The 57,671-nt window shown below is 50.0% G+C and carries 54 protein-coding genes and 1 tRNA gene (1 of these 55 running past the window's edge); 44 read left to right on the top strand and 11 right to left on the bottom strand.

The window, feature by feature from the left end; translation table 11 throughout:
* The 4 genes from gntK to gnd all read right to left on the bottom strand — a co-directional run.
* Positions 1 to 739, bottom strand: partial view of a gluconokinase gene (gene gntK / locus GYMC10_RS31495; RefSeq protein WP_041622082.1) — the beginning only. 791 nt of this gene lie to the left of the window's left edge; 739 of the gene's 1,530 nt are visible here — the first part of the coding sequence; its start codon is at positions 737 to 739; the stop codon falls past the left edge of the window.
* 104 nt (positions 740 to 843) lie between these two features.
* On the bottom strand, positions 844 to 2,205 hold the full coding sequence (locus GYMC10_RS31490; protein ID WP_015738131.1) for a GntP family permease: 1,362 nt from the start codon (positions 2,203 to 2,205) through the stop codon (positions 844 to 846).
* A 164-nt stretch (positions 2,206 to 2,369) separates the two neighbouring features.
* The gene (locus GYMC10_RS31485; protein ID WP_009591472.1) at positions 2,370 to 3,047 is read right to left on the bottom strand and encodes a GntR family transcriptional regulator; all 678 of its coding nucleotides are present in this window, start codon (positions 3,045 to 3,047) and stop codon (positions 2,370 to 2,372) included.
* A 152-nt stretch (positions 3,048 to 3,199) separates the two neighbouring features.
* On the bottom strand, positions 3,200 to 4,099 hold the full coding sequence (gene gnd, locus GYMC10_RS31480) for a phosphogluconate dehydrogenase (NAD(+)-dependent, decarboxylating) (RefSeq protein WP_015738130.1): 900 nt from the start codon (positions 4,097 to 4,099) through the stop codon (positions 3,200 to 3,202).
* Between the two features lie 455 nt (positions 4,100 to 4,554).
* Here gnd and rpmH point away from each other — a divergent pair, with 455 nt between their 5' ends.
* The 12 genes from rpmH (at position 4,555) to GYMC10_RS31415 (ending at position 17,166) form a co-directional block, all read left to right on the top strand.
* On the top strand, positions 4,555 to 4,689 hold the full coding sequence (gene rpmH, locus GYMC10_RS31475; RefSeq protein ID WP_006207379.1) for a 50S ribosomal protein L34: 135 nt from the start codon (positions 4,555 to 4,557) through the stop codon (positions 4,687 to 4,689).
* A gap of 223 nt (positions 4,690 to 4,912) precedes the next feature.
* Positions 4,913 to 5,263: a ribonuclease P protein component gene (gene rnpA, locus GYMC10_RS31470; protein ID WP_009591465.1), complete on the top strand. Its 351-nt coding sequence runs from the start codon at positions 4,913 to 4,915 to the stop codon at positions 5,261 to 5,263.
* Between the two features lie 75 nt (positions 5,264 to 5,338).
* Positions 5,339 to 6,229 carry a YidC/Oxa1 family membrane protein insertase gene (locus GYMC10_RS31465; protein WP_009591548.1) on the top strand — a complete coding sequence of 297 codons (891 nt, stop codon included), beginning with the start codon at positions 5,339 to 5,341 and terminating at the stop codon, positions 6,227 to 6,229.
* Positions 6,226 to 7,014: an RNA-binding cell elongation regulator Jag/EloR gene (gene jag / locus GYMC10_RS31460; protein ID WP_015738129.1), complete on the top strand. Its 789-nt coding sequence runs from the start codon at positions 6,226 to 6,228 to the stop codon at positions 7,012 to 7,014. The genes GYMC10_RS31465 and jag overlap by 4 nt, the downstream gene beginning before the upstream one ends.
* Before the next feature lie 189 nt (positions 7,015 to 7,203).
* On the top strand, positions 7,204 to 8,580 hold the full coding sequence (gene mnmE / locus GYMC10_RS31455; RefSeq protein WP_015738128.1) for a tRNA uridine-5-carboxymethylaminomethyl(34) synthesis GTPase MnmE: 1,377 nt from the start codon (positions 7,204 to 7,206) through the stop codon (positions 8,578 to 8,580).
* Positions 8,581 to 8,689: 109 nt separating this feature from the next.
* Positions 8,690 to 10,576 (top strand): tRNA uridine-5-carboxymethylaminomethyl(34) synthesis enzyme MnmG, encoded by a 1,887-nt coding sequence (mnmG, locus tag GYMC10_RS31450; RefSeq protein ID WP_015738127.1) that lies wholly within the window; start codon positions 8,690 to 8,692, stop codon positions 10,574 to 10,576.
* 3 nt (positions 10,577 to 10,579) lie between these two features.
* The gene (rsmG, locus tag GYMC10_RS31445) at positions 10,580 to 11,302 is read left to right on the top strand and encodes a 16S rRNA (guanine(527)-N(7))-methyltransferase RsmG (protein WP_015738126.1); all 723 of its coding nucleotides are present in this window, start codon (positions 10,580 to 10,582) and stop codon (positions 11,300 to 11,302) included.
* 1,268 nt (positions 11,303 to 12,570) lie between these two features.
* On the top strand, positions 12,571 to 13,389 hold the full coding sequence (gene noc / locus GYMC10_RS31440) for a nucleoid occlusion protein (RefSeq protein WP_009591452.1): 819 nt from the start codon (positions 12,571 to 12,573) through the stop codon (positions 13,387 to 13,389).
* A gap of 265 nt (positions 13,390 to 13,654) precedes the next feature.
* Positions 13,655 to 14,416 carry a ParA family protein gene (locus tag GYMC10_RS31430; protein WP_009591460.1) on the top strand — a complete coding sequence of 254 codons (762 nt, stop codon included), beginning with the start codon at positions 13,655 to 13,657 and terminating at the stop codon, positions 14,414 to 14,416.
* Positions 14,409 to 15,248, top strand: a complete 840-nt coding sequence (locus GYMC10_RS31425) for a ParB/RepB/Spo0J family partition protein (RefSeq protein WP_009591559.1) — start codon at positions 14,409 to 14,411, stop codon at positions 15,246 to 15,248. The genes GYMC10_RS31430 and GYMC10_RS31425 overlap by 8 nt, the downstream gene beginning before the upstream one ends.
* A 212-nt stretch (positions 15,249 to 15,460) precedes the next feature.
* On the top strand, positions 15,461 to 16,609 hold the full coding sequence (locus GYMC10_RS31420) for an aminotransferase class V-fold PLP-dependent enzyme (RefSeq protein WP_015738125.1): 1,149 nt from the start codon (positions 15,461 to 15,463) through the stop codon (positions 16,607 to 16,609).
* A 38-nt stretch (positions 16,610 to 16,647) separates the two neighbouring features.
* Positions 16,648 to 17,166: a DUF4446 family protein gene (locus GYMC10_RS31415; RefSeq protein WP_015738124.1), complete on the top strand. Its 519-nt coding sequence runs from the start codon at positions 16,648 to 16,650 to the stop codon at positions 17,164 to 17,166.
* On the opposite strand, the gene yyaC is transcribed toward GYMC10_RS31415, so the two are convergent.
* Positions 17,123 to 17,728, bottom strand: a complete 606-nt coding sequence (gene yyaC / locus GYMC10_RS31410; RefSeq protein ID WP_015738123.1) for a spore protease YyaC — start codon at positions 17,726 to 17,728, stop codon at positions 17,123 to 17,125. The two genes, GYMC10_RS31415 and yyaC, sit on opposite strands and share 44 nt — an antisense overlap.
* A 260-nt stretch (positions 17,729 to 17,988) precedes the next feature.
* On the opposite strand from yyaC, the gene GYMC10_RS31405 reads away from it, so the two are divergent.
* The 4 genes from GYMC10_RS31405 to GYMC10_RS31390 all read left to right on the top strand — a co-directional run bounded on the left by GYMC10_RS31405 (position 17,989) and on the right by GYMC10_RS31390 (position 19,671).
* Positions 17,989 to 18,243, top strand: a complete 255-nt coding sequence (locus GYMC10_RS31405; protein WP_015738122.1) for a DUF3343 domain-containing protein — start codon at positions 17,989 to 17,991, stop codon at positions 18,241 to 18,243.
* A 15-nt stretch (positions 18,244 to 18,258) separates the two neighbouring features.
* Entirely contained in the window at positions 18,259 to 19,161 is a 903-nt protein-coding gene (locus tag GYMC10_RS31400) for a mechanosensitive ion channel family protein (RefSeq protein ID WP_015738121.1), read from the top strand.
* A gap of 65 nt (positions 19,162 to 19,226) precedes the next feature.
* Positions 19,227 to 19,448, top strand: coding sequence for a DUF951 domain-containing protein (locus tag GYMC10_RS31395; protein ID WP_015738120.1), 222 nt, complete (start codon positions 19,227 to 19,229; stop codon positions 19,446 to 19,448).
* Positions 19,449 to 19,580: 132 nt separating this feature from the next.
* Positions 19,581 to 19,671: transfer RNA gene (locus GYMC10_RS31390), tRNA-Ser, on the top strand.
* 578 nt (positions 19,672 to 20,249) lie between these two features.
* Here the strand turns inward: GYMC10_RS31390 and GYMC10_RS31385 are convergent.
* A complete protein-coding gene (locus tag GYMC10_RS31385) occupies positions 20,250 to 20,444 on the bottom strand; it encodes a YjzC family protein (protein ID WP_015738119.1) in 195 nt (64 codons plus the stop codon).
* Positions 20,445 to 20,682: 238 nt separating this feature from the next.
* Between GYMC10_RS31385 and rpsF the strand changes: the two genes are divergently transcribed.
* From rpsF to GYMC10_RS31295, 18 genes are all read left to right on the top strand, one after another.
* Positions 20,683 to 20,967 (top strand): 30S ribosomal protein S6, encoded by a 285-nt coding sequence (gene rpsF / locus GYMC10_RS31380; protein ID WP_009591503.1) that lies wholly within the window; start codon positions 20,683 to 20,685, stop codon positions 20,965 to 20,967.
* A 47-nt stretch (positions 20,968 to 21,014) separates the two neighbouring features.
* Positions 21,015 to 21,509, top strand: a complete 495-nt coding sequence (gene ssb, locus GYMC10_RS31375; RefSeq protein WP_015738118.1) for a single-stranded DNA-binding protein — start codon at positions 21,015 to 21,017, stop codon at positions 21,507 to 21,509.
* Positions 21,510 to 21,530: 21 nt separating this feature from the next.
* Positions 21,531 to 21,803, top strand: coding sequence for a 30S ribosomal protein S18 (rpsR, locus tag GYMC10_RS31370; RefSeq protein WP_006207333.1), 273 nt, complete (start codon positions 21,531 to 21,533; stop codon positions 21,801 to 21,803).
* An 873-nt stretch (positions 21,804 to 22,676) separates the two neighbouring features.
* Positions 22,677 to 23,351, top strand: a complete 675-nt coding sequence (locus GYMC10_RS31365; protein WP_015738116.1) for an SOS response-associated peptidase — start codon at positions 22,677 to 22,679, stop codon at positions 23,349 to 23,351.
* Positions 23,352 to 24,078: 727 nt separating this feature from the next.
* Positions 24,079 to 25,848, top strand: coding sequence for an ABC transporter substrate-binding protein (locus tag GYMC10_RS31360; RefSeq protein WP_015738114.1), 1,770 nt, complete (start codon positions 24,079 to 24,081; stop codon positions 25,846 to 25,848).
* A gap of 66 nt (positions 25,849 to 25,914) precedes the next feature.
* Positions 25,915 to 26,877: an ABC transporter permease gene (locus GYMC10_RS31355; protein WP_015738113.1), complete on the top strand. Its 963-nt coding sequence runs from the start codon at positions 25,915 to 25,917 to the stop codon at positions 26,875 to 26,877.
* A gap of 12 nt (positions 26,878 to 26,889) precedes the next feature.
* Positions 26,890 to 27,813 carry an oligopeptide ABC transporter permease gene (opp4C, locus tag GYMC10_RS31350; RefSeq protein WP_015738112.1) on the top strand — a complete coding sequence of 308 codons (924 nt, stop codon included), beginning with the start codon at positions 26,890 to 26,892 and terminating at the stop codon, positions 27,811 to 27,813.
* Between the two features lie 11 nt (positions 27,814 to 27,824).
* On the top strand, positions 27,825 to 28,799 hold the full coding sequence (locus GYMC10_RS31345) for an ABC transporter ATP-binding protein (protein WP_009591511.1): 975 nt from the start codon (positions 27,825 to 27,827) through the stop codon (positions 28,797 to 28,799).
* Positions 28,799 to 29,764 carry an ABC transporter ATP-binding protein gene (locus GYMC10_RS31340; RefSeq protein ID WP_015738111.1) on the top strand — a complete coding sequence of 322 codons (966 nt, stop codon included), beginning with the start codon at positions 28,799 to 28,801 and terminating at the stop codon, positions 29,762 to 29,764. The genes GYMC10_RS31345 and GYMC10_RS31340 overlap by 1 nt, the downstream gene beginning before the upstream one ends.
* Before the next feature lie 220 nt (positions 29,765 to 29,984).
* A complete protein-coding gene (locus tag GYMC10_RS31335; protein WP_015738110.1) occupies positions 29,985 to 30,956 on the top strand; it encodes a D-alanyl-D-alanine carboxypeptidase family protein in 972 nt (323 codons plus the stop codon).
* A 241-nt stretch (positions 30,957 to 31,197) separates the two neighbouring features.
* A complete protein-coding gene (locus GYMC10_RS31330; protein WP_015738109.1) occupies positions 31,198 to 32,184 on the top strand; it encodes an LCP family protein in 987 nt (328 codons plus the stop codon).
* A gap of 232 nt (positions 32,185 to 32,416) precedes the next feature.
* Positions 32,417 to 32,851: a CBS domain-containing protein gene (locus GYMC10_RS31325; RefSeq protein WP_009591456.1), complete on the top strand. Its 435-nt coding sequence runs from the start codon at positions 32,417 to 32,419 to the stop codon at positions 32,849 to 32,851.
* A 261-nt stretch (positions 32,852 to 33,112) separates the two neighbouring features.
* Positions 33,113 to 33,415, top strand: coding sequence for a MazG-like family protein (locus tag GYMC10_RS31320; protein ID WP_175320760.1), 303 nt, complete (start codon positions 33,113 to 33,115; stop codon positions 33,413 to 33,415).
* Positions 33,416 to 33,420: 5 nt separating this feature from the next.
* On the top strand, positions 33,421 to 34,338 hold the full coding sequence (locus GYMC10_RS31315; RefSeq protein ID WP_009591515.1) for a DUF2232 domain-containing protein: 918 nt from the start codon (positions 33,421 to 33,423) through the stop codon (positions 34,336 to 34,338).
* A gap of 11 nt (positions 34,339 to 34,349) precedes the next feature.
* Positions 34,350 to 36,350 (top strand): DHH family phosphoesterase, encoded by a 2,001-nt coding sequence (locus GYMC10_RS31310; protein WP_015738108.1) that lies wholly within the window; start codon positions 34,350 to 34,352, stop codon positions 36,348 to 36,350.
* A complete protein-coding gene (gene rplI, locus GYMC10_RS31305; protein WP_015738107.1) occupies positions 36,347 to 36,790 on the top strand; it encodes a 50S ribosomal protein L9 in 444 nt (147 codons plus the stop codon). The genes GYMC10_RS31310 and rplI overlap by 4 nt, the downstream gene beginning before the upstream one ends.
* Before the next feature lies 1 nt (position 36,791).
* On the top strand, positions 36,792 to 38,156 hold the full coding sequence (gene dnaB / locus GYMC10_RS31300) for a replicative DNA helicase (protein ID WP_015738106.1): 1,365 nt from the start codon (positions 36,792 to 36,794) through the stop codon (positions 38,154 to 38,156).
* A gap of 464 nt (positions 38,157 to 38,620) precedes the next feature.
* Entirely contained in the window at positions 38,621 to 39,910 is a 1,290-nt protein-coding gene (locus GYMC10_RS31295; protein ID WP_009591501.1) for an adenylosuccinate synthase, read from the top strand.
* A gap of 439 nt (positions 39,911 to 40,349) precedes the next feature.
* On the opposite strand, the gene GYMC10_RS31290 is transcribed toward GYMC10_RS31295, so the two are convergent.
* The 4 genes from GYMC10_RS31290 to GYMC10_RS31275 all read right to left on the bottom strand — a co-directional run bounded on the left by GYMC10_RS31290 (position 40,350) and on the right by GYMC10_RS31275 (position 44,322).
* Positions 40,350 to 41,048: an ABC transporter ATP-binding protein gene (locus tag GYMC10_RS31290; RefSeq protein WP_015738105.1), complete on the bottom strand. Its 699-nt coding sequence runs from the start codon at positions 41,046 to 41,048 to the stop codon at positions 40,350 to 40,352.
* Entirely contained in the window at positions 41,048 to 42,148 is a 1,101-nt protein-coding gene (locus GYMC10_RS31285) for an ABC transporter permease (RefSeq protein WP_015738104.1), read from the bottom strand. The genes GYMC10_RS31290 and GYMC10_RS31285 overlap by 1 nt, the downstream gene beginning before the upstream one ends.
* Positions 42,149 to 42,268: 120 nt before the next feature.
* Complete coding sequence (locus GYMC10_RS31280; protein WP_015738103.1) at positions 42,269 to 43,648, bottom strand: sensor histidine kinase; 1,380 nt, start codon at positions 43,646 to 43,648, stop codon at positions 42,269 to 42,271.
* On the bottom strand, positions 43,645 to 44,322 hold the full coding sequence (locus GYMC10_RS31275) for a response regulator transcription factor (RefSeq protein ID WP_015738102.1): 678 nt from the start codon (positions 44,320 to 44,322) through the stop codon (positions 43,645 to 43,647). Before GYMC10_RS31275 ends, GYMC10_RS31280 begins: the two co-directional genes overlap by 4 nt.
* Before the next feature lie 252 nt (positions 44,323 to 44,574).
* Here GYMC10_RS31275 and GYMC10_RS31270 point away from each other — a divergent pair, with 252 nt between their 5' ends.
* From GYMC10_RS31270 to GYMC10_RS31240, 7 genes are all read left to right on the top strand, one after another.
* The gene (locus GYMC10_RS31270; RefSeq protein WP_015738101.1) at positions 44,575 to 45,255 is read left to right on the top strand and encodes a hypothetical protein; all 681 of its coding nucleotides are present in this window, start codon (positions 44,575 to 44,577) and stop codon (positions 45,253 to 45,255) included.
* A gap of 279 nt (positions 45,256 to 45,534) precedes the next feature.
* Positions 45,535 to 47,103, top strand: a complete 1,569-nt coding sequence (locus tag GYMC10_RS31265) for a peptidoglycan DD-metalloendopeptidase family protein (RefSeq protein WP_015738100.1) — start codon at positions 45,535 to 45,537, stop codon at positions 47,101 to 47,103.
* A gap of 388 nt (positions 47,104 to 47,491) precedes the next feature.
* Entirely contained in the window at positions 47,492 to 48,223 is a 732-nt protein-coding gene (yycF, locus tag GYMC10_RS31260) for a response regulator YycF (protein ID WP_009591483.1), read from the top strand.
* Positions 48,223 to 50,052, top strand: coding sequence for a cell wall metabolism sensor histidine kinase WalK (gene walK, locus GYMC10_RS31255; protein ID WP_015738098.1), 1,830 nt, complete (start codon positions 48,223 to 48,225; stop codon positions 50,050 to 50,052). The genes yycF and walK overlap by 1 nt, the downstream gene beginning before the upstream one ends.
* The gene (locus GYMC10_RS31250; RefSeq protein ID WP_015738097.1) at positions 50,049 to 51,323 is read left to right on the top strand and encodes a YycH family regulatory protein; all 1,275 of its coding nucleotides are present in this window, start codon (positions 50,049 to 50,051) and stop codon (positions 51,321 to 51,323) included. The genes walK and GYMC10_RS31250 overlap by 4 nt, the downstream gene beginning before the upstream one ends.
* A 37-nt stretch (positions 51,324 to 51,360) precedes the next feature.
* Positions 51,361 to 52,110, top strand: coding sequence for a two-component system regulatory protein YycI (gene yycI / locus GYMC10_RS31245; protein WP_009591504.1), 750 nt, complete (start codon positions 51,361 to 51,363; stop codon positions 52,108 to 52,110).
* A gap of 7 nt (positions 52,111 to 52,117) precedes the next feature.
* A complete protein-coding gene (locus GYMC10_RS31240) occupies positions 52,118 to 52,921 on the top strand; it encodes an MBL fold metallo-hydrolase (protein WP_009591509.1) in 804 nt (267 codons plus the stop codon).
* A gap of 144 nt (positions 52,922 to 53,065) precedes the next feature.
* On the opposite strand, the gene GYMC10_RS31235 is transcribed toward GYMC10_RS31240, so the two are convergent.
* Complete coding sequence (locus tag GYMC10_RS31235; protein WP_175495081.1) at positions 53,066 to 53,329, bottom strand: alpha/beta-type small acid-soluble spore protein; 264 nt, start codon at positions 53,327 to 53,329, stop codon at positions 53,066 to 53,068.
* 1,120 nt (positions 53,330 to 54,449) lie between these two features.
* Between GYMC10_RS31235 and GYMC10_RS31230 the strand changes: the two genes are divergently transcribed.
* The 3 genes from GYMC10_RS31230 to GYMC10_RS31220 all read left to right on the top strand — a co-directional run bounded on the left by GYMC10_RS31230 (position 54,450) and on the right by GYMC10_RS31220 (position 57,629).
* Positions 54,450 to 55,817: a S1C family serine protease gene (locus GYMC10_RS31230; RefSeq protein ID WP_015738095.1), complete on the top strand. Its 1,368-nt coding sequence runs from the start codon at positions 54,450 to 54,452 to the stop codon at positions 55,815 to 55,817.
* Positions 55,818 to 56,227: 410 nt separating this feature from the next.
* Entirely contained in the window at positions 56,228 to 56,395 is a 168-nt protein-coding gene (locus GYMC10_RS32105; protein WP_007129186.1) for a CxxH/CxxC protein, read from the top strand.
* Between the two features lie 187 nt (positions 56,396 to 56,582).
* Entirely contained in the window at positions 56,583 to 57,629 is a 1,047-nt protein-coding gene (locus tag GYMC10_RS31220; RefSeq protein ID WP_015738094.1) for a GTPase, read from the top strand.
* Positions 57,630 to 57,671 lie beyond the last annotated feature (42 nt).

Genomic DNA, 57,671 nt, shown 5'->3' with positions numbered 1-57,671 from the left:
CGTTCACGCCCAGGTTCGACAGAACTCCGTCGGCAGCGCCGAGCACGAACGGCGTGGAGACGGAGAGCCCCATGGCTGCAGCATACTCGCTTTTTAAGCCCTCCATGATATGTGTAGTAGGGACGATGGTCGACAAATGGTCCTCGGTGATGCCGGCGAGCTCCAGCGCCTGCGGATCCCATGCCAACGCCTCGAGGTTCATCATCCCGGTGCTGGAAGCAATGGAATGGTCAACGACATATTGGCCGAACAGCTTGAAATAAACGTATTCTTTGATCGAAATGAATTTAGCTGCTTGCGAAAAGAGGGAGGGCAGCTCATGCCGCATCCACATCAGTTTGGTTACGGGTGACATGGGATGTATCGGAGTTCCGGTTCTAAGGTACAGCTCCATGCCGCCAAGTTCCTTTTTGAGCTTCGCCGACCAGGCTGCACTGCGGTTATCCGCCCAGGTAATGCAGCGGGTAAGCGGGGTGCCTTGGCTGTCCACGGCAATGACGCTGTGCATGGCTGCGCTAAAGGATACGAACAGCACTTGAGCCGGATCGATCCCGCTCTGCGTCATGACGCCTTGAACCGAGGCGATGACGGTTTGAAAGATTTGTTCCGGGTCTTGTTCGGCCGTAGAGGGAGTCGGTGTAAGCAGCGGATATTCGCCGCCGGCCTTGGCAACGACCTCACCGTTCTCCTTGAAAAGGACCGCTTTGGTGCTTGTTGTTCCGATATCGACGCCCATCATATAGTTATGTGTACTCAAGAGACCTACCTTCTTTCTACGTAAGGGCACCCGGCAGCTGCTTAAAAAACAGCGCTTCGGGAGCCCTCATGTGTCTTATTGCTTCATTATACAATTACATTCAGAACCAGAGCCAACACGAGCCCGGTTACGGACAGAATCGTTTCCAGCACGGTCCAGGATTTTAGCGTCTGGGCTACGGTCATATTAAAGAATTCTTTTACCATCCAGAAGCCTGCGTCGTTCACGTGGGACAGTACGATGGAGCCTGCTCCGGTAGCGAGCACCACTAGCTCCACATTGGCGCCCGGCGTCATCGCAAGCACGGGAGCAACGATTCCAGCGGCGGTTGTCATGGCTACGGTTGCAGAACCGGTTGCGATGCGAATGAGCGCCGCGACAAGCCATGCGAACAGAATCACGTTGATATTGGCGCCGGTTGCAATTTCGGCGATGGCATTGCCGACGCCGCTGTTGATCAGAACCTGCTTGAAAGCGCCGCCTGCACCGATGATCAGAATAATCGTGGCGATCGGAGCGAGGCATTCGCTGGTGAAGCGGGAAAGATCATGTTTATTAAAGCCGCGGGCGAATCCAAGCGAGAAGAAGGAGAAGACCGCAGCAATGAGCAGGGCAATGATTTCATGACCGATAAATTTGCAGAACACGGAAATGAAGCTGGTGGACTCCGGATCGATAATGTCGGCCGCGGATCCGATAAGCATCAGAATGACCGGCAGCAGGATCGTAAACAAGGTGATGCCGAAGCCTGGCAAGCCTCGTTCCGCTTTGCTTGAAAACTGCTCGGCCAGCTCTTCGGGCGGTTCGGTTCGAATCCGTTTGCCGATAAATTTACCGAACACCGGACCGGCGAGTATCGCTGCAGGAATTCCGACCAGGAACGAATAGAGAATGGTCATGCCAAGGTCCGCATCATAAGCTTCAATGGCAATCATCGGGGCGGGATGCGGAGGCACCAGCCCGTGAACGGTAGACAATCCGGCCAGAATCGGAATGCCGATGTGCAGCAGGGACATTTTCGTTTTGCGTGCAACCGTGAACACAATAGGAATCAGCAGGATGACGCCAACCTCGAAAAATACGGGAATACCGACAATAAAGCCGACGATCATCATCGCCCAGTGGACGCGCTTCTCGCCGAAGCGGTCCACGAGGGTGGTGGCGATTTGTTCGGCACCGCCGGATTCGGCCATCATTTTTCCCAACATGGTACCGAGGGCGATAACGATCGCAATCGTTCCGAGCGTTCCGCCAAGACCGCCGGTTATCGAAGTAATCACATCCGCAGGCTGCATGCCCGTCAATAGACCGAGGATCAGTGCGGAGATCAGTAAGGTAACGAAAGGATTCCATTTATATTTGGAAATCAGCACGATCAGGAAGACGATCGTCAGCAGTGTCCAGATCATTAAGGTAGCGTTATGACTGAGACCGAATAGTGAATTCATATCTTGCTTCCTCCTATAGATTACCCATTTGAATTGGGAAATGGTTAATATCATCGGGCTGTTCTGCGGTAGTATACCCAAAACAAAAGCGAATTCTATTGTATACTTGTCGACAACTTAGAGCGTACACATGTAATGTCAGTGCGGAGGAAGGGAGGATTATATTAACCCTCCGGAAAACTAAGATGAAGCGTCTGACGGGAATCATCGAAGTAATGCTGAACCGCCGTTTGGATCCGTGCCGGATCCAGGGATTCCATCTCCGCAATAAGCTGAAGATGCTTGTCCATGACATAGCGAACCTTGGCGCCCCCGCCACCGAATACCTGCCGCGTCGTAATGAGCATCACCGTGATCACGATGGGGCGAATGCTCTTCCACAGATGAAGAATTCGTTTATGGTTCGCTTCCGTTATAATCCGTTCATGAAAAGCCAAATCCTGATAGGAGAATTCCACCGGATCCTGATGTTTGGCGGCAAGCTCCATCCGATCGACGATTTGCTTTAAATGCTGGATCAGTTCCGGCTGCGGATTCGCAAACACATGTCCTTGCACAAAGCTCTCGATAAGAAAACGGACATCGTATAATTCCTCGACTTCCTTGAGCGATAAGCCCATGACGACGGCTCCCATGCGCTCCAATTGAATCAACCCTTCGCTGGACAGCGTTTTCATCGCTTCCCGCACAGGGGATCGGCTCGTGCCGAATTCACCCGCGATCCGGTTCTCGGATAGGATTTCTCCGCGCTTGATGGTGCCGCTGATAATCTGCAATCTCAGTTCGCTGGCAATGGCCTCTCCGAGAGAGGCTCCCTGAAGCCACGTTGAGGGAAATTTCATAGCATAATTCTCCAATCCAGTACTGATTCTTGAAGTTCTCCAGTGATCATCATACCACAAGGAATGAAAGGGGGACCATGCCCAGCCTGGTAATAATGCCTGCAGGGAACATGCCCTAAAGAAACAGCAGGGTGCATGAAAGAGAATATATGTTATTCCGATTTCTCAACGGCATGGCCGCCGAATTCATTGCGAAGCGCGGCAACGACTTTGCCGTGGAACGTATCTTGATCAAGGGAGCGATAGCGCATGAACAGCGACATGGCGATGACCGGCGCGCTGGCTTGAACCTCGAGTGCCGTTTCCACCGTCCATTTGCCTTCGCCGGATGATTTCATCACGCCTTTAATGCCTTCGAGCTTCGGATCCTTGGAAAAAGCGTTTTGCGTCAGTTCCATGAGCCAGCTGCGAATGACGGAGCCCTTCGACCATACCCGCGCAACATCCTCATAGTTAAAATCAAACGCGCTCTTTTCCAACACTTCAAAACCTTCCGCAATGGACTGCATCATGCCGTATTCGATGCCGTTATGGACCATCTTCAGAAAATGGCCGCTGCCGCTTTCACCGGCATACAAGTAACCATTCTCGACAGCCATATCCTTAAACAAGGGCTCGATGCCGCTAAATACGTCGCGGTTGCCCCCAATCATGAAGCAGCCTCCATTATGCGCGCCTTCCATGCCGCCGGAAGTGCCGGCATCGAAATAATGAATGCCCTGCTCCGCCAGGCGTGCTGCACGGGCGATGGAATCTTTATAATGCGAATTGCCGCCGTCAATCAAAATATCGCCGGACTCGAGCAGGGGCGTAAGCGATTCGATGACCGAATCCACGACCTTACCGGCCGGCACCATCATCCAAACGATGCGTGGTTTATCCAGTTTGGCTACGAGCAATTCGGTGGATGCCGCAGCTTCCGCGCCGCACTCGGCGGCTTGAGCGACCAGTTCCGTATTTAAGTCGTAAGCTACGACCTGATGCTGATGGTGAATCAGATTCTGAACCAGGTTGAGACCCATTTTCCCCAGACCGATCATGCCTATTTTCATAAAACAATGCAGCTCCTTCTTAGGTGTATACTTGTATACAACTTAAATTCAATTTTTATACTACTCTTTTATGGCTCTGGTGTAAACATGGGGGATTAAGAGGGCTGGAGGGCGTGATGTTGACCTAAAAGGGACCATCCACAACGTGTTCAAATAGGTTATCCCCATGTGGATAATTCAAAACTAGCAATAATGACTACTTGTGGAAAACTTATGAGCTGATCGAAGTCAAGTTTGGTTTGACTTTTGGGCCCGAACGTGATTAAATGTATAAAGGCATTTTCTGTGAAGATGAGAACATTATCCGCTAGCCAATAGCGGTCTGTTTACAAGAGATACGTCCATAGACGTCGGTTCAACAAATCGCGGTCTATTCTTCCGTGAAAGTGCGTCGATTGACGTTTTGATCTTAAAATATGGGTAAGCGATATTCCTGTAAGGGGGTGCATTAATTCATGAGACCGACTTTCAAACCGAATGTAAGCAAACGCAAAAAGGTACACGGCTTCCGTAAAAGAATGAGCACGAAGAACGGACGCAAAGTATTGGCTAACCGCCGTCAAAAAGGCAGAAAAGTACTGAGCGCTTAATATTGTGCCACGAAGACCACCGAGGTGGTCTTTTTTTCGTAATATCTGCTGCGGTGTGAGGAGTTTCCTTTGAAACCGGCAGAATATAAGCTACATTGAGTGGTAAAGGTTCGCAATCGGGTGTTTAGCGCGGTTTTGGCATGCCTATACTATTATAATAGTAGGGATGTCACAGCAGCGCAGGATGTAATGAACTTGATTAACGGCAGGGCGGTAGAAACTTGTGCATAGAAAACTTCGTTTACGGAACCGCGCTGATTTCAGCCGGGTATATCGACACGGAAAGTCCTTCGCCAATCATCAATTTGTTGTCTATTGGTCGCGCAAAAAAGAGGTAGAGCAGTTTCGCGTCGGCGTTTCGTGCAGCAAAAAGATCGGCAATGCGGTTGTCCGCAACCGGATGAGACGGCTGGTTAAAGAGATTGTCAGGCACCATCAGCACCAGATTATCGAGCATATCGACCTGATCTTTATCGTTCGAAAGGGAGCGCTCGACAAGTCCTATCAGGAGCTGGAGAAAAGCGTGCTTCATGTATTGAGGAAATCGTCCCTTTTGAAAGCGAAGAGGGGCTGAACCATGTGTTTATTTGTCCATATAAATATGTTATGATTTACCGTGGAATGGAATGGCGAAGAGAGGGGTTTTGAAGTGTCGTTCATGAAGACAAGACGAGGAAAATGGTTCCTCCTCACCGCTGTAATACTCGCAGTGGCCGTTATATCAGGTTGTGCGCCTGGAGCTGACCAAACGCGTACCATTGAAGACTTGAAAAATGGAGGCTTTTGGCAGAGCAACGTTGTTTATTACTTTACATGGGCACTTGATACGTTTGCGACATGGTTTAACGGCGAATACGGATTGTCCGTACTCGTGATGGTGCTTATCGTCCGTACCTTGATTTTACCGCTGACTCTGAAACAGGTCAGAAGCTCGAAGGCAATGCAGGCCATCCAGCCTGAAATTCAGAAAATTCGCGAGAAATATAAAGATCAGCCTGAAAAAGTTCAAATGGAAACGATGAAGCTCTTCCAGGAGAATAAGGTTAATCCGATGGCGGGATGTTTGCCGCTGATCGTACAAATGCCGATATTTATCGCACTCTATCATTCGATTTACTATAACAATCTCCTTCGTGATCACGAATTCCTGTGGCTGCAATTGGGTCAACCGGACAAGCTGTTTATTTTGCCGGTGCTTGCGGCTGCAACCACTTATTTCCAAACGAAAATGATGATGAAGATGAACCCGTCTCCGCAAATGGGGATGATGCAGTTCATGCTGTTCGTTTATCCGATTCTGATCTTTGTAATGTCCTTCCAGTTCCCATCCGCACTTCCGTTGTACTGGTTCTACAGTAACCTCTACACGATCGTGCAGAACTACTTCTTGTACCGAAACAATGACAAGGCTGCAGTCGTGGCAAGCGTTGCCAGCGCAACCGAAGGTCATAAGAGCAACAAGAGCGGTAACAAGGGCGGGAAGAAGAGTGGCAGCAAAGGCGGGAAAAAAGGTTCGAAGGGAGCCAAGAAGTCGAGATGAGTAAAATCGTCGCAACAGGAAAAACCATTGAAGATGCTGTCGCACAAGGGCTGGCCCGCTTGGGTGTAAGTCAAGACCGTGTATCGGTTGAAGTATTGAGTCAGCCATCAAGAGGATTCCTGGGCCTGTTCGGGGTCAAGGAAGCGAAAGTCGAACTAACGCTCCTGCCTGACGGTGCCGGCGGCGAACCATCTGTGAAGGAAGTTTCTCCTTCGGGTACGCAAGCTGTTCCGGCCAAAACGGTTCAGGTCTCTCATGCCTCCGTGGCGACGCAGGCAGCGCCTGCGGGCACCGCGATTGCCGAGAGCCCCGGGACAGCTTCCCTTGAAGGCAAGGACCCTTACCAGGAAGCCATCGCCTTTCTTATCGAAACTGGACAAGCCATGGGGCTTGATATCTCCGTTGAGATGGAGAAGGGAAAAGACTTTACGACGCTTCAAATTTCCGGAGCCGGACTCGGACTGATGATCGGCCGCCGGGGCCAGACGTTGGATGCACTTCAGTATTTGGCGAATATCGTAGCGAATCGGTACTCCGATAGTTATCTGCGCATCGTACTGGATGCCGAGAACTTCCGCGACCGCCGCAAGAAGACGCTGGAGGATCTGGCCGATCGATTGGCGGGACGGGTTCTGAAGACCCGCAAAGAGATTGTGCTAGAGCCTATGCCTGCTGCGGAGCGGAAGGTGATTCACGCCAAGCTTCAGTCCCATGGAGCCGTGAAGACGTACAGCAAGGGCGAAGAGCCGAACCGGCGGGTTGTCATCACGCCCAAGTCGTCCTAAATGAGTTGAAGAGCCTATATAAACAATGACTCCTTAAGCTTCAAGAGGGAGTCATTGTTTTTTAGAGAGACCTATACGCAAGACTTCCGCAGGAGGTTTTTGTTTAAGATGATAGATCAAGCAGCGGGGGAGTACACCGTTTGAGGTGTAATCCCGAGGTTTTTTAAATAGAAAGAGGTGAAGGAAACGATGTTTAGCGATACGATTGCAGCCATTTCTACGGCAGTCGGTGAAGGCGGCATCGCGATTATTCGCGTCAGCGGGCCGGACTCCGTTCGGGAAGTGGAGCGTATATTCAAAAGTAAAAACAAGCTAACGCAGGAGGAGTCCCATACCGTTCATTATGGTCATATTGTGGATCCGAAAACGGGGGAAAACCTTGAAGAGGTGCTCGTGACCGTAATGCGTGCCCCTCGTTCGTTCACGACCGAGGATGTCGTGGAGATCAGCGCCCATGGCGGCGTCATCTCCGTGAAGCGGGTCATGGACCTGCTGCTTCAATTAAACATCCGTTTGGCAGAGCCCGGAGAATTTACGAAGCGGGCCTTCTTAAATGGCCGGATAGATTTGTCTCAGGCCGAAGCCGTTATGGACCTGATCCGTTCGAAATCGGACCGTGCCTTCTCCGTTGCCCTCAAGCAGGTCGAAGGTACGTTATCCCGCAAAATCAACGAGCTGCGCCATACCCTGGTCGAAACGCTGGCCCATATCGAAGTGAATATCGATTATCCAGAGCATGACGTGGAGTCGCTCACCTCGGAATTCATTAAAGAGAAAAGCAAACTGGTGATGGGGGAAATCGATAAACTGCTCAAGACCGCGCAAGAAGGGAAAATTCTGCGGGAAGGGATTACGACTGCCATTGTCGGACGTCCTAACGTGGGCAAATCCTCGCTTCTGAACACGCTAGCCCAGGATAATCGGGCGATTGTCACGGACATACCGGGCACGACTCGCGATGTGATCGAGGAATTTGTCACCATTAACAACATTCCGTTGAAGCTGCTGGATACCGCAGGCATTCGGGAGACGATGGATGTGGTGGAGCAGATCGGCGTGGAACGATCCAAGCATGCGGTAAACGAGGCGGATCTCATTCTGCTCGTGCTGAATGCCAGCGAGCCGCTTCATCAGGATGAATTGGAATTGATGGAACAAATACGCGGTAGACAATGCATTGTCATTATGAATAAAATGGACTTACCGTCTAATCTCGATCTGGACATTCTCCATCGGTATTATCCCGATGAATTGATCGTTCCGATGTCGGTGAAGGCGCAGGAGGGGATTGACCGGCTGGAAGAGGCCATATCGAACCTGTTCTTCAGCGGCCAGATTGAAGGCGGGGATTTGACTTATGTGAGCAACGTGCGGCATATCGCCTTGTTGAAGAAATCCAAGCAGTCCCTGCAGGATGCCTACGACGCGGCCGAACAGCTCATTCCGATCGATATGATTCAAATCGATGTGAGAATGGCCTGGGAACAGTTAAGCGAGATCCTGGGCGAAGCGGTTGGCGATTCGCTCATCGATCAAATTTTTTCACAGTTTTGCTTGGGTAAATAAGCTCCAGGGCTTACTATATAGAGTAGGAACAGCTCAACAATTTCAGGGATATCCGAGGTGGATGCCCCTTGATAACGTATATAACACAATAAGAACAGGAGGGTGAGCTATGAGTTATATGGGTGGCACTTATGACGTGATTGTAGTCGGTGCGGGCCATGCCGGTTGCGAGGCTGCACTGGCGTCCGCGCGTATGGGTGCTGAAACGTTGATGGTTACCATCAACCTGGATATGGTTGCTTTTATGCCTTGTAACCCGTCCATAGGAGGTCCTGCCAAAGGACATGTCGTACGCGAAATCGACGCGCTGGGCGGAGAAATGGGCCGCAATATCGATAAAACCTTCATTCAAATGCGCATGTTGAATACGGGTAAAGGCCCGGCCGTCCACGCGCTGCGCGCTCAAGCGGACAAGTTTTCTTATCAGCATACGATGAAAGAAACGATGGAGAAGGAAGAGAAGCTTACCCTTCGTCAGGGTATGGTGGATCAGCTCATCGTGGAGGATGGCGTGTGCGTGGGAATCGTGACGCAGACGGGTACGGAATATCGCGCGAAGGCCGTTGTGCTGACAACGGGTACGTATTTGCGCGGTAAAGTCATTATGGGCGAACTCATGTATGAGAGCGGTCCGAACAATCAACAGCCTTCGGTCAAACTTGCGCATAACCTGCGCGAGCTTGGGTTCGACCTTGTTCGCTTCAAAACAGGTACGCCGCCGCGGGTGCATAAGGATACGATTGATTTCTCCAAGACCGAAATTCAGCCTGGGGACGAGAAGCCTAAGTTCTTCTCTTACGAAACGAAATCCTCCGACAATGAGCAGCTTCCTTGCTGGTTGACGTATACGTCGGTGGATACGCATAAGATCATCAATGACAACCTTCATCGCGCGCCGATGTTCTCTGGCGTTATAGAAGGAACGGGTCCGCGTTATTGCCCGTCCATCGAGGACAAGATCGTTCGTTTTGCCGACAAGCCGAAACATCAGATTTTCCTGGAGCCTGAAGGTAAAAATACAAAAGAATACTATGTGCAAGGCCTATCCACCAGCATGCCTGAGGATGTTCAGCTTGCGGTGCTTCGTTCCATTCCCGGAATGGAGAAGGTAGAAATGATGCGTAACGGTTATGCGATTGAGTATGATGCCATGGTGCCAACGCAGCTGTGGCCTTCTCTGGAAACCAAGAAGCTGCCGGGCCTGTTCACGGCAGGTCAGATCAATGGCACCTCGGGATATGAAGAGGCGGCAGGCCAAGGTATTATGGCAGGGATCAATGCGGCTCGTAAAGTGCAGGGGAAAGAGCCAGTCATTCTGGATCGCTCCCAGGGTTATATTGGAGTGCTGATCGATGATCTGGTGACTAAAGGGACGAATGAGCCGTATCGTTTGCTCACCTCCCGTGCAGAATACCGTCTGCTGCTCCGTCATGACAATGCCGATCTGCGCCTTACCGAAATCGGTCATGACATCGGACTGATCTCGGAAGAACGTTATGCCAAATTCGTGCTGAAGAAGCAGCTCGTTGAGCAGGAGATCGAACGTCTTCGTCAAACGAAGGTGAAACCGGTTGAGGTGAATGCGATGCTGGAAGCCGCCGGGTCAGCACCGATCGTGGACGGAAGCAATATGCTGACCATTTTGCGTCGTCCGGAGATTACGTTTGCCATGGTGGAGTCACTCTCGCCGTCTCCTTACGAGCTGGATGAGGAAATGAAGGAGCAAGTCGAAATTCAAATCAAATATGCGGGTTATATTGAGAAACAGCTGGGACATGTGGAAAAGCTGCAGAAGATGGAGAAGAAACGCATTCCGGAGGATATCGTTTACGACGAGATCAACGGACTGGCCATGGAGGCTCGGCAGAAGCTGAACAAGATCCGCCCGATTTCCATCGGCCAGGCATCGCGCATTGCCGGCGTAACGCCAGCGGATATTTCGATACTTCTCGTTTACCTGGAGCATTATAACCGGGTAACCGCAGCGAAAGGATAAGGAATGGACGACATTCAGAAAGCTTTTGTTGACCGGCTCGGCGAGCACGGGATCACGATTGACGAGAAACAGCTTCATCAGTTTGAGATGTATTACGAAGTGCTGGTGGAATGGAATGAGAAAATGAATTTAACCGGGATAACCGAACGGGAGCAGGTTTATACGAAGCATTTTTATGATTCGATTACGCTTGCCTTTTATGTGGATATGAACAAGATCGGCAATCTGGCGGATATCGGATCAGGTGCCGGCTTCCCGGGAATTCCGTTAAAAATCTGCTTTCCCCATCTCAAGCTGACGATTGTAGATTCGCTGAATAAACGGATTACGTTTCTGAAGCATGTTGCGGATACCCTCGGGCTGTCCGGGATTGAGCTGATCCATGGGCGAGCGGAAGAGGTTGCCCGCAAACATGGGTACCGTGACGGGTTCGACCTGGTCACGGCAAGAGCGGTAGCTCGAATGGCTGTATTGAATGAGTTCTGCCTGCCTTTCACGAAGGTAGGGGGACAATTTGCGGCGATGAAGGGCAGTGACCCTACGGATGAGGTGAAGGAGGCGGCTCGCAGTTTGAAAGAGCTGAGAGGGGCGTTGAACAAGGTTCATTCGTTCTCTTTGCCTGTAGAGGAATCTGGCCGTCATATCGTGGTGATCGATAAAAAGGGAGCCACGCCTTCCAAGTACCCCCGTAAAGCGGGTACGGCCAGCAAAACGCCGATCGTGTAAGCAAAAGCGACTTCGGAAATGAGATACGAACGGATTTAGGGGAGAACTCTTATAAGAGTTCTCCTCTTTTTTATTTACTGTATTATTGATTAAGAGAGGGCATGTTAGTGAACTTGATGCATTCATTCATCCTTATATGGAGTATATCGTGAGGCTCTCAATTAATTCCGGGTGTTTAGTTGGCTAGCCATCGTCTTGAATGATAGGAAGTGTCATTCGTTGGATAGCGAAAGGCTGAGTTCGGAAATGTGTTGTTTCTAAAACAGTTGTAACACATTGGCTACTAAACTTTTGTCCCTTGGATATATCTGTTAAGCTTTGAATGTTTCACGTGAAACATTTCAAATGTTTGAGGTGCGCTGAATAAATGATATCTATGGTAGGATTATATTTCCTGCTAGAGTTGTGATCTGCGCCAAGATATTTCTTAAGGAATAAGTTGGATGGAACTCTCTTGAATGAAAGCTTCCCATTTTATTAATCGTTTAAGAAAGAGTCAATTGCTTTCTTTGCAGATGAGGATAGAAGCGAGTTCTTGAATTGGCAAATCCCACAATTATTATGAATGCTGTGATCATAGATAAGGCTATGGAAGGGGAGATGCGGTTCAAGAGCATCATTTTGACGGATAAACTTTGGAACTGTGCACAAATCCTGTATAAAGCAAGCGAGAAATGCAGGAAAAAAGGTGATATTGGAGAATAGAGTTATAGGACAAAAAGTGGTAGAATAGAATCGTAGTATCCATTTGAGCTGGCGGGCCCTATTGCCCGATCCTTGAAGGGATGAAAGAGTATAAATCCTGGCTTGGTGACTTTTCCATCCTTGCTTCGTGCAGTCAACAACCTTCGATTGTTGTGACTGCTGTTTTTTGGAAGTGCCAGGTTAACCCAAGTGGGTTCTTGGCCTCATACGAAGTAGAACAAAATATATACCGCTTGTGAGATATCGATTGATAGTAAACATCATGATATTGCCTCCTGATCTATCTCTCAAGAAGCAACCGCTTCATGCAGCGGGTTCGATCAGAGAAAACACGGCTATCGACACAGACGTTTTTCTCTAATCAGCATGAAATCTGTTTTTGCAGGGAAATGCCTGACATCACAATGATTACCAGCACCGTAACAACTTAAATGACTAGTTCTACATGGTGGCTGGAACGATCCGTGTATGCTCCACATTGTGGTTGTTCAATCGTTTAACCGATTCCGGGATAAACCGGAGGCTTATCCGTGCTATCATGAAATTAGGTGGTAATATACGGAATGAAAGAACAATTTTCGAGATTGTTTGGCTTAGCGGCAGAGCGGAACCAAGGGGATGAAGTGAAACAAATCCCGGTAAACGAGGTTGTCAGCAGCCCATACCAGCCACGGACGATTTTTGATGACGAGAAGATTGATGAGCTGCTTCAGACGATTAAAACCCATGGAGTTATTCAGCCTATCGTCGTTCGCGTTCGAAATGGCGTGTATGAGATCATTGCAGGGGAACGCCGCTGGCGTGCGGTTAAGAAGCTGGGTCTGGACACGATTCCGGCCATTGTTCGGGAGTTCAACGATTCACAAGCAGCCTCCATTGCGTTAATCGAGAATCTGCAGCGTGAAGGTCTTACCTCGATTGAAGAGGCAGTAGCTTACCAGAAGCTGATCGATCTTCACCAATTAACGCAGGAGAGCTTGGCACAGCGACTAGGCAAAAGCCAGTCCACGATTGCAAACAAGATTCGTTTGCTGCAGCTGCCGGAAGCGGCCAAAGTGGCTTTAATGGAACGCAAGGTCACTGAGCGTCATGCGCGTGCACTGCTTTCCTTGGATAATGAAGAAACCCAGCTTAAAGTGCTGGACGAAATCATAACCAAAGAACTGAATGTGAAACAGACGGAAGCACGTATCGCCTTTTATAAAGAAGTAACGACAATGAAGAAGGCCAAGCGCATATCGTATAGTAAGGATGTTCGCCTGGCCCTGAATACGATTCGTCAATCGATTGATATGGTATCCGGTTCCGGGATGGCGATCAAAACAACGGAGAATGATCACGAAGATCACTATGAAATCGTTATAAAAATACCTAAACGTTAAGATATGGTGTGAAGCGGTATGCATCGTACCGCTTTTTCTGTTGATCAAGAGATCAAGATTCTCTGCAGCAGCGATATCTTTGCTTATTAGGTTTTATGCTGCAGATGAGAAATATGTAATTTTATTATTACTCATTTTCATCGAGCGCTATATCCTGGGCATCCCGTATTTTACGGGATCGTTCACATATTACATATACAGCCTTTCGCTGTATATCATCTATTGCGACTACTTAGAAGAGTCTTCCTACATTGAGGTGAAATGAGTGTCAAAGATAATTGCCATAGCAAATCAAAAGGGCGGTGTCGGCAAAACGACGACTTCCGTCAATCTGGGAGCTGGATTGGCTTCGCTAGGCAAACGGGTGCTTTTGGTGGATATAGACCCCCAAGGTAACACAACGAGTGGGGTTGGCATTAACAAAGCCGATGTTGCAAATTGCATTTACGATATTATCATCAATGAAGTACACCCGAAGGACGCCATCTGTGGGACTAATATCGAAGGTTTGGACATCATTCCGGCCACCATTCAATTGGCTGGTGCCGAGATTGAGCTTGTTCCTACGATTTCTCGTGAAGTACGATTGAAGAAATCACTCCAATTAGTCAAACCCCAGTATGATTATATTTTGATTGATTGTCCTCCATCGCTTGGCATTTTAACGATCAATTCATTGACCGCGGCCGATTCGGTCATCATCCCGATTCAATGTGAATATTACGCATTGGAAGGTTTGAGTCAGCTGCTGAATACGGTTCGCCTCGTTCAGAAACATCTGAATACATCACTCAAGATAGAAGGCGTATTGCTGACGATGCTGGATGCGCGCACGAATCTGGGCATTCAGGTGATTGAAGAAGTGAAGAAGTATTTTCAGGAAAAAGTGTACAAAACGATTATCCCGAGAAATATTCGTTTGAGTGAGGCACCGTCTCATGGGCAGTCGATCATTACGTATGATCCCCGTTCAAAGGGAGCGGAAGTATACTTGGAGCTGGCAAAGGAAGTGATCTCTTATGAGTAAACGTTTGGGAAAAGGGCTGGATGCGCTGATTCCATCTTTGTCTATTCATGATGATGACAAGGTAGTGGAAATTCCGCTCAGTCAATTGCGAGCGAATCCGTATCAGCCGCGAAAGACTTTTAACGATGAGGCGATCCAGGAGCTGGCGGAATCAATCCGTCAGCATGGTGTGATTCAACCGATTATTGTCCGCAGCGTGCTGAAGGGTTATGAGATTATTGCCGGGGAGCGAAGATTCCGGGCATCCCAATATTGCGGCAAAGCAACGATTCCGGCGGTGGTTCGTTCCTTCAGCGACCAACAAGTAATGGAAATCGCCCTCATTGAGAACTTGCAGCGCGAGAATCTGAATGCCATGGAGATTGCAGTAGCTTATCAAGGGCTCATGGAACAATTTTCCTTAACTCAAGAAGAGTTGTCATTGAAGGTCGGTAAATCCCGTTCCCATATCGCTAACTTTTTGCGATTGCTTTCGTTACCAGAAGAAGTGAAGGAAAATGTTTCACGTGGAACATTGTCGATGGGACATGCTAGAGCGATCGTGGGAATTAAGGATCCGATTCTTGTTAAACAGCTGGCGAAACAATGCGTGGAGCAGGAATGGAGTGTCCGCGAATTGGAGGAAGCGGTTAAGAATCTGGACCGCAAACCAGCGGATAAAGCGAAGCCTAAGGTCAAGAATCGAGATCCTTATATCGATCATCTGGAAGAGGATCTTAGAGAACGGTTTAAAACGACCGTCAAAATTAAGCACAATAAGGATAAAGGGAAGATTGAGCTTAATTATTATAGCAAGCAGGATTTGGAGCGGTTGTTGGAACTTCTTCAATAAGAGCAGGCTTGGTATCTGAAGGCTCCGTTGATGAGTGGCTGGTTAAAAAGTGAGTTAGATTAAAACCAAAGACATGTCGACGTTCCTGAAAGGGAATGAGATATGTCTTTATTTAACTAAACGTGAGGTGCCTCGTTTGGCAGCGGAAGTTGAGAATGCTTGAATGTGTATTGTAAAGGGAAAATACTACGGAAAAATGAAGGGGAAACATCATGGACCCGATCGTTTATCTGGATCATGCCGCGACTTCGTGGCCCAAGCCTCCTGAAGTGTTTGAGGCAATGAAGAGGGCCATGGAAGAGGCGGCTGCAAACCCGGGGCGAGGCAGTCACCGAATGGCGGTGAAGGCATCCCGAGTCCTTTACGGGACTAGGAAGACGCTGGCAGATTTGTTTGGAGTGAAGAACCCCAACGATATTGCGTTGACATCGAATACGACCGAAGCGCTTAATTTAGCCATCAAAGGGTGTTTGCGTGAAGGCGATCATGTCATTGCGACGATGATTGAGCATAATTCTGTGCGTAGGCCGCTGGAATATTTGAAGCGCACCCGAGGCATACAAGTAGACTATGTTCCCGTTGATGAGGAAGGTCAGCTTGATCTGCAACGAATCGAGGGAGCCTTTCGTTCTAATACCAGGCTTGTTGTGTGCAGTCATAGTTCCAATCTGCTTGGTTCCATTATTCCACTTGTTGAGATAGGAGAACTGGCGAAGAAGAAAGGGGCTATACTGCTCGTGGATGCTGCCCAGAGTGCCGGTATGCTGGATATTCATGTAGAGAAGATGCATGTGGGTATGCTGGCGTTCCCCGGGCATAAAGGGCTTCTGGGGCCACAAGGAACAGGGGGGCTGTATATCTCGCCTGATATTGATCTGGAACCATTGCTGCATGGAGGTACCGGCAGTCAATCGGAGGCTATTGAACAGCCGACGGTGCGTCCGGATCGATATGAGGCAGGAACGCCGAATACGATTGGATATGCGGGATTGCAAGCGGGTGTGCAGAAGGTGCTTGAATGGACGCCACAGCATATATACCGGCATGAATGGGAATTAACGCAATATATGATGGACGGCCTGCAAGAGGTGAGAGGCCTTCGTATACTCGGCCCTGCTCTTGGAAAAGCACGGACAGGCATCGTGGCTTTTGTGTCTGAAAAATTCGATGCGTCCGAAATAGCTTTTCGACTGGACCGGGAATATGGGATTGCCGTGCGTGCCGGTTATCATTGTACACCGCTTGCCCATATGGCATCAGGAACGGAACATACGGGTGCAGTCAGAGCGAGCGTTGGGATTTCTACGAGCCGTGACGAAATCGAATTCATGCGAAAAGCGATCAAGGAAATTCACAGTTAAACAAACAGATCAAGATGGAGAAGAGGAAGGAAGAAAGCATGTCTGAATTAAATGAATTGATCATGGAGCAGCTTCATTGGTTTGTCGTCGGAATGGTCATGATCATCTTGATCTTATGGATAACCTTAATTGTTCAAGGGGCAAAATTGCGCAAGATGAAGCGAAGATACGATGCGATGATGGCAGGCAGCGGGGTAGAAGATATCGAATCGCTGCTGGTCCAATTGAAAATCCAAATGGATGAAATTGAAGAAGGGCATGCCAGTCATCAAAAAATGCTGGATTCCATCAACGGCAGCTTGAAAGGAATGAAATCCAAAGTTGGCATCGTCAGATATAATGCATTTGGCGAGCGGGGGAACGAAATGAGCTTCTCCCTGGCTATCCTGAGTGAGGAGGAGGAAGGAATCGTTCTGACCGGTCTGCATAACCGGGAGAGCTCCTATGTGTACGCCAAACCATTGAAGGATGGGCAATCCAAATATCCATTGTCTCCGGAAGAAAAGGAGGCCGTTACTCTTGCGCTGCAAGAAGGGAAGAACGGTTCCACTCCTTGATCCCTACAAACAGGCAGGTTGCAATAATATCAGATAACCGCATGACCAAGCTTAATCGAGTGTTCTGCAATACGAAGTATTCCATAAAGCCGCCGACATTGACGATTCCCGTGACGTGGATATCGCCAACCGGCGGTAATTCTTTATGTACGCCGGCTCCAGGCTTAAGAGGGCCATCGGCGATCTGAATGGAGCCTACGCTGGTTGATTGGCCTAAGCAGGCGTCAATCCCGATCACAAAAGGGTTATCGAATTTCTCATATATGGCGGTCAGCGTATCCTTCAGATTCATGGCGTGGACAGGCTCGTCCAGCGTCCCGTATAGATGAAACAGCGAACTGTTGTAGCGGGCAAGCGAAGTGCCGACCAGCGGTCCCAGGCAGTCACCGGTGGACCGGTCGGTGCCGATGCAGACAATGACAAGCGGCCGGTGCTGAATACGGGCGTCGGAGAGATGAAAGAGCAAGCGATGTATAATAGCAGAATGGATATTAGGGTCCGTGTGTGGTATTTTTAAGCTGGAAGCCTCCGGGCGAGACGTGATTTTAGATAGACGGTTCATAGAATCTTCCTTTCGTCTGCATTTGGTAGTATCAGTATATGGATGAAAGACTGTTTTTATACTTTGCGTTTTGCTTAAAATGCGATTTAATCATTTCGAGCGGTAGCCGTGCTTTGAATATGTATAGGACATGGACCCGCAGGTGTTCTATGAAATGTTGATTTATTTTAAGAGTTTTATATAAAACCCTTGTTTGCCGGACATGATAATGAGAGATATATACAACTAAAATGATAGGCAGCATGAAGGAGGATTTGGCAGTGGAAGGTGCGATGGTGATCGCATTCGATTCCACCCAGCAGGCGCTGCGCGCGGAAATGCTGCTGGAGTATGCGGATATCGAAATAGATCTGTTCCCTACGCCGAAAGAGATTACGGCTGGCTGTGCATTATCGATTCAATTCCCCTCTGATGCGTTAAAGGATGTTCAAGAGATTATCCGGCTGGAGCATGTGGAGATCCGGGGCATTTTTGCGCTTGATGACAACGAGAGGTATATCAACATCGAAGAGTAAGGGAGGACATCAGGGATGAGGGGCTTTGGTTACTTGTCTGGGGAAACTACAGAAGATGGTGTAGACTTGCAAACGATAGCTGAGGAGGCAGAGGGTTTGAAAGATAAGATCTGGGGATGGTTAACGAATGAGGAGATGTGGATGAATATTCTGTCATCCGGCATTCGGGTAATCATCATATTTATTCTGACGCGTCTCGTGATCCGGGTTGTGTATAAAATGATTGATCAGTTCCTGCTCCGGCAGGAGAAGAGCCGAATCCAGGTGAACTCAAGACGCTTTGTTACAGTAGGGGAATTGTTAAAAAATGTAACCTCCGTCGTATGTAATTTTGTCATGATCTTAATCATTCTGTCGGAGTTCAACTTCAAGCTAGGACCACTGTTGGCTGGTGCCGGTGTACTGGGTCTTGCCATCGGTTTCGGTGCACAGAGTTTGGTGAAGGACGTTATTACCGGATTCTTCATTATATTCGAGGATCAGTTCGCCGTAGGTGACGTGATCAAGAGCGGCGAGTACCGGGGAACGGTCGAAATGATCGGACTGCGCACATCGCGTGTCAGGGGGCTGAACGGGGAAACCTATATTATTCCGAACGGGATGATTACCAGCGTTACGAACTACTCTCTTTCCAACTCGCTCGCGATAGTGGATCTGCCTGTGAAGAACGATCAGCAGGTGAAGGATACGATCACATTGATTCAATCGGCACTTACGGGAATCATGGACCGCCGGCCCGAGGTGCAGCGTACGCCGGATGTGCTTGGGATCCAGTCTTTGACAACGTCGGAATATGTGGTTCGCATCGTAGCCGAGTGTAATCCGAATGCCAGGGAAGCCGTGGAACGCCAGATTTTTACCGATATCAAACAGGCCATTGAAGCACGCGAGCTGGGGCAAGAACGCGCTCAGGGTTGATCTATTCGGTGATCCGATGTTATATAATAGATAATGAAGCGACGAAACAAAAGGGAGCGGTAACCATGGAGCGCAAGGTTTTTCAGTTAGGGGATATCGTTCAGATGAAGAAGCCCCATCCTTGTGGAAATAATGAGATGGAGATTATTCGCATGGGGATGGATATTCGGATTAAATGCACGAAGTGTCAGCACAGCGTGTTGATCCCCCGTGTAAAGTTCGAGAAGAATATGAAGAAGGTTTTACGTTCGGCGCAGGAAGCGGAAGGGGCAGGGGATACACCTTAATATTTCCTCCCCGGAAGCTTCCCAAGCCAGTGTTCATGAAGCCGGTAAGGCGAATCTGATCGAGCAGTTAAAAAGAGATGGAGACAAGCTATTGACCAGATAACGTTTCCATGATATAATCAATCTTGCTGTGGAAAGGTACCCAAGAGGCCCAAGGGGGCTGACTCGAAATCAGCTAGGCGTCGCAAGGCGTGCGTGGGTTCGAATCCCACCCTTTCCGCCACCAATCGTTCTAAGTTCCGCTGTTATGGATGCAGACGATATTGTTACATAAACCGAGGCGTTAAGCTGTACGGACGCCTTTGAATAAAACACCCTCATGCAGGTCAGATGATCTGCCGAGGGTGTTTTTCGTTGTCGAGAGGATGACTCCAGATCAGGAAGCGGACATAAAAAGAAGGGCCCTAATGGGCCCTTCTTTCTGGGTAGGCGGTGCTTGTGAATTGGAATCATTTTATCAGCACTTCTGCGAACCTTGTCAACAGCTTCACTTGTCCTAAAGGTCAAGCACTCGGCTCATTTCCTCAGCTTGCAATTCGTGCGACGATCAGAAACCTTCTGCGTTGTTCAGTTGCAACGTTCAACGGAACCACACCTCTCTCATGCACCGCCTGATTATAATGTGCGCATAAAGGGCTGTTTGTATACATGCTAATTTCAACGAATGACAATTTAGAGTAAATGGTCAGCCTTCATTGCTTGAACGACAGCCATATAGGCAAAGCTCGATCGTGGGGCAGTGCTCAGGATGCAATAGGACGGACGCCGAACAATACCATGCGTCTGGAACACTCCAGGCTGTTACTTAGGCTGCACCCGACGCTTGTTTAACCATACGCGATCATCATTTTGAGTTTCAGGGAAGGTGTCGCCCTTGCTCATTTTAATTTGACGCGGGTTCTCAATGCCCATAATATGGTCTCTAACGCCAACTTCCATATAAATGCCGTTGTTTGGCGCTTTGTCGCCTGCACGAAATTCGGTCTGTTCTCCCATTGTGGAATTCCTCCTCATTATGATGGATGGACTGCATGTATTATCATGCGCCAACAGACCTTAAATCATTGCAGGGAAAGAGAGAAAGGCGCGGTAATAAAGGGAAGAGGGCATGTTTGGTTTCGAAAAGAAACTTGCATCCGATCATCCGTTCTGATATAGTATTATGGTGCGAGTTAGACTCGCTCCTTGCTCTCAACATCGATTGAGGGCCGAAGTCCATAAGGAGGTGAAACATATGCGCAAATATGAAGTGATGTACATTATTCGTCCTGACATTGAACAAGAAGCTGTTCAAGCTGCAGTCGATAAATTCCAAGGCATCATCTCCAACGGCGGAGAAATTACAAAGCATGACGTAATGGGTAAACGCCGTCTTGCGTATGAGATCAAGAAATTCCGTGATGGCGTCTACGTTCTGGTAAACTTCAACGCAACACCTGAAGTTGTAGCTGAGCTTGAGCGTCTCATGAAGATTTCTGACGAAGTCATTCGTTATCTCATCACGAACGACGTTGCTTAATACGGACCAAACTTTGTAATTGATTTCGTTCTAAGGAGGGGATTGGATTGTTGAACCGTGTCATTTTGATTGGCCGACTGACTAAGGATCCCGAGCTGCGATATACTCCTTCAGGTGTTGCTGTAACGCAATTTACACTTGCTGTTGATCGTCCGTTTACCGGACAAGGCGGGGAGCGCGAAGCGGATTTCATTCCGGTCGTGACCTGGAGACAGCTTGCGGAGACTTGTGCAAACTATCTGCGCAAAGGCCGTCTGACGGCTGTAGAAGGGCGCATTCAAGTGCGGAATTACGAGAATAACGAAGGTAAGCGTGTATACGTCACCGAAGTCATTGCCGATAATGTTCGCTTCTTGGAGTCAAACCGTGAAACAAGCGGTGGCGGAGGAAATCGTGAGGAATCATCGTTTAACGGAGGAAGCAACGGCAATAGCGGTGGCGGAAACCGGGGGAACAATAACTACTCGCGAAACAACAATCAGGATCCTTTTTCCGATGAAGGAAAACCGATCGATATTTCGGATGATGATTTGCCATTTTAATACGGAAAGGACTGACAACACATGGCTTTTAAACAAAGAGAAGGCGGAGACAACGACAAAAGACCGGCACGCCGCGGCGGCCGCAACAAGCGTCGTAAAGTATGTTTCTTCACTGTGAACAAAATTACTCACATTGACTATAAAGATACAGACCTGCTCAAGAAATTCATCAGCGAGCGCGGAAAAATCCTGCCTCGTCGTGTAACAGGTACTAGCGCTAAATATCAGCGTGCCCTGACGATTGCGATCAAACGCTCCCGTCAAATCGCATTGCTTCCATACACAACGGAGTAATCCTTTGTGTGTAAAGCGGTTCAGCCTAATCATAGGCTGGGCCGCTTTTTTATTAGGTACAAACTCAAGTGCTTACTTCAACATCTCACAAGGGTTACCTCGGCCATATGCGGTCTGTCGTCGAGTAAGCAATGTCGGCAGATGCTTGCAAGACCACGTCGCTGTCCATTGCGAAATCGTGAAAGCATCCATGTTGAGTGGCAGAGGTTAAATCATATATGAAACAAGAGCAGGGACAAACCACTTCGGTTTCAAACAGGCTTAACCAAATGTTGGGATATAATGTCTTCACGGAAGAATCGTGTCTCCTCAGAGTGTACATTGTTAAAGAGTAGCAGCGATCGATAAATACAAGCCTGGTGTAAAGCTTTCCAGTTTTAAAGCCCTGAAATCATGTCTACTTCGAAAGGACAGTGTCTATTGTAAGCAATACAACGATAAGAACAATGGATGTTCCTACTATAAAGGAATCCTTAAATGTAGGCCGATCGCAAAGTAGGCTGAAAAAATTCCTTCTATTATATATAGGTATCTGTAGCCTTTTAGCATGAAGGGTGGAATGATATTTGTCTAGTATATAGAATGCGATCCTTTTCATATATCGAAAAAAGAGAATGGTACGAGCCTATTTCTTATTCTCGTATGAAGTTTGATGTCTATCGTGTACAAACATGGTATACGAGCATGGCCACGAACCGTGAGGTAAGGAAAATTTAATAATGCGATTACATTAAAATTGCAGAAATTTTTCAATCTGATGATGTCCTCTCCAGGGATACAAGCGTACATAGAGTGGAAGCTCCATGATGTTAGTCTTATTATGCATATTCCTCCTCCATTATCCAAACGATAAAGGAAAAAGGAGGTAGTCGTATGTGCAGAAGATTTTCGCTGTCCGCAGGGCTCGAAGAAGTGAATCAACGCTTTGGCATCCATCGGGTCATGTATTACTACAAGAGCCGGTACAACATTAGTCCTACCCAAACCATGCCGGTCATTGTACAGGAACAGGGGGAGCGGGTACTCGATGAGTATCGGTGGGGCTTGGTTCCATATTGGGGAAAAGACGCGGTCAATGCCGATATTACGACAGTTGATCAGAATCCCACTTATCGCAAAGCGATTGATACGAGACGCTGCGTTATACCTTGCAACGGACTATATTACTGGAGGACGGTCGGCAAACGGAGTTATGCCGTACGGACCGTGATCGGAGAGAATGAAATATTCGGTATGGCGGGCCTATACGAGACATGGCGGGATGCCAGAGGAAATGAAATGAGAACCTGCACGGTTCTGATGACGGATGCAAATGAAGCGATATCGGAGTTCGAAACACGGATGCCGGCAATCTTGTCGGAAGATAACATGGCTAAGTGGCTGGACCCGGAAATCCAGGGAAGGCATGCGGTTCATCCGCTGCTTCATACTTACCGCGGACAGATGCGCATATATCCGGTAACGCCTTTGGTGGCCGACGATACGCATGATCATCAGCAGTGCATTGAAGAAATGGATTTGAAGCTTGCTTGGGTGAAGAACCTGTAGTTCGTAAGTATGAAAGAACGTGGTTGATTTATCTGACATGAAACAGAACATGAAAGCAATCCGGAAGATGCCTCCGGATTGCTTTTTAGGTTTTAGTGCAGTAGAGGAACGAAACCATGAAAGGTAATACCTCCAAACAGGCGTCATCTAATACGGAATTGAAGCTTACGGTTAGGATGAAATATTACATAAAAATGGGCTTTATCTAGATTGAGCAGAGATAGACTAGAAAAGTGTGATATAATTTAACATGAAACTTACCTTTTAGCACTTTTAATCAAGGTTTTAAATCTGAATTAAAATTATTTGTAATATAACATTACATCATTTCAAGAAAACCGAAAGCGATTATAGTTATAAATTGTAAATAAATCTTGATATTACATACATTTTCAGTAAACTAAGGATATACAACGGAGATAAACTTAATTATTAACCTCGAAAACGACGATAAAAACATGATTTTTGAGAAATATGAAAAAAAGTAATTGACGTTACCTAAATTTACACGTATCATAACATTAATTTTATAGGCAAGAAGATATTGCTAGAGACTTTGGCACTAATTGACCAATGGTATATTTTCTGTAAAACTTTCAAGTTATTTCACATCATGCAATGACATCCTAGAGAACGTAACGTTCAGTACCGAAATTATTTAAGGATGATTTCAATATTCGTCCTGATAATTTATATTGCAACAACATTTTTTAAGAGGAGGATTCGCATGAAGAAAAGAATGTCACTCCTGCTGGCAATCATGCTTCTGGCCATCACGGTATTAGCAGCTTGCGGAGGCGGAGGAACAGCAGAACAGCCACCAAGTCAAGGGGATCAAACGGAGCAAACTCCACCAGCTGAAGGCGATGGCGAAGAAACTACAGAACCGCCAGCTGAATCTGGTGACGAAAGCCAAGGCTATTTTGAAGCTGAAGACCCATCTTTGAATCCAGCAACTGCATTGAATCGTAAAGACACGCTTGTTGTCGGTATGACTGCACCTAAAGGGGTATTTAACCCGTTCTACTGGCAGACTGCTTATGACAAATATGTCGTAGACGCTATCTTTGATTCTTTCTTCGCAGTTCAAGGCGACGGAACGTACCAGAACCGTTTGGCGGAAAGCGTAGAAGTTTCCGAGGATAAATTGAAGTACACGTTCAAATTGAAGCCAGGCGTGACGTATTCCGACGGCACTCCTGTTACTGTAAAAGACTATGCTTTTGCAATGAAAGTTTACCATGATTCCAGCTATGACGGCCAATCCGATCTGTTGTCCGTTCATATCAAAGGCGGTAAAGAGTACAACGAAGGCAAAGCTACCGATATCTCCGGTATTAAAGTCATCGACGACAATACCATTGAAATCGAAGTTACCGAAGCAAATGCAATGACAAAGGATAACCTCGGTACGGTTGCTTTTGCACCAGAAGCCTACTATGGCAAAGGTTACAAGCAAGGCAACCTGGAGTACATGAAAGATCTGCACGCTAAACCAATCGGAAGCGGTCAATATGTATTGAAGAGCTACTCCCCAGGTCAAGAGGTAGTACTCGAAGCTAACGCTAACTACTTCCTGGGCGCACCGAAAATCAAGAACGTTATTTACAAGACTACAACTGAAGAAACCAGATTGGCCATGTTCCAATCCGGCGAAATCGATATGGATATGGTTACCGTTAACGAAGACAACGTAGAAGAATTGAAAGGCATGGGCTTCCTGGATGTCAACATCTTCCCAACCAACGGTTACGGATATGTTGCCATGAACCACAATGATCCTAAATTCCAAGACGTTAAGGTTCGTCAAGCATTGATGTACGGTTTGAACCGTGCAGAAGTAGTAGAAATCATCTATGGTCCTTATGCGAACGTATTGAATATTCCACAATCCAGCGTTTCCTGGGCTTACACGGACGAAGGCATTGAGCCGTACGAGTTCGACATGGAAAAAGCGAAGCAGCTTCTTGATGAAGCAGGTTGGGTAGCCGGCGCAGACGGTACTCGCGAAAAAGACGGCAAGAAATTCGAAATTCATTTCTCTGCAACAGCTGACAACCCGGTAATCGATGCTCTGATTCCGGTTATGACGCAAAACTACCAAGAACTTGGCATCAAATTGACTGCTGAAACGTTGGATTTCAACGCTATCATGGATAAGAAGGACAAAGGCGAGTTCGAAATGTTCTTCGCAGCTTGGGGCTTGACTCCGGATCCGGATTCCACGGTTTACATTACAGATGGACAGCAGAACGATATCGGCTTCTCCAATCCAGATTACGATGCAGCTATGAAAAAAGGTCTGAACGCGTTTGATCTTGAAGAACGTAAAGCAGCTTACGCTGAAGCATATCAAGTGCTGAACCAAAACGTTCCGGATCTCTTGATCTATCAAAGACGCGATATGTGGGGTATTAACAGCAGAATCAAAGGCATGGACATCACTCCATACAAAGACTTCACCATCGATCTCTATAAAGCCGAAATTCAACAATAACAGCAGGAAACATATGCTCAGCTCGCAAGAGCTGGGCATATCCACTTATAAGCCGGGAGGAATATTATGAAGCAGTACATTATCCGGAGGCTGCTGCAGATTATCCCGACAATGATCGGGATTTCGATTATCATATTTGCAATATCAGCATTGGTTCCAGGTGACTATATCACTGCAGTGAATAACCCGACGATGACTGCTGAGAAGGCAGCTCAGCTTCGGGAAATTTATGGTTTAGATAAGCCGCCAGTAGAGCGTTATCTTACATGGGTCGGCAATATGCTGAAGGGTAATCTCGGAGATTCCCTTGTGCACAAACAACCTGTTACAACCGTTATGGGCAATTATGTATGGAACTCCTTTTTCATCGCTATTTTCAGTTTGATATTGAGTTGGGTTATTGCTATTTTTGCCGGCGTATTCTCGGCTAAATTCCAGTATTCTTTATTCGATAAAATCATTACGCTATTAATCTTTTTATGTATGTCACTGCCCTCTTTCTTCATCGGACTTCTTCTCATCAAATTTTTGGCGTTGGATCTAGGGTGGTTCCCGGTTGGCGGTATGAAGACATCCGGAATGAATGGAAATACGTGGGAACAATTGGTTGATATCGCTTGGCATATGTTCTTGCCGGTTACGGTACTCACGATGCTTAGCACAGGCAGCTTGACGCGGTATTTCCGTACAAGCATGCTGGAGGTTATTCGTCAGGATTACATCCGGACGGCTCGTGCTAAGGGGCTGAAAGAACGTACGGTAATTTTCAAGCATGCTCTGCGTAATGCAATGCTTCCTGCGATCACCCTGATGGGCTTTGAGCTGCCAGCTTTGTTTGGCGGCGCCATCATCATGGAGAAAATTTTCATTTGGCCAGGGGTCGGTCAAGTTTATCTGGAATCGATCAATATGCGGGACTATCCGTTCATGCTTGGTTTCACGGTGTTCATATCCGTACTGACACTTCTGGGCAACCTGTTGTCTGACGTTCTGTATGGAACTGCAGATCCAAGAATTCGCTTAAAGTAGGAGGAGATTCATTTGTCCGCAGAGGCTGCACCATTAAAAACGAATCTACCAGTACCGAAGAAGCAGCCGGATTCCCCGTGGCGGATCGCTATTCGCCGTTTTTCCAGAAACCGTCTTGCTGTCATCGGACTTATCATAATCGTATTTATGTTTTTGCTGTGTTTTATTGGTCCATTGTTCTCGCCATACTCACTGTATGACTACAGTGTAAAAGATAAAAACTTGCCTCCAAGCTCCAAATATTGGCTAGGCACGGATAAGCTCGGCCGCGACGTTCTTCTGCGTATGATGCTTGCAGGCCGGATTTCCCTGACGGTCGGTCTTGTCGCAACGGGTATCTCGGTCATCGTGGGGGCGACGCTTGGCGCGCTGGCCGGGTTCTATCGAAAATGGGTCGATACTCTGATTATGCGTATTGCCGATATATTTATGGCGATTCCGACGCTCCCGATCCTGATCATTTTGGGCGCGGTGCTGTCAGACTTAAAGGTTGATCCTTCTGAGCGAATCTATTTCTTGATGTTGATTATAGGTATCTTAGGCTGGAGTGGAATTTCCCGCCTTGTACGCGGACAAATATTGACGCTACGTGAACAAGAGTTTATGCAGGCAACGGAAGCGCTGGGACTTAAAGACCGACGCAAAATTTTCCGCCATCTGCTGCCGAATACAATTCCGATTATTATCGTATCCGCAACGCTTGGCGTAGCCGGAGCCATTATTTACGAATCGGCGTTAAGCTTCTTGGGAGTTGGGGTCGTTCCGCCAACACCTTCTTGGGGGAACATGATCTCGGCCGCAAACAGTTTGATTGATTTCCGTAAGCGGCCGTGGCTGTGGATACCGCCAGGCATGTGTATTCTTGTTACCGTAGTTGCAATCAACTTGATCGGTGACGGGCTTCGCGACGCACTTGACCCGAAAATGAAGAAGTAGGAGATGCGAATATGGCAAAAGAATTAGTAGAATTCCGCAATTTAAAAACGCATTTTCAAACCTCCGCAGGCACCGTGAAAGCCGTCGACGATGTTAGCTTCAAAATCCGTGAAGGTGAAACACTGTGCGTGGTGGGTGAGTCGGGCTGTGGTAAGAGCGTAACAGCCATGTCTCTTATGCGTTTGATCGATACACCTCCGGTGGGAGGAGAAATCCTGTATGAAGGCAAGGATCTGCTGAAGATGAGCAAGCGCGAGATGAGCTTGATTCGCGGCAACGATATCGCCATGATCTTCCAGGAACCCATGACCTCGCTCAACCCGGTATTAACGATCGGGGAGCAGATTGTGGAGCCGATCCTGCTTCATCAGCTCGTTAACCGTAAAGAAGCAAAACAACGCGCCATCGATCTGATTAATTTGGTTGGAATCCCGCGTGCGGAGAAGATTTTCGACTCTTATCCGCATGAGCTCAGCGGCGGTATGCGTCAACGGATCATGATCGCGATTGCCCTTAGCTGTAATCCGAAGCTGCTGATCGCGGATGAGCCTACAACCGCGCTTGACGTTACGATTCAGGCCCAGATCTTGGATTTGATGCGTGACATTAAGGGTAAACTCAACACTTCGATTATGCTTATTACGCATGACCTAGGCGTTGTTGCCGAGATGGCGGATTATGTTGTTGTTATGTATGCAGGCAAAGTCATAGAAGAAGCGCCGGTCATCGAGCTGTTCAAACAACCGAAGCATCCATATACCAAAGGTCTTCTGAAGGCCAAGCCGGTCATTAATCAGACGCAAGAACGTCTGTATTCGATTCCGGGACAAGTGCCTAACCCGGTAGATCTTGGAGACAACTGTCATTTCCATGATCGCTGCGAATTCTGCATGCAGATCTGCAAGGAGAAAACGCCTCCGCTCGGTACGGATCCTAACGGCCATAAGGTCGCTTGCTGGCTGTATGAAGAGGAGGGGAAAGCCTAATGAGTCAAGCACTGATCGAAATAGACGGTTTGAAGAAATACTTTCCCATCACCGGCGGCGTATTTCAACGAACCGTGGGCAATGTAAGGGCCGTTGACGGAGTCAGCTTTACCATCAACAAAGGCGAATCCTTCGGGCTCGTAGGTGAATCGGGCTGCGGCAAGAGCACCATTGGACGAACCATTCTTCGATTGCTGGAAAAAACGGAAGGCAAAGTCATCTTTAATGGTACCGACATCCATTCCTTGTCCAAGGAGAAGATGCGTGCCTTGCGTCCGAAGATGCAGATCGTATTCCAGGATCCATTCAGCTCGCTGAATCCAAGAATCAAAGTGGGCGAAGCCATCGGCGAAGCACTCATTGACCATGGGTTGGTTAATCGTAAGGAACTTAAAGACCGCGTGATTGAAACGCTGGAAATTTGCGGCCTTGCCGCCTATCATTACGATCGGTATCCGCATGAATTCTCCGGCGGACAGCGTCAACGGATCGGGATTGCCCGCGCGTTGATTCTGAATCCCGACTTTATCGTCGCGGATGAGCCGGTATCTGCACTGGATGTATCGATTCAAGCTCAAATCATCAACTTGTTAAGTGATTTGCAGCGCGAGAAGCAGCTGACTTACTTGTTCATTTCTCATGATCTCAGTGTTGTAGAGCATTTGTGCAACCGAATTGGGGTAATGTATCTGGGATCGATGGTAGAATTGGCAAGCAAGGAAGAGCTGTTCCGCAACCCGCTGCATCCTTATACGAAAGCTTTGCTGTCTGCCGTGCCGGTACCGGATCCAACGCTGAAGCGTGACCGGATCGTACTGAAAGGCGACATTCCAAGCCCGGCAAACCCGCCTTCAGGCTGCAAATTCCACACGCGCTGCCCGCTGGCTTCAGACCTGTGCAAACAGCAAGTGCCGGAATACCGCAATGTAGGAAATGATCACTTTGTTGCTTGTCACTACGCTTAATAGGACTCTTCATATCCAGGTTTTCTGACAGCAATCAGCGTGATGAATAGAAGATTTACAGATTCATAGAAGGACTTCCTATCGTCTGCGGACGGTTGGAGGTCTTTTTCGTTTTCCTGACACATTCGTTTTATTTACAAAAATTTCTAAACAGAAAATTTTAAAAAAAAGCAGACCAAATGCCTCTTTCAACCGTCTATAACTATGGAGGGCTAATTCTATGAAAAAACGGTGGCTTTGGCTGGTCATGATGTTGCTAATTATCGTCCCCATAGGGGCGGTTGTCATAGGAAATATAGAACGAGCGGGGTTTAAACCGAAGGTTGACGCGCGAGCCGTCGTCTTAATGGATTTAAACACCGGGCGTATTTTGCTCAGCGAGAATGGCGACGTACCCTTACCGCCTGCTAGCATGTCCAAGCTGATGACCGAATTGGTCATCCTCGATGATATTAAGACCGGGAAGAGATCCTGGGACGATGAAGTCAAGATAAGCGATACGGCAAGCGACGTCAGAGGCGTTAAAATCGCCTTGAAGTCCGGCGAAATATTGACGGTTCGCGAATTGTTCCAGAGCATAACGGTTTATTCCGCCAATGATGCGTCCGTGGCGCTTGCCGAGCATTTTGCGGGCTCCGAGGAAGCGTTCGTTCGGAAGATGAATGCCAAGGCCAAAGAGATTGGCTTATCCAGCGCGACCCGTTTCGTGAACGCATCAGGCGTCGAGCAGGGCACTGCCAATGGTCACGCCTGGTCCTCGGATGGAGAAACGGTAATGACCGCAGAAGATACGGCTAAACTAGCCGCGCATCTCATTAGAAGCCATCCGGATATACTAAGCACTTCCAGCAAAACGCAGACGAAGATAAGCGGACGCAATTTATATTTGAGCAACACCAATTGGATGCTGCCCTCGCTTGGCGGCCCTTATTCCTACGAAGGCACCGATGGATTAAAAGCAGGGTACACGGCGAATGCAGGGTACTGCTTTACGGGAACAGCCGAGAAGCAAGGCAGCCGGCTTATTGCCGTTGTCATGGGTACCGAATCCAAAGAAGCAAGGTTTGAAGAGACGCGAAAGCTGTTCGATTACGGATTTTCCAAGACCTTGACGTGGAGAGAGCGGCTGGACGACTGGTTCCAATATTCGGGAACCGCAGCCGCTCTTCAGCATGAGAACAGACCGGTTTAACGGATCAATGAAGATTTGGTAGATTTATAGAACTGCCCGTGAAGGGTTCACATTTGACAATATTCTGGTTTACAATAGATGATGTGTTGCAACTGGCCTACTAGTATGAAGTGAGTCAACGGGAGGAGTTCCCGTTTAATAAGAGAGGAGGGTGAGCCAAACAGCTTAGGGTGCAAGCAAAGGCCTTTAACGATCTGACTTATCCATTAATTTATTTTATAATAAAGAAGGAATTGAACTCATGAAGAGGAAATCATTATATATTACGCTCGCTATTGTCATATTGCTGGGCTCATCCGCATTTCTGTTTAGAACGCAGCTTGCGGTCGTGGCATTTGATCTGTTTATGGCAAAGGACGTAGAGGAATCGTTACAGAAATCGTATAAGCCGCTCCAGAGCGACAAGACGCCTGAACCGGTCGTACTCCAGAGCAAGCCGTTCTCGGTCATGCTGCTGGGAAGCGACCAGCGGGAAGACGAGCCAGCCCGTTCGGACACGTTGATCTATGCGGTTGTACGTCCCATGGAGTCCAAAGTGCTCCTAATCTCGGTACCGCGGGATACGTACGTCGATATTATCGGCAAGGACAAGAAAGACAAGATCAACCATGCGTTTGCATATGGCGGTCATCAAATGGCGAAAGATACGATGGAAGCATTTTTCGATGAGGAACTTGATTATTATGCCTCCATTAATTTTCAAGGTTTGAAGGATGTCGTTGACGCCCTTGGCGGCGTTGAGCTGCCGATCCGCAAGGATATCGTCAACAAAGGCAGGGATCATGAGAAGTTCACGATTGAAGCCAACAAACCGATTTACAATGGCGAGGAAGCCTTGAATTATGTCCGTTATCGTGAAGATAGCGACTTTAATCGGGCGAAGAGACAGCAGGTATTTTTGGATGTAGCGGCTAAGCGGGTCATGAAGCTGGATCAGATCGGCAAGGTGCCTGAACTGATCGAGATTATGGGAGATAATTTCCAAACCGATATGCAGCCTAAATTCATTATCGACCTGGCGAAGCAGATGCTGACCGGGGGCAAAGTGGATATGACCAGCTATACGATCATGGGAGAAGGCATGAAAATTAACGGCATCTATTATAATGAGGCCGACATGGAGGACGTGCAGGAAGCCCGCGACCTAATCGACAACTGGATGAACCCGGATACGCCGGCAGACCAGCTGCTGCAGCCTAAAGATGCAGAGAAACAGAAATTGCAATAACATAAACACCGGTACATCCGGATGATGTCATAGTACGTTGCTTCATCTCAATCAGCAGTCCGGATTGCCTGGCTGCTGATTTTGTGCCCTATACAAGGGAATCGAAACGACGGAGTTAACGTATGTATGAGTATGGATAGGGGAAGGAGTAACCTGCATACCAAGCTTTTGGATCAGGAAGGTTACTTAACATGACTCCATGAGGTTGGAGTCATAAGGAGGATAATGCATTATGAATATCGCTTTTTTTCTATTACCGAAGCAGGAAGTGATTTGTTTAACGCTGGACTCCACGCTCAGGCAGACGCTGGAACGGATGGAGTTTCACCGGTACACGGCGGTGCCCGTGCTGGATAAGAACGGTCAATATGCAGGCACCGTAACCGAAGGAGATCTGTTATGGCATATGAAGAACTCGGAAGGCAAAATCACTTTTGAGAACGCTTCGAAATTTTTGCTGAAGGATGTTCCGTTCCGCATGGATATCAAGCCGGTATCGATTGATGCCCGGATGGAGGATCTGATTAATTTGGCCAAGGTACAGAACTTTGTGCCGGTGGTGGACGACATGAACCGATTTATCGGGATTGTCCGCAGAAGCCTTATCATCGAGTACTGTGAACGCTTTGTTTCCAAGGAGACGATGGAATCCCAAGGGGCAACATAATCATGTAGGAACGCAAACAACAAAGGGCGTGGGACCACGGGGACATCGTGGGTAACACGTCCTATTTCTATAGAGACGGGGCTGCAGCCGGCATGCAGGGGGAATAACCGGTGGCCATTTGGAGTACAAAGAGAAGGTAAGTTATCTCCGCCACGGGGACTAAGGTTGGACAGGGTGCCCCGGGGCCTTTGTGTGGGCGGCTTTTTTTTATGCTATAATTGAGAATAAAGCTGTTTTCAGGGAGAGATGGATATGCCGAATATGCCGAAGGACTTGGATGTAGCGAAACGCGCCAAAGTGATTGAATGGCTTAAAACCGAAGTAATTGATCATGTATCCCGGTTATTCAAAGCTCTATGGGAAGGCAGCACTACAAAGGTTGGAGACAGTTTGGCAAGCCTGATGATGAGCTCCTACATACTGGGCCGAAGGCTCGGCTTGACCTATCGGGATTTGGACGATCTCTTGTTGGAGAAATTGAAAAAGCATAAGCAGGAAGGACATCAGCTGGAGGATTGGTACCAGGATATTTCCGCGCTCGAAGAACATTTGCGTAAGAGGTGAACATATTGAAATTGCGCTGGACTACGGCGGTATGGAGCGTTGTATATTTGCTGCTGCTGCTGTCACTACTCACACCCTTTTCGATCGTAACGGCTTTCTTATTGGTTCTGCCGGTTGCGATTCTGTTTACGGCTTTGAATACAAAATCATTTATCATGCATGTGGTGCCGGTGTGGCTGATTGCTCTTCTGATTCATCCCATTTATTTACTGCTTGCGATCTATTTTGCGATTCCGGGGATCGTGATGGGGTATTTATACCGGAAACGGAAGGCAGCCATGCAGGTGTTGAAGTATGGCATGGCCGTCATGCTGGTGGAACTGCTTGTCCTGCTGATGATCAGCACGGCCTTCTTCCAATTGAATCTGTCGGAATATGTGGATGAGATCGTAAAGATGACGACCGCTCCGCTCACCGAGATGGGTGTTGAAGGCGGCCTGGGCGGCCAGTTCCTTGGCACCGAACTCGATACACAACTCATTAAAGATCAAACGATGCGTTTGGTTCCGTTCGCGATGATTATCAGCTCGTTCCTTATGACGGTGGTCACACATGCTTTGGCACGGCCCACCCTCAACAGCATGGGCTTATCCGTGCCGCGGCTGAAGCCGGCCAGAGAATGGATGCTCCCGCGTTCCCTGATCTGGTACTACCTGCTCATTTTCTTCATCAACATAGCAACCGTCAATTCGGACAATACCTTCATGAAGATGATAGTAGCCAACGCTACGCCGTTGCTGCAGATCTGCTTCATGATTCAAGCGCTAAGCTTCTTCTATTATCTGGCACACGAGCGGAAGTGGCATCCGATCGCGCCGCTTTTGACGGCCATACCGATTGTTCTGTTCCCGCCGGCAATGATTATCGGAATCCTGGATCTGGCGTTCCCACTTCGTCAGGCATTTAGTAAAAACAAAAGATAGGGTGATGAGTCATGCCTAAATTTCTGCAGAAACGCTGGCACGGCTATCATACCGTCTGGGCGTTTGCGCTGGTGCTTCTGCTTGTTATTTTTCTATCGTTCTACAATACGATTCTGGGGCTGGTCGGGCTGCTGCTTGCGGTGGTAGGCGGCTACGCGATGCTGAAGGCGGAGATGAAGTTTCGCCGCGAGCTGGTGGATTATATCGGAGATCTGTCGTTTCGGATTCAGCGGGTCGAGGGCGAAGCGGTCAGCGTGCTGCCATTTGGCATTGTGCTGTACAGCGAGGATAAGACCGTGGAATGGCATAACCGATTCGTAGTCAATATGTTTCCCCAACAGCCGCTGGTGGGCGCTTCCTTGCAGGAGCTGTTCCCCGAGCTGGTGACAGCGCTAAAGGAAATCCAGGAGAAGAAGGATGGCAAAGAGAAGCCGCCGAAGGAAATTCGGCTGGAGATTTCCCATGAGGATAAGTACTATGGAGCCACGGTCATTCCGGATGAGCGACTCATTTATCTGGATGAGATCACCGAGCTGGCAGTGCTCAGGCAGCGGTACGAGGATGAGCGGCTGGCCTTGGGCATTATCATGATGGATAACATCGATGAGGCCTCGCAGGGAATGGATGATCAACAGCGGACGGCACTCATTGCAAAGGTCACCAGCGAGATTACGAATTGGGCCCGGGAGTTCAACGTCTACTTACGGAGGCTCTCCTCGGACCGCTATTTGATGATGCTGAACCACAGGTCGCTCGATGCGCTGGAGAATAGCCGTTTTCTCATCCTGGACGAAGTCCGGGAGATGACGGCCGATCTGAAGGTACCGCTTACGCTGAGCGTCGGTCTTGCCTTCGGTTCAGACGATATCACGGAGCTGGGGCAGCTTGCCCAATCCAGTCTGGATATGGCACTGGGCCGGGGCGGAGATCAGGCCGCTGTCAAAGCCGGCCAAAGGCTCTCCTTCTATGGCGGTAAATCCAACGCGGTAGAGAAACGAACGCGCGTAAGAGCGCGAGTCATTTCCCATGCGCTGCGCGATTTGATGCAGGAGAGCGACAAAGTGATCATCATGGGCCACAAGCTGCCGGATATGGACGTGGTCGGCGCTGCGATCGGCATCCTGAAAGCAGCCCAAATGTATAAAGTCGAGGCTTATATCGTGATGGAGGGAATGAATCCGTCCATTTCGAGGATTATGGAAGAGGTCCGCAAGGATGAAGCCTTGATGAGCCGATTCATCTCGACCGAACAATCGATGCAGATGATGACGGAGCACACGCTGCTCGTTGTCGTGGATACCCATAAAGCCTCCATGACGATGGAGCCGAGGCTGGTTCATCGCGCAAGCCGGGTGGTCGTGATGGATCATCACCGGCGCGGCGAAGAATTTATTAATGACGCGGTGCTGATCTATCTTGAGCCGTATGCCTCTTCAACCTGCGAGCTGGTGACGGAGGTGCTGCAGTATATTCACGACCGGGTATCCCTTACTCCGGTTGAGGCCACGGCATTGCTGGCAGGGATTACGGTGGATACCAAGCATTTTGCCCTCCACACGGGATCGAGAACGTTCGAGGCGGCCGGGTTCCTGCGGCGTCACGGAGCTGACACCATGATGATTCAGCGGGTGCTCAAGGAAGATCTGACAGAATTTATAGCGAAGGCAGAAATCGTGAAACATGCTAAAATGGTATTTGACCATATCGCTATCGCGGTGGCGAAGAGCGGGGAGCCCATGCCGCAGCTGCTCATTGCTCAAGTGGCGGATATGCTGCTGAATATGACGGATGTGCAGGCATCCTTTGTCATTAGCGAGCGCACCGACGGCAAGATTGGCATTAGCGCCCGTTCGATGGGCAAGATGAATGTTCAGATGATTATGGAACGTCTCGGGGGAGGCGGACATTTAACGAACGCCGCAGTACAACTGGATACGACGCCTGAGAAAGCCGAGGAGAAGTTGATGGAGGTACTGAAGGACATCGAAGCGAAAGAGGGGTTATTTGAATGAAAGTCATTTTCATAAAAGATATGAAGGGCCAAGGCAAGAAAGGCGAAGTGAAGGAAGTTTCGGAAGGATATGCAACAAACTTCCTGATTCCGCGGGGAGTCGCTCGTCCGGCTACCGACGGGAACATGAAAACGCTGGAGCAGCAGCAGGCCTCCGAGGAGAAGCGCAAGGCGCAGGAGAAGGAAGAGGCGCAGGCGCTCGGCAAGAAGCTGGAAGAGATGACGGTGGTCCTGAAAGCCAAAGCTGGAGAGGGCGGACGTCTGTTCGGCGCCATTACCAGCAAACAAATTGCGGAAGCATTGGCAGGACAGAAGATCAAAATCGACAAACGCAAAATTGAGCTTAGCGATCCGATCCGCAGCCTGGGCGTTACCCAGGTTCCGGTGAAGCTGCATCCTGACGTCAAGGCGACGCTCAAGGTTCAAATTACGGAGGAGTAATATGGGAGGAGAACTCTATTTCGATCGGGTCCCCCCGCAGAACCTTGAGGCAGAGCAGGCCGTGCTCGGTGCCATTTTGCTGCAGAGTGAAGCGCTGATCACGGCGATGGAGCGGGTGCAGGCTGAGGACTTCTACGATAAATCACATCAGATGATTTATGAAGTCATGGTGCAGCTCGGGGAAGGCAATCAACCGATCGATCTGGTGACCCTTACATCTCTTCTGCAAGATAAAGGACAGCTGGAAGAGATCGGTGGAGTCAGCTATTTAGCGAAGCTGGCTCATGCCGTCCCGACGGCTGCGAACGTGGATTATTACGCCCAAATCATCGAAGAGAAATCGATGCTGCGGCGTTTGATCCGAACGGCAACCCAGATTGTCAGTGAAGGCTATACCGGAGGAGAAGATGTATCCGGTATGCTCAGCGAGGCGGAGCGCCGCATACTCGAGATCTCCAATCGACGCACGGGCAGCGGGTTTATTGCGATTCGCGACGTGCTGATGGAAGTCTTCGAGAAGGTGGAGGTCCTTCATCAGAACCGGGGGAATACGACAGGGATTCCTTCCGGCTTTGTGGATCTGGACAAAATGACAAGCGGATTCCAGCGCAACGACTTGATTATCGTGGCGGCCCGTCCTTCCGTAGGTAAAACGGCCTTCGCACTGAATATCGCCCAGAACGTGGCCATTCGCGCCAAAGAAACGGTAGCCATCTTCAGTCTGGAGATGTCCGCGCCACAGCTCGTTCAGCGTATGATCTGTGCCGAGGCGAACCTCGATGCGGGCGTGATGCGGAATGGCGATTTCAAAGGCGACGAAGATTGGTCCAAGCTAACGATGGGCATCGCCGCTTTATCCGAGGCGGAGATTTACATTGATGATACACCTGGCGTCACGGTAGCCGATATCCGTGCGAAATGCCGCCGTTTGAAAAAAGAGAAGGGGCTCGGCATGATTCTGATCGATTACCTCCAGCTCATTCATGGGCGCGGCAAGCCCGGAGAGAACCGGCAGCAGGAGGTATCCGAGATTTCGCGTACGCTCAAACAAATTGCCCGTGAGCTCGAAGTGCCGGTCATCGCGCTGTCGCAGCTCAGCCGGGGCGTGGAGCAGCGTCAGGACAAGCGTCCGATGATGAGTGACCTCCGGGAATCCGGTTCGATCGAGCAGGATGCCGATATCGTTGCGTTCTTATACCGGGATGATTATTACAATCAGGAAACCGAGAAGAAGAATATCATCGAGATCATCATTGCCAAACAGCGTAATGGTCCGGTAGGCACAGTGGAATTGGTCTTCCTGAAGAACTTTAATAAATTCGTCAATTACGAGCGAACGCATGCCGATGCCTTTGCCGCCGGGTAACGACGGTATTCACCCTTAGCCGGGCTTTCATGTTTGCTTAATGAAACAGGAAGCTTCTAAACTAAAGTTCGGAGATCGGGCCAATACCTGCCGCTCGCTGTAAGTATAGGGCATTTCTTAAGATATCAAGTATAAACTTCGAAGCTTGAGCCTTCCTGATATCGCAAGAAAAACTTCCTCTAACCGAGGTCTGTCTTCTGAGAAAGTACGTCGACAGTCGTTTTTCTTATGGCAGTTCCCCGAATAATACGGTTATCCATCTATAATCTCGTCCTAATTCCGAACAATCGTACACACTCATGTGCGATTGTTCGTTTTTGTATTTGACTTTAAAAATGGGGACTGTTACACTGGTATTGCTGCTTTAGTGCAGTGAGGTTGAACTATAATCAGCTTGCAGAGATTTATTTCATCAGTGTTACGCGAAATCATAAGGGTGTAACAGCCCGGGCGGAGGAATGAATATGTCAACGGTAGTCGTTGTGGGAACACAATGGGGAGATGAAGGGAAAGGGAAAATCACGGATTATTTGGCGGAAAGCGCCGACGTGGTAGCCCGTTACCAAGGCGGCAACAATGCCGGCCACACCATTCTGATTGACGGTAAAAAATTCAAGCTTAGCTTGATTCCATCCGGAGTATTCTATAAAGATAAAACCTGTGTAATCGGTAACGGTATGGTCGTTAACCCGGCTGCACTCATTGAAGAGATTAATTATATTCATGATAACGGGTTCAGCACCGACAATCTGGTAATCAGCGATCGTGCTCATGTTATCATGCCTTATCATATGGTATTGGATGCTCTGGAAGAGGACCGCAAAGGTCCGAACAAAATCGGTACAACGCGCAAGGGGATCGGCCCTTGCTACATGGATAAAGCGGCACGCAACGGCATCCGGATCGCAGATCTGATGGATGCGGAAGAGTTCGAATTGAAGCTTCGCCATCTGGTGAAGGAGAAGAACCAAGTGATTACCCAGGTGTACGGCGGGGAAGCGCTTGATGTTGAAGAGATTCTAACGCAATACCTGGAGTACGCCGAAGTTATTCGTAAATATGTGCGCGACACTTCCGTTGTCTTGAATGATGCCATCGATGAGAATCAAAAGGTATTGTTCGAAGGCGCGCAGGGCGTCATGCTGGATATCGACCAAGGGACGTACCCGTTTGTTACGTCTTCGAATCCTTCTGCAGGCGGCGTCTGCATCGGTTCCGGCGTAGGGCCGTCGAAGATTCAACAGGTCATCGGCGTGGCCAAATCCTATACGACGCGTGTAGGAGACGGACCATTTCCGACGGAGCTGGATAATGAAATCGGCGAATATATCCGTGAAAAAGGACATGAGTACGGCACGGTAACCGGGCGCGCTCGCCGCGTAGGCTGGTTCGACAGCGTAGTTGTGCGCCATGCCCGTCGCGTAAGCGGAATTACCGGCCTGTCCCTGAACTCGCTGGACGTGCTCAGCGGACTGGAGACGGTGAAGATCTGTACCGCATATAAATTCCGCGGTGAGGAGATTACGCACTACCCGGCCAGCTTGAAGATGTTAGCCGAGTGCGAAGCCATCTATGAAGAGCTGCCGGGCTGGAGCGAAGACATTACCGGCGCGAAGACGCTGGAGGATCTGCCGGAGAACACTCGCCGTTATGTTGAGCGGGTATCCGAGCTGACCGGCATTCCGATTGCCATCTTCTCCGTCGGCCGCAACCGGGAGCAGACGAATCAAGTGCTGCCGATTTATGAGAAGTAATCAAGCGTTGGACCAAGAATAGAGAGAGTGAAAGTTCAACTTTAAGTTATGTGAAATACACCCGCCGAAGATAGGGGTCGGCGGGCTTTTTTATGGCTGTAGAAGATCCGGGATAGGAGATGGCTTTCGAGCATACCATCGCTGTTCAATAGGTAGAAGAATTTGTCCCTTCAGCTAAAGAATATTATCCCCTAGTCATCCGCCCATCCACCCTATAATGGAGATAGACATAGAGGGCAGCACGCTGATCATTTGGAATTGGGGCTAAAAACAGCGGATGAATGCAGTCAGATCCATGTAGGGGGGACAGAAGCCATACGAACCTTCGAATAGACGTATGGCCTTCTTGAGCGCTGGACAAGGTACACGGCGGTCCAGCATAGTAAAAAACCGGATTCATCGACTAGGTTGCCTAGGGATGAATCCGGTTTTTGTCATGCTACAACACAATCGGCTGCGTCCGTTCGGACAGCTTGCCGTCCTCGATATAGACGACCCGGTCACATAGATCCAGCATGCGCTTGTCATGCGTGACCATGATGGCAGCTTTCCGGCGCAGCTTCACCTCATCGGCGAGCATTTGAACGACCGTCCGGCCGCGCTCGGAATCCAGACTTGCCGTCGGCTCGTCAGCCAATATGAGCTCCGGATCGTTCATCCATGCCCGGGCAATGGCAACCCGCTGCCGTTCGCCGCCGGACAGGCTCTCGGGATACCGAGACTTGCGATGCGACAAGCCCAGCCGGTGAAGCAGATCATCTGCCAGCCGCTGCGGCTCCTGGCCGTGCTGGTTAGCCAGCTTGGCCATCAAGAGCAGCTGATCGCGGACCGTAAGATACGGAATGAGATTGGAAGATTGAAAGACAAATCCGATATGGCGCAGCCGCAGCTGATTCATTTGTTTGGCGGGGAGCCGGGTGACCTCTTGATCGCCCATCCATATTCGTCCCCGGGTAGGGGATAGCAGTGCCCCGGCAATGGAGAGAAAGGTGCTTTTGCCCGACCCGGAAGGTCCGACCACCGCGACAAATTCCCCACCCTTGATATCCAGTGAAATGTTGTCCAGTACTTTAGCTGAGGTGTCCCCGTCACCGAATTCTTTGCTTACCTGATCCATCAACAGCTTGGATGATGTCATTATGCAGCCCTCCCGATAGCTTCGATTGCATCGATCTTGATGACCCGATATAGCGATAATAGCGATCCCATCAGGGAAACCGCCAGGAACAGCAAGGAACAGAGCAGAACGACCGAAGGCGTTAACGAAAACGGCACGATGCCGGACAACAGGAGCGAAACCCCGTACGTCAAGCCGATGCTGATCGCAAGACTGACGATGGTGAGGGTCAGGACCTGAAAGATCAGACTCCTCACCAGATAGCCGGTCCCCGCGCCGATGGCTTTCAGGACCCCGAACTGATTCATTTTCTGAATCGTCATGACGTAGAAGAACACGGCCAGCACGAAGGCTGCAATCACAAACAGGAACACAATCATCATGATGAGAGAACCCTGCTCCTCCTGAAAACCGGGAATCCCCTGCAGGGCTTCCTCTTTCGTGATCATCTCGATGCCGGATACGTCCCGGACCAAGGCTTCCTTCTGCTCCGGAGTTCCATTCCAAGCGATGGCATTATAGATAGGCGCTGGCTTCGCCGGGTTTGGCTGAAGCGTCTTCCACCCCTCAAAGTTCATGTGAATGACCGGGGCATGACTGAAGGATTGTCCCTCCGTAAAGGCAGCAATCGTAAACGTGGCGCCTGTAGCCTGATCCACGATCCGGTCGCCCAGCCGGTACCCGTCCTCTTTCAAGGAGCGGTCGGCCATCACAAGGTCGGCATCCGTATTGCTAATCATGGTGCCTTCAACGACTCGGGGTGCCAGCATGCTCTCCACATCAATGGCAAAAAAAGCCGCATCGAATTTGGCTGAGGAGCCTTCCTTGGTCAAGGTGTTCATGTGTACTCCGAGCGGAGTGGCCGGGTTTCCACCCGGGCGGCTCTGCACTTCGTTCCAGATCTCGCCGGTTAGTACGGAACGATTGATCCGATGATCGGACTCCTCCTGAAGCACCAGGTAGTCGGCTTTCATATTTTGTATGGAAGAGGCGTTATCGGAGGAAAGACCCTGGGCCAATCCCGTGACGAACAGGACGAGCCAGGCAATCAGTACCATAATGAAGCCAATCAGCAGATAGCGCAGCTTCGCATGTTGAAGTTCACGCAGTGCAAGAAACATGTTTCTCATCTCCATTCCTGATCATTAAGCAGCACATCCCTCGGTTTTTAATCTCTGCGGGATATGCCCCAAGTATAGGAATGGAATATGAACAGAGCATGAACTTGAGATTAGGCAGCATTATACGTTAGGAAGGATCACGGTGAAGGTGGTTCCCTTTCCAGGCTGACTCGTGACCTCAATACGTCCGCCATGCAGTTCGACAATTTTCTGGGTAATGGATAAACCCAATCCGCTGCTGCCCTCGGAGCGGTCGCGGGCCTCATCCACGCGGTAGAACCGGTTGAAGATGTGGGGCAGATGCTCCTGCGGAATGCCAATGCCCGTATCGGAGATCTCGATGCGGCATTGTGTGTTGTGTTCGATCACACGCAGGGAGATGGCGCCCTCAGGTGCGGTGAATTTAATGCTGTTGGTGATGAGGTTCGTCCATACCTGATGCAGCAGCTGCTGATCGCCGTAGACATAGGTCGGCGGCAGCGACATATCGATGGTCAAATCTTTGCTGCGCCAGTTCCATTCGGTGTGGAACAGCACTTGCTTGATTTGCTCGGCCACGTCGAAGGTGGATTTATCGAGAATGTTCTCTTCCTTATCCAGGGATGCCAGCATAAGCAGCTGTTTGCTGAGCTGCGACATCCGGCGGCTCTCCGCCTCAATGATCGATAAATAATGCTGCTGCTGTTCCTCGGACAAGCGCTTGGTTTGCAGCGTCTGCGAGAAGCCCTGAATGGAGGCCAGCGGCGACTGGATTTCATGCGAGACATTGGATACAAACTCCTGACGCATTTGCTCCAACTGCGCTAGCCCTTTGGCCATCTGGGAAAAATGGTCAGCAAGCTGCCCCAGCTCGTCACGCCGGGTAACGTTCAGCTTAATGTCATATTGGCCCTGCGCCACGCTCTGGGTGGCCTCGGTTAACTTCACGATCGGTTTCACGATATAGCGCGTAATAATGCCGACAAGCAGGATGCTCAGCAGGATGGCAATGACCATAATGATGGAGAAGAAGATACGCATCTCCCCGAACTGGACGGTAATATCGGGCCTGAGGAAGAGTGCGTGAGGGCTGCCTTCTACCTGTATGGGGATGCCGATGGAGTTGCTTAGGACATTGTCGAAAAAGCCGGTAATGAACAGCTCCGACGGAAACTCCGCAATGCCATGGTACACCTTCCCGTTCAGCACTTGCCGCACCGTTTCGGGCGAGAGGTCCTGTTCACGGAACATGCCGCCGTAGAACCACTCCTTGCCTTGATCGTTCACCAAATAGAATTGATAACCGAGCTGACCGATGTGATGGAGATAATCATGGATGTCCGTCTCCGGGTGGCTGTCATAAAAGTCCCCGATATCCTTGGCCATGGTGGTGACCTTCTGATCGTTAAAGGGCTTGAGATTGTATTGGTAGTACAGATTAGACAGCACAAAAGCTATCAAGCTGCTGATCACCATGATGGCGATGGTGGTGAGGACGATGCGCGAATAGAGGGTTTTCACTGCGGCGCCCCCTCCAATTTATATCCTACGCCCCGGACGGTCCGTATCCGGAAATCGCCGCTTCGGTCAGCGAAGCGTTCCCGGAGTCGTTTGATATGAACGTCCACGGTCCGGTCATCTCCGTCAAAATCCGTTCCCCAGATGAGCTGAATCAGCTCCTCGCGCGAGAATGTCCGGTCCGGATAGCTCGCAAGCTGAGAGAGCAGCTCAAACTCTTTCATCGGCAGCATCAGTACCTTTCCGTGTCCTTGAACCTCGTAGCTTTTGCGGTCGATGGTCGTTTCGTTCAGACGGATTTTGTCTGCGCTGACCATTTGATACCGCCGCAGCAGGGCTTTGATTCGAAACAGCAGCTCCCTTGGTTCAAACGGCTTGGTTAAGTAATCATCCGTGCCGACGGCAAAACCTCTCTCCTTGTCTACAAGCTGATCCTTGGCGGTCAGCAGAATGACGGGAACATCATAATAACGCCGGATTTCTTCGCAGAGCTGATACCCGTCCTTGTTCGGCATCATGACATCCACGACAGCCAGGTGAACCTGTTCTTCCGCCAAAAGGGCAGAAGCTTCTTCCCCGTCAGCTGCAGTGAATACCGTGTATCCTTCGGTTTGAAGATGATATAGCAGGAGCTCTCGAATATGCGCGTCGTCATCTGCGATCAATATATGAATCATTGCTAGATTGACCTCCTTCATAAGCGTTCCAATGACTATATATGTATCATACATTCCCTGGTGCGGTCGATGGAGCGCTCTATCGCATGGAAGTAGTGTGGCCTAAAAGGAACCGAATCATGAAATATATCAGATCGAAGTAGAAAAATTGGCGATCCCCACGATTGAAGCGATCCCGAGCGGTCAATACTGGAAAAAGAAAGCAATCATCGTCATGTCATTGCAGCATGCATGAGGAAGGAGGAGATACGGATGAAGTGGATGAAATGGCTGCTGAAAATCAGCTTGACCGCCATTCTGGTGAGCACGCTTACGATTGTGACCACGGGCATCGTCGTGAATGCCTATATTCAATCGGTGTTATCCAGCTTTAATATTCAGCTGGAAGCGGAGCCGATGGGGGTGGGAGGTATTATGAAGTCGATGCTGGGCGTGGGCTCCGGCACCAAGCCGGATGCGGGCAGCGTCAATGCCGCGAAGGGCAATCGCCAGTTGGAAGAAGATCAGGGCGCTGCGGACGATGTATCGGAAGCCGGAACCGAAACGAATGGAGGGGCCAAGGAGGACGAAGAGACGAGTTCAGGATCAACGGGAACGTCAGGGGAGACTTCGAACGATGAAGAGGCACCGGATAATTCCCTGCCCGTCATGGGCACGAATACGACAGAGTCTGGCGACTCCTCCCTGGAAGATCAGGAGATTGTCATGACACCGGGGGACATCGTGGACCGGAAGGACCGTTTGCCAACGGAGGAGAAGGAAGAGATTTTCACCATGCTGATGAACAAGCTGCCCCAATCCGAAATGCAGAAGATCTCTGAGGCGATGGAGGACGGTCTGACCGCTGCGGAGCTTGCGGAGATCGAGCAGGGCATATCCAAATATTTGAATCCGGAAGAATTCGATAAACTGATCACCATGCTCAAAGAATAACGGTATGACGGGTTTCAGGCAGGCTCTGTCACCGTTTTGTCACCGACATGCAAAAGCCCCATATTGGAAAATATCAGGAAACCCGCGCGGGGCGCGGGTTTTTCGCTATTTTCGTAAACTTGAAATGATTGTAAAGGCTATGTTAAAGTATACGAAGATCGAAAAGGTTAAAATTTTGATACCTTTTGACAGGTTGTGTCACATTCAATGCTAAGTCAGCAAGTTCAGATGAACGAATAACGGATTCTTACATATGGACAAGGCTTAAAGGAGAGAGACATGAAAGGTTCTAAGGGGAAACGGTGGATGGACAGCATCTTGCGCAAGCAAGCGGCCGATCAGTCTACCCTCAATCACAACTCAAATCAGGAGTCCCCAATGTCGTCGAATCCGCCAAAGCGGGGGTGGACATCACCGCGCAGATGGATTTGGATGTCGGCAGGGGTATTGCTCATAGCAGGATCGATATATACCGGCGGAAAAGCTTACGTGAACGCGAATACAATTCCGTTCTATCATGTGTATGTCGATGGGAAATCGATCGGTACCATTCAAGAAGATGCCCAACTTGACCAGCTGCTGAAAGCGAAGCAAAAGGAATATCAGGAGAAGTACCCTGATGTGCCCATGGTGCTTCATACCGACGGCATCACCACGAAGGCCGACCGTTCCTATAAACCGGTCGTGAACAGCGAGGAGACGCTTCATAAGCTGGATGGCATGCTGAAAGCATATGCCCGCGGCGTGGAGCTGAAGGTGGATGGCAAGACGGTGGCGATCGTGAAGGATCAACAGACGGCCAAGGCTGCCGTCGAAGCGGCTAAGCTGAAGTTCGCTCCGGCTGCTGCGCAGAAGGAGAAGACGCAGAGAGTCGCTTTCACGAGAACGTCCGCATCGGCATCGAGCAAGAAGAAGGATGACGCAAGCGGGCTCGAGTCCGTGGACATCAAGGAGAAGATTTCGCTTGCCAACACGAAGGCTGACCCGAACAAGGTGCTGGACGTGGAAGAAGCGGTCAAGGTGCTGACCGGCACGAAGGACAAGCCGGTGGTGTACACGGTGAAAGAGGGAGATACGATTTCCTCGATCGCACAGCATTTTGGCATGAAGTCTGCTGACGTCATGGCGCTCAATCCCGGGCTCGAAGAGAAATACGTTCAGATCGGGGCCGAGCTGCAGGTGACGAAGCCGGAAGCGCCGCTGACGGTCAGAACGGTGGAGACGGTGTCGGTGAAGCAGCCGAGCAAACCAGAGACGATCGTTCGCAAGAGCAGCGAGCTCGCGCTGGGCAAACGGAAGGTTGTCCGTCCCGGACGGGACGGCGTGAAGACGGTGGATTACATCGTGACCAAAGAGAACGGCAAGGTCATCTCCAAGCAATGGACGGGCCAAGAGGTGGTTCAGGAATCGCTGCCGGAAGTTGTGTATAAAGGCACCAAGGTAGCACCAAAGAAAAAAGCGGCAGCGGTGACCCAGAAGTCCAGCGGCAGCATGTTCGCTTGGCCGGTGAGCGGGGCGCGCATTACGAGCTCCTTCGGACATCGCTGGGGAAGAAGCCATGAGGGTATTGATATGGTTGGCGGAAGCACCATTATGGCAGCGGCTTCCGGAAGAGTGGTCTTCGCGGGTCAGCAGAGCGGTTACGGCAACGTCGTCATTGTCGATCACGGCAATGGATATCGCACGCTGTATGGGCATATGAGCAAGATTTCCGTCGGCAACGGCCAGTCTGTTGGACAAGGCTCCAAGCTGGGCGTCATGGGTAATACGGGCCGTTCCACCGGAACGCATCTGCATTTCGAAGTGCAAAAAAATGGAGTTGCCCAAAATCCGATGAAATATCTGTAGTTCTGTGTTATACTAGGTAAACCAATGCGACATAAGCCATTATTGGTTCATATATCATAATAGTGAAGATGGCCGCTCCTTAACGGGGGCGGCCATCTTTGCGTCTTGCAGGCGGTGATTTGGGGATGTGGGACCGAACAGGAAAATAGTTTGCAGTGGAGGCGCAAGCGGTGTCCTTCTCCGTCGCTGTTGAATTCGGAAAATAGGAATGCCGCTTACGATGAGATTTTCCGAATCCAAAGGCGATCGCTGCCGCTCTCCGAATGGCGGACCAGTGGGTGTGTAGCGGCGGCAGGTGTGGTAAAATGAAAAGAAGACCGTTTAAGTGTGAGTTCAAAAAGGGACTTTTTGAACATCCTCTTTAAGAAGGTATGAGGTGAACAGGAAGATGCAGGGAACCATTCTGGTGGTGGATGACGAACAGCCCATCGCCGATATTTTAAAGTTTAACTTGGAAAAAGAGGGCTATGAGGTCATCTGCGCCTTTGACGGCATCAGCGCCGTGGAGATTGCGCTCACGCAGCGGCCGGATTTGATGCTGCTTGATTTGATGCTGCCCGGCAAAGACGGAATGGACGTGTGCCGCGAGGTACGTGCCGCTAACCTGCAGATCCCGATCATCATGCTGACGGCGAAGGACGGAGAGATCGACAAGGTGCTTGGGCTTGAGCTCGGGGCGGATGATTACGTGACGAAGCCGTTCAGCACGAGAGAAATACTCGCACGCGTGAAGGCGCATCTGCGACGTCAGCAGAAGCCGGATAACTCGGCGGATAACACAGGCGGCACAAGTGCAGGCGGACAAGGCCTGCGGCTGTTTGAGCTGTTTATTGATACGGACATGTACATGGTATACAAAAGCGGGGAAGCGCTCGATCTGACGCACCGCGAATATGAATTGGTTTATTATTTGGCCCGTAATGCCGGCAAAGTGATGACTCGGGAACATTTGCTGCAGGCGGTATGGGGCTTTGAATACTTTGGCGACGTGCGAACCGTGGACGTGACGATCCGCCGGCTTCGCGAGAAGATTGAAGAGAATCCGAGCAAACCGGAATATATCCTGACTCGGCGCGGACTGGGCTACCTGATGCGCAGCGCGAAAAACGGAGGCCTGTAATGAAGTGGCTGTCCTTCTTCCGCACCATCCAGGCGAAGGTCATCATCATTTATGTCCTTCTCATTCTGATCGCGATGCAGCTGATCGGGGTGTATTTTGTTAGTGCGATGAAGAACTCGCTGACCAGCAACTTCACGAAGGACTTGCAGGAACGCGCCGAACTGATGTCGGTTTTGGCCGCCAAAACCCTTGGCGGCGAGAACGATACCGAGGAGGATCCGATCGAGAGCCTGCGCGTCATGGTGAACAACCTGTTCAACCTGAACGGCGCCGAGATTCAGGTGCTGGATTCCACCGGGCGGGTGCTGACCACCTCGCTGCCCTCCCACGCCGATTATGTGAGCACCAAGAACACGCAGACGGTTGTCAGTCGGGCCTTGCAGGGAATACAGGATAATGAAGAGTACATCATCGACGATGATAATATCCGCAAAAAAGTGGTGGCCAAGCCCGTCATGTACAACGAGAAAATCGTCGGCGCGATATATATCGTAGCCAGCATGAGCGAGCTGTACAGCACGATGCAGCGGATCAACAATATTTTTATATCGGGCATTCTTTTGGCCCTCGGCTTGACCGCGGTGCTTGGCGTAATCCTGTCACATACGATTACCCATCCGATCAAGGAGCTGACCAAGCATGCCCGGGCTGTCGCAGATGGCCGGTTTACCGAGAAAACGCCGGTATTCGGCAGCGATGAGATCGGCCAGCTCAGCCAGGCGTTCAACTATATGACCAGCCGTCTGCGCGAAGCTCTCTCGCAGAACGAAGAAGAGAAGGAGAAGCTTGCTTCGATCCTGACGAATATGAGCGACGGCGTGATCGCAACCGATGAGGCGGGGCGTGTCATCCTGATGAACCGGCGCGCCGGTGAAATGTTGGGCGTGGAGGGGGAAGAACTGGCAGGGCACGATATCGTGTCCCTGCTGGGCCTGGAAGAATCCGAATCCGAAGCCTTGGCACGCGGCGAAGGCCATGATTCGAAGCTGCTAGAGATTACGCCGCGCGAGGGCGGCGAGCCGTTCATGATGCGCGTGACCTTCACGCCGATTCACCGGCGGGAGATCGGCATCACGGGCACGATTGCCGTGCTGCAGGACGTTACCGAGCAGGAGAAGCTGGAGGCATCCCGACGGGAGTTCGTGGCGAATGTATCCCATGAGCTGCGCACGCCGCTGACCACCATCAAGAGTTATACCGAGGCGTTGGAGGATGGCGCGCTGGAGGATAAACAGATGGGGCCGCGATTCGTCGGCGTCATCCAGAATGAGACCGGCCGGATGATCCGGCTGGTGACGGACCTGCTGCATTTGTCCCGGCTGGATTCCAAGGAGGCCGCTCTGCATAAGGAGCGGACGGACATCGTGGAAATGCTGGAGGACGTAGAGGACCGATTCTCTTTCCAAATGAAGCAAAAGCATATTCGCACCATTATCGAAGTGAAGCCGGGCGTATCCACGGCGATGCTGGACCGGGACGGCATTGACCAGGTTCTCGATAACCTGATATCCAACGCCCTTAAATATACGCCGGACGGAGGCACCATCACCATGGATGCAAGCATAACGGAGGAAGGCATGTTATCCTTATCCGTTAAGGATACCGGGATCGGTATTCCGAAGAAGGATCTGGACCGGATCTTTGAGCGCTTCTATCGGGTGGATAAAGCACGGACGCGCAATTTGGGCGGAACGGGCCTCGGTTTGTCCATTGCCCGGGAAATTGTCAGGGCACATGGAGGTTTCATTACGCTTCAATCCGAATTGGAGAAGGGCACCACGGTGACCTTTACCTTGCCCCTGGACGATGAGGGGAGGGTGTTAGCGTGAAGGAGCGATTGAAGACCGTGCTGCTGGTCCTGTTGGTCGTTGGCAGCTTGGTACAGAGTTATGTGTTGATTTTCCGTTTTCCGGGCAGCGACTCGGTTGTGCAATCGAAGGACGCCTATATCCGAACCGAGGAGATGGGACCGGAAGAGAAGCCAGAGAATCTGCTCTTTCCCGACAAAATGGTCATTCATCTGGGCGAAGACAAGCATACGGTGTTCTATCCGAACGATACGTTCTATAATCTCGTGTATAACCGGCTTAAAGGCCGGACCTTTGATAATTTCCAGCGGCGGATGGTCAGCAACATCGATTGGGCCAAGGTTCGTTCCGAGAATCGAGGCATTGAGCTGAGCTTTGATTCAGGCATTCCGGTAACGCTGCTCCAGAGAGTGATGCAAATCGTCCCGGACACCCTGTTTGAAGGGGAAAGCATCAACAAAATGTGGCTGTACAGCGTGGAAGGCGAAGCGAAGATCCATGTCATGTTTTTCAGTACGGAGGGCGATGTCGTCTATGAAGCCGCCCAGGCGGATTTGACCGTACAGGACGTGGATCAGCTGGTGGACTTCGGGCTGAGCTGGACGCCGTATAAGATGGTGGATGGCCGGTATTATACCCCCGAGAAGGAGCTGAATATGGTCAGCATTGAGCTGCCGATCGGGGAATATACGGTTGATCAAATGCAGCGCAGCCTGTTTTTTGACCCGAGCATCACCCGCAACATCCGGGAAAAAGACGGCTCCGAGATTTATACGGACAGTAAGCGGAGCCTCCAGGTAGACCAGGGACAGAAATGGATCAGCTATACCGATCCGGCTGCACCGCCATCCGGAGAGAGCAGTCCCGGCAAGGATGTGCTGTCCGCCATTGATTTCGTGAATCAGCACGGGGGCTGGAATGGCACATACAGGCTGGCTAAAGCGGGTGAATCCGAAGATCGGACGCTGGTGAAATTCCAGCAATACTACGGCGGATTTCCGATCCTGAATACGTCAGGCTTCCAATATGGCGTCATGGAATTGGACTTGCAGCAGGGAACGGTAACCTCCTATGAGCGCTCGCTGTTATATCTCGAGCCGGCCTCTTTGAAGAAACAGATGGTAAAGCTTACGGGAGGCGAGGCCTTGGAAGCGAAGCTGAAGCCTTACGAGGAGAGTGTGGTTACAGGTCTGGATCCCGCCTATTTACCGGTGCTGACGGGAGAAGGGCTGCTGCTGAAGCCTGTATGGGCTTTAAAGCTCCAGAACGGCTCGGTTGTCATACTCGAGTAATCATACGGGGTACATTGAATCACAAGGAGGGATATTCATGGATTGGGGCCGTGCCAAAAATGTTCTGATTTACGCGTTTTTGCTGCTGAATCTGGTGCTGGGCTATCAGCTCTGGATGGACTACCGCGAGCAGGTCGGCTCCAATCTGGATTTCACCTCGCTTTCCGAGAGCACCCAGCAGGTGATGGAGGAGAATGGGATTCAATTGCTGAGTCCGATCCCGACGGAAACGCCGCAGCTGCCCAAGATTAATTATATCTACAGCGCGGAAGCCCAGGGCGAGCCGGTAGGGCTGGAGCAGCCGGTGGACACGAAGCTGATTTATGCCGATGAGAAGGAATTGCGCAATGCGCTGGAAGGCAAGATTGCGGATCTCGGGAACTATCGCCATGACGAGCCGTCAGACAAGGAGAATGTCTTCATATTCCGGCCGTTGGTGCAGAAGGAATGGCCGCTGTTTAACGTGGAGTTGGAGTTTATCCATGAAGCCCAGAAGATCCATGCGTTTCGCGAACCCGTGTTTGAGATTCTGCCAAGCAGCGATATGGAGGAACAGAAGGTTCTGCCTGCATCGAAGGCCTTGGAAACCCTTATCGAACGTAATTTCATCCCGCCTGATTCGGCGGTACGCGATATTCAGCTTGGTTATTATGGGCAGTTGTTTAATACAGAGGATCAGTTGGCAGCACCGACCTGGCGGTTTACACTGGATCATGGCGAGATGATCTATGTGCAGGGCATCAGCGGGGACGTGCTGACGCCAAAAAGCGATACGACAAAGGAGTAACAAGACTATGGGGATTTCATTTTCCGTGCTGTCGAGCGGCTCGACGGGCAATGCGACCATTGTCCGCAATGAGGATACGACACTGCTGATCGATGCGGGCCTAAGTGCAAGGCGCATCGATGAGCTGTTGAAGGAACGCGAAATGATGGGAGAAGAAATCGACGGAATCCTGGTCACGCATGAGCATTCGGATCATATCCGGGGGCTTGGCGCGGTGGCGCGCAAATACAATCTGCCGATCTATGCGAATGAGAAGACGTGGGAAGCGATGAGCAAGTCGCTGGGCAAGATTGCGGAAGAGAACCGGATTGTGCTGGAGAGTCATGAGGTCAAGGATTTTGGCACCCTGCGGGTAGAGCCGTTTGAAATATCCCATGACGCTGCGGCACCGGTCGGTTACTGCTTCTATGACGGCGACGAGAAACTGGGCGTTGCCACGGACCTCGGTTATGTCAGCGACAAGGTGAAGAAAGCGCTGGATGGGTCGGATGTGCTGGTGCTGGAAGCCAATCACGATATCGAGATGCTCCGGATGGGACGGTATCCGTGGAATACCAAGCGCCGGATTCTCGGCGATATGGGGCATTTGTCGAATAACTCGGCAGGCGATGCTTTAAGCGAATTGCTGACGGGCGACACCAAACGGACGTATCTGGCCCATCTCAGCCTGGATCACAACATGATGGACCTGGCAAGAATGACCGTACGCGATACGATGGAAGACCGCGGCTGCTTCTTCAAGGACAGCGAGTTTAAATTGTGCGATACGTATTATGACCGTCCGACCCCTTGGGATAAAGTCGGGGAATAGTTTAGTGAGACAGCTTGCCTTGGACGAATTCAGCATTCATAACATGGATATCTTAAAATAGGCATGAGCAAAACAGCCCCATGATGACGTGGGGCTGTTTTGCTGTTGCGGACGGACGCATCACATGCTGAGAAACGGCTCGTCCTAACGCTTGCTGAGGCTTTCTTGCGCCATACGAACCATTTCCCGAACCATGGAACCGCCGATGGCACCACCGACTTTACCCGCCTGTTCGGTGGTCAGGTCTCTGTTGTCGCCGGGTTTCAGCGGTACGCCGAGTGATTTGGCCACCTCGTATTTGAGGTCCTGCTGCCGCTGCGGGTCGACTTGATAGCCTTCGTTTCGCATCACGTTTGTCATGAACTGCTGCATTTCGGGACTCCGGTGCCGCCGTGATCTTCTTGCCATCCTTAACCCTCCTTGCATATGGTTTCCCCCTTCATAACATTCCCTGCGGGCAACCTGCAGATGAATGGATAACCTAACCAGTGCCAGAAAGCGGAGAAGCAGGTCGAAATCCTATGGCTTGCGCAGGCAATGTGCTTTTTTGATAGGCCAAACAGGGTAGACGAGCCTTGTCTGCAGGTGCACTGCAGAGGGGACGGGGAAGTATTTTTGCAGTGGAGAGCTTAGGAAAGAATAAGTGACGATGAACCCAAATAGGAATGATGTGTGGGTCGCCGGAGAGCTGCGGCGCGGCATTCCGAAATGAACATTTTTGGCCAGGAAGACCAACCCTGTTGCCATTTTCTTAACACATTTGTTCGGTATAGTCTTTAAAGGGGGAATGCACGAATCAAGGGCTGCCGCTGCCAGGATTGCGGGTATGCCGGAAGAGGGATCATGGATATCCTCGAAATATGGAACCTTTTGGCTGTCTGGCTCGTATACAAGGGTATTGTGTTCACCCGGACAATCGCTATGGATCGAATGTAAAATCTCACTTTACACAGACTCTTAAAATTGCCATCAATTTAGCATTTGTTTTTACCAAAGAAAGCTGACGTGAACCTGTGTTCGTGTGGTACAATAGGAGCACCGGAAGGTCCGAGGGCTGTGGTTAAGCACCAGCAACGAACTAGAGCACGGGGTGCTTATATACGCCAAATGCAGCCGACCCAGGTATTTCCATCTTTTTTAGAAAAAAACGGATGTTTCGCGCTTAAAACGCCCTGTTTGTGGTAATAGAAGGATACAGGGTCTTTTTTGAACGATCGGGTGTCAATACATACCTTTTCTGGAACTAGATTGCTGGCTGTGGGTTCAAATATTGGATAAGGAGCGATATTTCACTAAAAGTTCAAAGACCGTGCTCAAAAATGCAACTTTTTGAGCCGCAGAAGAGTCATACATTAGAGAGATATTTAACAGGTGGCACGCTGCCGATTCATAGAAAGATAGATACATGCGGTGCAAGGCGGTTGTTATGACGACAAGATGATTTTAGTAGGTCAGTCGGTAATGGCGGTAGGTCTGAAGCTGGTAAAGTATCTTGACGCGTAGCAACCAAGGGGAGAGAGGGATCGCAATGGGATTGTTTGACGATGATTTCTATTCAACTAAAATTTCCAGACGGAGCAAAAATACCAGCGAGGACCGATCTGAGCGAACGAAGTGGCGGTCCACCCGCCGCAGGAAGGGTTTATCCACATTCCAGATTTCCGCGATCAGTTCCGTGTGCAGCGCCTTGATTGCGGTGATGCTGTTCAGCTTCATTACAGGTCATCCTGCGACGTCGTCACCGATTACCATGATCAATGGCAGTCATCAGCTGTCCACGTCGGATGGGGATCCTTATGAACGGATTATTAGCGCTGCCCAGAAGGTGCGTCCTGCGGTTGTCAGCGTATTGACGCATAAAGAGACTCCGCTGCCTGAAGAGGAAGGGATCGAGGGTGAAGGGCTGGAAGAGGAATCCGGCACGCTGCCTGAGGATGAGGGCGACTTCGAGCTTCCGGAAGGGTTCGACTTCGGCGATGATTTTGATTTCGGTGAAGATTTCGGCGGCTCGCAAGAGGATGCCCTTGGATCCGGCGTAATCTTCAAGAAACTCGAGGGCAAAGCCTTCGTGATTACGAATAACCATGTGGTGGAAGGCGCCGATTCCCTGGAGGTTGTGCTGGTAGGCGGCGAGAAGAAAAAAGCGACCTTGGTCGGCACGGACAACGTTAGCGATATTGCCGTTCTGTCGATTGACAGCAAAGGCATCGGCGAGGTTGCCGAATTTGGAGACTCCTCCAAGCTTCGTCTCGGCGAAACGGTCATCGCTATCGGTAACCCGCTGGGTTTGGGCGATACGCTGACCTCCGGGATTGTCAGCTATACCAACCGCATCATTCCGGTATCCCTGAACCAGGACGGCATTTACGACTGGGAGCAGGAGGTCATCCAGACCGACGCAGCCATTAACGAGGGCAACAGCGGAGGCGCTTTGGTAGACCTGAACGGTAAAGTCATCGGCATCAACACGATGAAGATTGCCGACACCGGCGTCGAAGGACTCGGGTTCGCGATTCCGGTCAACGAAATTACGGAGGTCGTAACCGAGCTGATGCTGAAGGGGCATATTGCCCGCCCTTATCTCGGCGTATACACCGTCGACTTGAGCAATCCGTATGCTCCGCTGAGCAAGAAGGAGAAGGAGGACCTCAAGCTGCCGAAGACGGTAACCGAAGGCGTGGTCGTGCTGGATGCGCTTGGACCTGCGCTGGATGCCGGTCTGCAGCTGAACGACGTGATCGTGAAGCTGGATGGCAAACCGATTACAACGACGCTCGAGCTCCGCAAGCACCTGTACTACAACACGAAGGTGGGCGGAGACCTGAACGTGACCTTCTATCGTGACGGCAAGCTGCAGTCGCTGAAGGTCAAGCTGGAAGAGAAGCCTGGAGAATAACGCAGGCTGCCCTTGGCGGACAATCCGCGAGTGTACCATTTTTCAACAAAGATGTGCTTGTTCGTTGTTTATAGAAACAAATAGCGGGTATATATTATCGTTAGCATGGAATAGTATCCATATATAGAGAGATTGAAAAAGGTTAGATACGAGCCGTTGAAACGGCCGCGAAAGAAGAGCGTGAAACACGCTCTTTTTTTGCTGCTCACCTGTAATTAAGTTGGGCGGAAGGCCTTGGGATGTGAAATCCATGGATGGGTCGGAAGCTTTTATGGGTTGAAATACAGCGGGGATGGGCAATTGGGTTAAAAACATTTCTTTTTCTCGTAGAGTGTGGTAGAACAGAAGAGTGGCTATACAGGTTTGAAGGTAAACACAACATGAGGCGAAAGATAGAAAGGATGCATAGAATGTACGTCGTATGCAAGGAACATGTGGAACTAGCGATCGAAAATTTCGTGGATGAATATGAGGATGCCCCGGATATTGTTGATCTGAAGGAGACCGAGTTTTCGGACTGGGACCCACCGGTGAAGTGCGCGGAGTGCGAGAAGCATGCTGAATTTTTAATTGTGTAATGTGAATTTTTTAATTCAATAAATAATGCGAATGGGAAAGCGTGATGAATTCACGCTTTTTTTGTTTAAGAGAATCATGAAGGGAATCGAAGAAACGCAGCTTCGGTGGACAGTCCTGCGTAGTGTATGATGAATGTATAGATTGCACGGAGGCGCGAAAACCTATCGTGAATGGAGACGATCAGACATGGATGACTACGGAAAAGCTTGGGAAGAAGAGATCAAGCGGGCAGCCGATGAGGCCTACGAGAAGGAAATGGATGAAATCAACCGCCAGCTGAAGCAGGAAATCCTCATTGCGCTGATTGGCGACGTGAATACGGGCAAGTCCTCCACCATGAACCGGATCGTGGGCGAAGAGGTGGCCGGCGTCGGGGCCGAGCCCGGGGAAACGACGGTGATTCATCCACACAAGTACAAGGACAATATATCCTTCATTGATACACCCGGGTTGAATGATGTGAACACCGCCAATTCGGAGGTGACCTTGAAGTACTATAAACAGGCGGATATCGTGCTGTTCTTTCTGAACGCTGCAGGCACCGTCTTCTCGGAGGCGGAGAAGAAGTCGTATGAGAAAATTCAAGGCGTTAACTCGAACATCCTGATCGTGCTGAACAAAATCGACGCCGCGGATGAAATCGATCGCCTGGTGGCGCGTATCCGGAAGGAGACCGGAGGGCGCTATGAGGTTGTGCCGGTGTCCTCACGGACGGGCCAGAACATCGATCGGCTGCGGAGCAGCATTCTGGAGATACTTAAAAAAAAGTCTAAAGACATCCTCTTTGCCAAAAGCATCAAGGAAAAGTCGGCGACCGCCAACGGGTGGATCATCGGTGCCTCGATCTCGGCAGGAGCGGTAGGCGCATCTCCCATCCCGGGGTCGGATATCATTCCGATTACCGGCATTCAAGTGAGTCTGCTTACCCGGCTTGCGGTGCTGTACAATAAGCCGATCAGCAAGGAGACGGCCAAGGAGCTTGTCATTGCCACGATATTCGGGAATATCGGGAAGAGCATTTTCCGGCAGATCGTGAAGGTGTTCCCTGGCGCTGGATCTGTCGCCGGAGCGACGGTAGCGGGTGCTACGACCCTGGCGCTGGGATATGCAGTGAAATACGCTTACGAGCACAACATCGAGATCAATACGGCGAATATTACAAAGCTCTATAAGAAATTCAGGGAGAAGGCCGAGACGGAATCGGATTCGGAATCCAAGTCCGAGTCGAAGTAAGCAAGTCGATGTCGAAATGCATACCACGTTAAAAGGATGGAA

This window comes from Paenibacillus sp. Y412MC10 (assembly GCF_000024685.1).
Lineage (GTDB): Bacteria > Bacillota > Bacilli > Paenibacillales > Paenibacillaceae > Paenibacillus_AQ > Paenibacillus_AQ lautus_A.
This window is presented reverse-complemented; position numbering and strand designations above follow the sequence as displayed.

Coding starts and splice junctions, on each gene's coding strand:
- GYMC10_RS31275 (WP_015738102.1), bottom strand. CDS start 44,322: ATGATTCATATATTGATCGCAGATGACGACGCGCATATTCGAGAGCTC.
- GYMC10_RS31400 (WP_015738121.1), top strand. CDS start 18,259: ATGAGGGGCTTTGGTTACTTGTCTGGGGAAACTACAGAAGATGGTGTA.
- GYMC10_RS31360 (WP_015738114.1), top strand. CDS start 24,079: ATGAAGAAAAGAATGTCACTCCTGCTGGCAATCATGCTTCTGGCCATC.
- GYMC10_RS31230 (WP_015738095.1), top strand. CDS start 54,450: ATGGGATTGTTTGACGATGATTTCTATTCAACTAAAATTTCCAGACGG.
- yycI (WP_009591504.1), top strand. CDS start 51,361: ATGGATTGGGGCCGTGCCAAAAATGTTCTGATTTACGCGTTTTTGCTG.
- GYMC10_RS31290 (WP_015738105.1), bottom strand. CDS start 41,048: ATGACATCATCCAAGCTGTTGATGGATCAGGTAAGCAAAGAATTCGGT.
- GYMC10_RS31270 (WP_015738101.1), top strand. CDS start 44,575: ATGAAGTGGATGAAATGGCTGCTGAAAATCAGCTTGACCGCCATTCTG.
- GYMC10_RS31240 (WP_009591509.1), top strand. CDS start 52,118: ATGGGGATTTCATTTTCCGTGCTGTCGAGCGGCTCGACGGGCAATGCG.
- GYMC10_RS31320 (WP_175320760.1), top strand. CDS start 33,113: ATGCCGAAGGACTTGGATGTAGCGAAACGCGCCAAAGTGATTGAATGG.
- yyaC (WP_015738123.1), bottom strand. CDS start 17,728: ATGAACCGTCTATCTAAAATCACGTCTCGCCCGGAGGCTTCCAGCTTA.
- GYMC10_RS31330 (WP_015738109.1), top strand. CDS start 31,198: ATGAAGAGGAAATCATTATATATTACGCTCGCTATTGTCATATTGCTG.
- GYMC10_RS31395 (WP_015738120.1), top strand. CDS start 19,227: ATGGAGCGCAAGGTTTTTCAGTTAGGGGATATCGTTCAGATGAAGAAG.
- GYMC10_RS31340 (WP_015738111.1), top strand. CDS start 28,799: ATGAGTCAAGCACTGATCGAAATAGACGGTTTGAAGAAATACTTTCCC.
- rplI (WP_015738107.1), top strand. CDS start 36,347: ATGAAAGTCATTTTCATAAAAGATATGAAGGGCCAAGGCAAGAAAGGC.
- GYMC10_RS31420 (WP_015738125.1), top strand. CDS start 15,461: ATGGACCCGATCGTTTATCTGGATCATGCCGCGACTTCGTGGCCCAAG.
- GYMC10_RS31365 (WP_015738116.1), top strand. CDS start 22,677: ATGTGCAGAAGATTTTCGCTGTCCGCAGGGCTCGAAGAAGTGAATCAA.
- walK (WP_015738098.1), top strand. CDS start 48,223: ATGAAGTGGCTGTCCTTCTTCCGCACCATCCAGGCGAAGGTCATCATC.
- rpmH (WP_006207379.1), top strand. CDS start 4,555: ATGAGACCGACTTTCAAACCGAATGTAAGCAAACGCAAAAAGGTACAC.
- rpsF (WP_009591503.1), top strand. CDS start 20,683: ATGCGCAAATATGAAGTGATGTACATTATTCGTCCTGACATTGAACAA.
- GYMC10_RS31295 (WP_009591501.1), top strand. CDS start 38,621: ATGTCAACGGTAGTCGTTGTGGGAACACAATGGGGAGATGAAGGGAAA.
- dnaB (WP_015738106.1), top strand. CDS start 36,792: ATGGGAGGAGAACTCTATTTCGATCGGGTCCCCCCGCAGAACCTTGAG.
- GYMC10_RS31235 (WP_175495081.1), bottom strand. CDS start 53,329: ATGGCAAGAAGATCACGGCGGCACCGGAGTCCCGAAATGCAGCAGTTC.
- GYMC10_RS31415 (WP_015738124.1), top strand. CDS start 16,648: ATGTCTGAATTAAATGAATTGATCATGGAGCAGCTTCATTGGTTTGTC.
- GYMC10_RS31345 (WP_009591511.1), top strand. CDS start 27,825: ATGGCAAAAGAATTAGTAGAATTCCGCAATTTAAAAACGCATTTTCAA.
- mnmE (WP_015738128.1), top strand. CDS start 7,204: ATGTTTAGCGATACGATTGCAGCCATTTCTACGGCAGTCGGTGAAGGC.
- GYMC10_RS31265 (WP_015738100.1), top strand. CDS start 45,535: ATGAAAGGTTCTAAGGGGAAACGGTGGATGGACAGCATCTTGCGCAAG.
- GYMC10_RS31310 (WP_015738108.1), top strand. CDS start 34,350: ATGCCTAAATTTCTGCAGAAACGCTGGCACGGCTATCATACCGTCTGG.
- noc (WP_009591452.1), top strand. CDS start 12,571: ATGAAAGAACAATTTTCGAGATTGTTTGGCTTAGCGGCAGAGCGGAAC.
- GYMC10_RS31220 (WP_015738094.1), top strand. CDS start 56,583: ATGGATGACTACGGAAAAGCTTGGGAAGAAGAGATCAAGCGGGCAGCC.
- GYMC10_RS31385 (WP_015738119.1), bottom strand. CDS start 20,444: ATGGGAGAACAGACCGAATTTCGTGCAGGCGACAAAGCGCCAAACAAC.
- yycF (WP_009591483.1), top strand. CDS start 47,492: ATGCAGGGAACCATTCTGGTGGTGGATGACGAACAGCCCATCGCCGAT.
- GYMC10_RS31335 (WP_015738110.1), top strand. CDS start 29,985: ATGAAAAAACGGTGGCTTTGGCTGGTCATGATGTTGCTAATTATCGTC.
- GYMC10_RS31325 (WP_009591456.1), top strand. CDS start 32,417: ATGAATATCGCTTTTTTTCTATTACCGAAGCAGGAAGTGATTTGTTTA.
- jag (WP_015738129.1), top strand. CDS start 6,226: ATGAGTAAAATCGTCGCAACAGGAAAAACCATTGAAGATGCTGTCGCA.
- GYMC10_RS31355 (WP_015738113.1), top strand. CDS start 25,915: ATGAAGCAGTACATTATCCGGAGGCTGCTGCAGATTATCCCGACAATG.
- GYMC10_RS31425 (WP_009591559.1), top strand. CDS start 14,409: ATGAGTAAACGTTTGGGAAAAGGGCTGGATGCGCTGATTCCATCTTTG.
- GYMC10_RS32105 (WP_007129186.1), top strand. CDS start 56,228: ATGTACGTCGTATGCAAGGAACATGTGGAACTAGCGATCGAAAATTTC.
- GYMC10_RS31285 (WP_015738104.1), bottom strand. CDS start 42,148: ATGTTTCTTGCACTGCGTGAACTTCAACATGCGAAGCTGCGCTATCTG.
- GYMC10_RS31490 (WP_015738131.1), bottom strand. CDS start 2,205: ATGAATTCACTATTCGGTCTCAGTCATAACGCTACCTTAATGATCTGG.
- rsmG (WP_015738126.1), top strand. CDS start 10,580: ATGGACGACATTCAGAAAGCTTTTGTTGACCGGCTCGGCGAGCACGGG.
- rpsR (WP_006207333.1), top strand. CDS start 21,531: ATGGCTTTTAAACAAAGAGAAGGCGGAGACAACGACAAAAGACCGGCA.
- mnmG (WP_015738127.1), top strand. CDS start 8,690: ATGAGTTATATGGGTGGCACTTATGACGTGATTGTAGTCGGTGCGGGC.
- gnd (WP_015738130.1), bottom strand. CDS start 4,099: ATGAAAATAGGCATGATCGGTCTGGGGAAAATGGGTCTCAACCTGGTT.
- GYMC10_RS31485 (WP_009591472.1), bottom strand. CDS start 3,047: ATGAAATTTCCCTCAACGTGGCTTCAGGGAGCCTCTCTCGGAGAGGCC.